This window comes from Rhodococcoides fascians A44A (assembly GCF_000760735.1).
In the GTDB taxonomy this organism is placed as follows: domain Bacteria; phylum Actinomycetota; class Actinomycetes; order Mycobacteriales; family Mycobacteriaceae; genus Rhodococcoides; species Rhodococcoides fascians_E.
The window spans coordinates 434,396-482,653 of record NZ_JMEX01000005.1 but is presented as its reverse complement, the minus strand read 5'-3'; the positions used below and the strand labels follow the sequence as shown (position 1 = coordinate 482,653).

At 65.5% G+C, this 48,258-nt stretch carries 49 protein-coding genes and 1 tRNA gene; 20 read left to right on the top strand and 30 right to left on the bottom strand.

The window, feature by feature from the left end; translation table 11 throughout:
- Positions 1–14: 14 nt before the first annotated feature.
- Together BH95_RS06055 and ppgK are read right to left on the bottom strand one after the other, a co-directional pair.
- Complete coding sequence (locus BH95_RS06055; protein ID WP_033189652.1) at positions 15–1,430, bottom strand: RNA polymerase sigma factor; 1,416 nt, start codon at positions 1,428–1,430, stop codon at positions 15–17.
- A 123-nt stretch (positions 1,431–1,553) separates the two neighbouring features.
- Positions 1,554–2,393 (bottom strand): polyphosphate--glucose phosphotransferase, encoded by an 840-nt coding sequence (gene ppgK / locus BH95_RS06050; RefSeq protein WP_033189653.1) that lies wholly within the window; start codon positions 2,391–2,393, stop codon positions 1,554–1,556.
- Positions 2,394–2,627: 234 nt separating this feature from the next.
- Between ppgK and BH95_RS06040 the strand changes: the two genes are divergently transcribed.
- A complete protein-coding gene (locus BH95_RS06040) occupies positions 2,628–3,524 on the top strand; it encodes an inositol monophosphatase family protein (protein WP_020110184.1) in 897 nt (298 codons plus the stop codon).
- A 77-nt stretch (positions 3,525–3,601) separates the two neighbouring features.
- Here BH95_RS06040 and cei read toward each other — a convergent pair whose 3' ends face one another.
- On the bottom strand, positions 3,602–4,282 hold the full coding sequence (cei, locus tag BH95_RS06035) for an envelope integrity protein Cei (RefSeq protein WP_026347598.1): 681 nt from the start codon (positions 4,280–4,282) through the stop codon (positions 3,602–3,604).
- A 540-nt stretch (positions 4,283–4,822) separates the two neighbouring features.
- Here cei and BH95_RS06030 point away from each other — a divergent pair.
- A complete protein-coding gene (locus BH95_RS06030) occupies positions 4,823–5,125 on the top strand; it encodes a DUF4193 domain-containing protein (RefSeq protein ID WP_019664051.1) in 303 nt (100 codons plus the stop codon).
- A 93-nt stretch (positions 5,126–5,218) separates the two neighbouring features.
- Here BH95_RS06030 and BH95_RS06025 read toward each other — a convergent pair whose 3' ends face one another.
- Positions 5,219–5,689: a DUF3093 domain-containing protein gene (locus BH95_RS06025; RefSeq protein ID WP_019664050.1), complete on the bottom strand. Its 471-nt coding sequence runs from the start codon at positions 5,687–5,689 to the stop codon at positions 5,219–5,221.
- Between the two features lie 226 nt (positions 5,690–5,915).
- On the opposite strand from BH95_RS06025, the gene dut reads away from it, so the two are divergent.
- On the top strand, positions 5,916–6,428 hold the full coding sequence (gene dut / locus BH95_RS06020; protein ID WP_027498542.1) for a dUTP diphosphatase: 513 nt from the start codon (positions 5,916–5,918) through the stop codon (positions 6,426–6,428).
- A gap of 2 nt (positions 6,429–6,430) precedes the next feature.
- Positions 6,431–7,270, top strand: coding sequence for a DUF3710 domain-containing protein (locus BH95_RS06015; RefSeq protein WP_037162998.1), 840 nt, complete (start codon positions 6,431–6,433; stop codon positions 7,268–7,270).
- Between the two features lie 21 nt (positions 7,271–7,291).
- Here the strand turns inward: BH95_RS06015 and BH95_RS06010 are convergent, their stop codons facing one another.
- Positions 7,292–7,993: an alpha/beta hydrolase gene (locus BH95_RS06010; protein ID WP_037163245.1), complete on the bottom strand. Its 702-nt coding sequence runs from the start codon at positions 7,991–7,993 to the stop codon at positions 7,292–7,294.
- 175 nt (positions 7,994–8,168) lie between these two features.
- Between BH95_RS06010 and BH95_RS06005 the strand changes: the two genes are divergently transcribed.
- The gene (locus BH95_RS06005) at positions 8,169–8,546 is read left to right on the top strand and encodes an OB-fold nucleic acid binding domain-containing protein (protein WP_019664046.1); all 378 of its coding nucleotides are present in this window, start codon (positions 8,169–8,171) and stop codon (positions 8,544–8,546) included.
- Between the two features lie 103 nt (positions 8,547–8,649).
- Positions 8,650–9,246 carry a DUF3159 domain-containing protein gene (locus BH95_RS06000; protein ID WP_371828078.1) on the top strand — a complete coding sequence of 199 codons (597 nt, stop codon included), beginning with the start codon at positions 8,650–8,652 and terminating at the stop codon, positions 9,244–9,246.
- 18 nt (positions 9,247–9,264) lie between these two features.
- Here the strand turns inward: BH95_RS06000 and BH95_RS05995 are convergent, their stop codons facing one another.
- Positions 9,265–9,933 carry a potassium channel family protein gene (locus tag BH95_RS05995; RefSeq protein WP_019664044.1) on the bottom strand — a complete coding sequence of 223 codons (669 nt, stop codon included), beginning with the start codon at positions 9,931–9,933 and terminating at the stop codon, positions 9,265–9,267.
- A 55-nt stretch (positions 9,934–9,988) separates the two neighbouring features.
- The gene (locus BH95_RS05990; RefSeq protein ID WP_026347596.1) at positions 9,989–10,654 is read right to left on the bottom strand and encodes a potassium channel family protein; all 666 of its coding nucleotides are present in this window, start codon (positions 10,652–10,654) and stop codon (positions 9,989–9,991) included.
- Positions 10,655–10,845: 191 nt separating this feature from the next.
- Here BH95_RS05990 and BH95_RS05985 point away from each other — a divergent pair, with 191 nt between their 5' ends.
- The 3 genes from BH95_RS05985 (at position 10,846) to BH95_RS05975 (ending at position 15,183) form a co-directional block, all read left to right on the top strand.
- On the top strand, positions 10,846–12,849 hold the full coding sequence (locus tag BH95_RS05985) for an APC family permease (protein WP_019664042.1): 2,004 nt from the start codon (positions 10,846–10,848) through the stop codon (positions 12,847–12,849).
- Positions 12,846–14,126 carry a class I SAM-dependent RNA methyltransferase gene (locus BH95_RS05980; RefSeq protein ID WP_020110176.1) on the top strand — a complete coding sequence of 427 codons (1,281 nt, stop codon included), beginning with the start codon at positions 12,846–12,848 and terminating at the stop codon, positions 14,124–14,126. Before BH95_RS05985 ends, BH95_RS05980 begins: the two co-directional genes overlap by 4 nt.
- Positions 14,127–14,193: 67 nt before the next feature.
- Positions 14,194–15,183 (top strand): iron-siderophore ABC transporter substrate-binding protein, encoded by a 990-nt coding sequence (locus tag BH95_RS05975; protein ID WP_020110175.1) that lies wholly within the window; start codon positions 14,194–14,196, stop codon positions 15,181–15,183.
- 16 nt (positions 15,184–15,199) lie between these two features.
- Here the strand turns inward: BH95_RS05975 and BH95_RS29005 are convergent, their stop codons facing one another.
- Entirely contained in the window at positions 15,200–15,352 is a 153-nt protein-coding gene (locus tag BH95_RS29005; RefSeq protein ID WP_167336895.1) for a hypothetical protein, read from the bottom strand.
- Between the two features lie 26 nt (positions 15,353–15,378).
- Between BH95_RS29005 and BH95_RS05970 the strand changes: the two genes are divergently transcribed.
- Positions 15,379–15,903, top strand: coding sequence for a CGNR zinc finger domain-containing protein (locus tag BH95_RS05970; RefSeq protein WP_033189656.1), 525 nt, complete (start codon positions 15,379–15,381; stop codon positions 15,901–15,903).
- Between the two features lie 8 nt (positions 15,904–15,911).
- Here BH95_RS05970 and BH95_RS05965 read toward each other — a convergent pair whose 3' ends face one another.
- A complete protein-coding gene (locus tag BH95_RS05965) occupies positions 15,912–16,748 on the bottom strand; it encodes an ABC transporter permease (protein WP_019664037.1) in 837 nt (278 codons plus the stop codon).
- Positions 16,745–17,737 carry an ATP-binding cassette domain-containing protein gene (locus BH95_RS05960; RefSeq protein ID WP_170945344.1) on the bottom strand — a complete coding sequence of 331 codons (993 nt, stop codon included), beginning with the start codon at positions 17,735–17,737 and terminating at the stop codon, positions 16,745–16,747. The genes BH95_RS05965 and BH95_RS05960 overlap by 4 nt, the downstream gene beginning before the upstream one ends.
- Positions 17,738–17,862: 125 nt before the next feature.
- On the opposite strand from BH95_RS05960, the gene BH95_RS05955 reads away from it, so the two are divergent.
- On the top strand, positions 17,863–18,603 hold the full coding sequence (locus BH95_RS05955; protein WP_019664035.1) for a sigma-70 family RNA polymerase sigma factor: 741 nt from the start codon (positions 17,863–17,865) through the stop codon (positions 18,601–18,603).
- The gene (locus tag BH95_RS05950; protein ID WP_033189657.1) at positions 18,600–19,391 is read left to right on the top strand and encodes an anti-sigma factor; all 792 of its coding nucleotides are present in this window, start codon (positions 18,600–18,602) and stop codon (positions 19,389–19,391) included. Before BH95_RS05955 ends, BH95_RS05950 begins: the two co-directional genes overlap by 4 nt.
- 33 nt (positions 19,392–19,424) lie before the next feature.
- On the opposite strand, the gene glsA is transcribed toward BH95_RS05950, so the two are convergent.
- Complete coding sequence (glsA, locus tag BH95_RS05945; RefSeq protein ID WP_020110173.1) at positions 19,425–21,251, bottom strand: glutaminase A; 1,827 nt, start codon at positions 21,249–21,251, stop codon at positions 19,425–19,427.
- 254 nt (positions 21,252–21,505) lie between these two features.
- Between glsA and dxs the strand changes: the two genes are divergently transcribed.
- The gene (gene dxs / locus BH95_RS05940) at positions 21,506–23,386 is read left to right on the top strand and encodes a 1-deoxy-D-xylulose-5-phosphate synthase (RefSeq protein ID WP_027498538.1); all 1,881 of its coding nucleotides are present in this window, start codon (positions 21,506–21,508) and stop codon (positions 23,384–23,386) included.
- A gap of 4 nt (positions 23,387–23,390) precedes the next feature.
- Here dxs and BH95_RS05935 read toward each other — a convergent pair whose 3' ends face one another.
- The 4 genes from BH95_RS05935 to BH95_RS05920 form a co-directional block, all read right to left on the bottom strand.
- A complete protein-coding gene (locus BH95_RS05935; RefSeq protein ID WP_019664031.1) occupies positions 23,391–23,675 on the bottom strand; it encodes a YciI family protein in 285 nt (94 codons plus the stop codon).
- 20 nt (positions 23,676–23,695) lie between these two features.
- A complete protein-coding gene (locus BH95_RS05930; protein WP_019664030.1) occupies positions 23,696–25,093 on the bottom strand; it encodes a sugar porter family MFS transporter in 1,398 nt (465 codons plus the stop codon).
- Positions 25,094–25,225: 132 nt separating this feature from the next.
- Complete coding sequence (locus tag BH95_RS05925) at positions 25,226–25,969, bottom strand: SDR family oxidoreductase (RefSeq protein WP_019664029.1); 744 nt, start codon at positions 25,967–25,969, stop codon at positions 25,226–25,228.
- A gap of 52 nt (positions 25,970–26,021) precedes the next feature.
- A complete protein-coding gene (locus BH95_RS05920) occupies positions 26,022–26,885 on the bottom strand; it encodes a helix-turn-helix transcriptional regulator (protein ID WP_027498537.1) in 864 nt (287 codons plus the stop codon).
- Positions 26,886–26,988: 103 nt separating this feature from the next.
- Here BH95_RS05920 and BH95_RS05915 point away from each other — a divergent pair, with 103 nt between their 5' ends.
- Positions 26,989–27,879 (top strand): SDR family NAD(P)-dependent oxidoreductase, encoded by an 891-nt coding sequence (locus BH95_RS05915; protein ID WP_230594241.1) that lies wholly within the window; start codon positions 26,989–26,991, stop codon positions 27,877–27,879.
- A 70-nt stretch (positions 27,880–27,949) separates the two neighbouring features.
- Here the strand turns inward: BH95_RS05915 and BH95_RS05910 are convergent, their stop codons facing one another.
- The 4 genes from BH95_RS05910 to BH95_RS05895 form a co-directional block, all read right to left on the bottom strand.
- Complete coding sequence (locus tag BH95_RS05910; RefSeq protein ID WP_037181356.1) at positions 27,950–30,055, bottom strand: 3-hydroxyacyl-CoA dehydrogenase NAD-binding domain-containing protein; 2,106 nt, start codon at positions 30,053–30,055, stop codon at positions 27,950–27,952.
- Entirely contained in the window at positions 30,052–31,311 is a 1,260-nt protein-coding gene (locus BH95_RS05905; RefSeq protein ID WP_020110166.1) for a thiolase family protein, read from the bottom strand. The genes BH95_RS05910 and BH95_RS05905 overlap by 4 nt, the downstream gene beginning before the upstream one ends.
- A 70-nt stretch (positions 31,312–31,381) precedes the next feature.
- On the bottom strand, positions 31,382–32,653 hold the full coding sequence (locus BH95_RS05900) for a ribonuclease D (protein WP_037142402.1): 1,272 nt from the start codon (positions 32,651–32,653) through the stop codon (positions 31,382–31,384).
- A 64-nt stretch (positions 32,654–32,717) separates the two neighbouring features.
- Positions 32,718–33,314 (bottom strand): DUF3000 domain-containing protein, encoded by a 597-nt coding sequence (locus BH95_RS05895; protein WP_019664022.1) that lies wholly within the window; start codon positions 33,312–33,314, stop codon positions 32,718–32,720.
- Between the two features lie 109 nt (positions 33,315–33,423).
- Between BH95_RS05895 and hemE the strand changes: the two genes are divergently transcribed.
- The 5 genes from hemE to BH95_RS05870 are packed head-to-tail and all read left to right on the top strand — an operon-like array spanning position 33,424 to position 39,557.
- Entirely contained in the window at positions 33,424–34,503 is a 1,080-nt protein-coding gene (gene hemE / locus BH95_RS05890) for a uroporphyrinogen decarboxylase (RefSeq protein ID WP_033189660.1), read from the top strand.
- Positions 34,500–35,861 (top strand): protoporphyrinogen oxidase, encoded by a 1,362-nt coding sequence (locus tag BH95_RS05885; RefSeq protein WP_020110163.1) that lies wholly within the window; start codon positions 34,500–34,502, stop codon positions 35,859–35,861. The genes hemE and BH95_RS05885 overlap by 4 nt, the downstream gene beginning before the upstream one ends.
- Before the next feature lie 5 nt (positions 35,862–35,866).
- Positions 35,867–36,562, top strand: a complete 696-nt coding sequence (gene hemQ, locus BH95_RS05880) for a hydrogen peroxide-dependent heme synthase (protein WP_019664019.1) — start codon at positions 35,867–35,869, stop codon at positions 36,560–36,562.
- Entirely contained in the window at positions 36,559–37,245 is a 687-nt protein-coding gene (locus tag BH95_RS05875; protein ID WP_020110162.1) for an HAD family hydrolase, read from the top strand. Before hemQ ends, BH95_RS05875 begins: the two co-directional genes overlap by 4 nt.
- Positions 37,246–37,256: 11 nt before the next feature.
- Positions 37,257–39,557 (top strand): molybdopterin-dependent oxidoreductase, encoded by a 2,301-nt coding sequence (locus BH95_RS05870; RefSeq protein WP_167336902.1) that lies wholly within the window; start codon positions 37,257–37,259, stop codon positions 39,555–39,557.
- Here the strand turns inward: BH95_RS05870 and BH95_RS05865 are convergent.
- The 6 genes from BH95_RS05865 to BH95_RS05840 all read right to left on the bottom strand — a co-directional run bounded on the left by BH95_RS05865 (position 39,538) and on the right by BH95_RS05840 (position 45,249).
- Entirely contained in the window at positions 39,538–39,996 is a 459-nt protein-coding gene (locus BH95_RS05865; protein WP_167336894.1) for a MaoC family dehydratase, read from the bottom strand. The genes BH95_RS05870 and BH95_RS05865 overlap by 20 nt on opposite strands.
- Positions 39,997–40,090: 94 nt before the next feature.
- Positions 40,091–40,903, bottom strand: coding sequence for a polysaccharide pyruvyl transferase family protein (locus BH95_RS05860; RefSeq protein WP_143545126.1), 813 nt, complete (start codon positions 40,901–40,903; stop codon positions 40,091–40,093).
- Positions 40,904–41,003: 100 nt separating this feature from the next.
- A complete protein-coding gene (gene msrB / locus BH95_RS05855) occupies positions 41,004–41,441 on the bottom strand; it encodes a peptide-methionine (R)-S-oxide reductase MsrB (RefSeq protein WP_020110158.1) in 438 nt (145 codons plus the stop codon).
- A 15-nt stretch (positions 41,442–41,456) separates the two neighbouring features.
- A complete protein-coding gene (locus BH95_RS05850) occupies positions 41,457–42,707 on the bottom strand; it encodes a glycosyltransferase family 87 protein (protein WP_019664014.1) in 1,251 nt (416 codons plus the stop codon).
- A gap of 102 nt (positions 42,708–42,809) precedes the next feature.
- Positions 42,810–44,375 (bottom strand): alpha/beta hydrolase, encoded by a 1,566-nt coding sequence (locus BH95_RS05845; protein WP_020110157.1) that lies wholly within the window; start codon positions 44,373–44,375, stop codon positions 42,810–42,812.
- Between the two features lie 82 nt (positions 44,376–44,457).
- Positions 44,458–45,249 carry a pyrimidine reductase family protein gene (locus BH95_RS05840; protein WP_037181352.1) on the bottom strand — a complete coding sequence of 264 codons (792 nt, stop codon included), beginning with the start codon at positions 45,247–45,249 and terminating at the stop codon, positions 44,458–44,460.
- A 34-nt stretch (positions 45,250–45,283) separates the two neighbouring features.
- Between BH95_RS05840 and zapE the strand changes: the two genes are divergently transcribed.
- Positions 45,284–46,300 carry a cell division protein ZapE gene (gene zapE / locus BH95_RS05835; RefSeq protein ID WP_019664011.1) on the top strand — a complete coding sequence of 339 codons (1,017 nt, stop codon included), beginning with the start codon at positions 45,284–45,286 and terminating at the stop codon, positions 46,298–46,300.
- A 2-nt stretch (positions 46,301–46,302) separates the two neighbouring features.
- Here zapE and BH95_RS05830 read toward each other — a convergent pair whose 3' ends face one another.
- From BH95_RS05830 to BH95_RS05810, 5 genes are all read right to left on the bottom strand, one after another.
- Positions 46,303–46,833, bottom strand: a complete 531-nt coding sequence (locus BH95_RS05830) for a GNAT family N-acetyltransferase (RefSeq protein WP_037181350.1) — start codon at positions 46,831–46,833, stop codon at positions 46,303–46,305.
- Positions 46,830–47,102: a hypothetical protein gene (locus BH95_RS05825; RefSeq protein WP_019664009.1), complete on the bottom strand. Its 273-nt coding sequence runs from the start codon at positions 47,100–47,102 to the stop codon at positions 46,830–46,832. The genes BH95_RS05830 and BH95_RS05825 overlap by 4 nt, the downstream gene beginning before the upstream one ends.
- Positions 47,103–47,157: 55 nt before the next feature.
- The gene (locus BH95_RS05820) at positions 47,158–47,817 is read right to left on the bottom strand and encodes an alpha/beta hydrolase family protein (RefSeq protein ID WP_037163027.1); all 660 of its coding nucleotides are present in this window, start codon (positions 47,815–47,817) and stop codon (positions 47,158–47,160) included.
- A complete protein-coding gene (locus BH95_RS05815) occupies positions 47,810–48,046 on the bottom strand; it encodes a hypothetical protein (RefSeq protein ID WP_019664007.1) in 237 nt (78 codons plus the stop codon). The genes BH95_RS05820 and BH95_RS05815 overlap by 8 nt, the downstream gene beginning before the upstream one ends.
- A gap of 123 nt (positions 48,047–48,169) precedes the next feature.
- A tRNA-Val gene (locus BH95_RS05810) sits at positions 48,170–48,244 on the bottom strand.
- Positions 48,245–48,258 lie beyond the last annotated feature (14 nt).

Below are 48,258 nucleotides of genomic sequence, written 5' to 3'. Positions count from 1 at the left end.
TCGAAGGCGAACTGTCAGTCGAGGTAGTCGCGGAGAACCTGCGACCGCGACGGATGACGAAGCTTCGACATCGTCTTCGACTCGATCTGCCGGATACGTTCACGAGTGACGCCGTAGACCTGACCGATTTCGTCGAGCGTGCGGGGCTGTCCGTCCGTCAGGCCGAAACGAAGCCGAACGACACCGGCCTCGCGCTCGGACAAGGTCTCGAGGACGGACTGCAGCTGGTCCTGAAGAAGGGTGAACGACACCGCGTCGACGGCCACAACGGCCTCGGAGTCCTCGATGAAATCACCGAGTTGGCTGTCACCCTCGTCGCCGATCGTCTGATCGAGCGAAATGGGTTCACGCGCGTACTGCTGGATCTCCAGCACCTTCTCCGGCGTGATGTCCATTTCCTTGGCGAGCTCCTCGGGAGTGGGCTCGCGGCCCAGGTCCTGAAGCAGCTCACGCTGGATACGGCCGAGCTTGTTGATGACTTCCACCATGTGCACCGGAATACGGATGGTGCGTGCCTGGTCGGCCATGGCGCGCGTGATGGCCTGACGGATCCACCACGTCGCGTAGGTGGAGAACTTGTAGCCCTTGGTGTAGTCGAACTTCTCGACGGCACGGATCAGGCCCAGGTTTCCCTCCTGGATCAGATCCAGGAACGCCATTCCCCGACCGGTGTAACGCTTCGCGAGCGATACCACGAGGCGAAGGTTGGCTTCGAGCAAATGGTTCTTGGCGCGGTTACCGTCCCGGCAGATCCATGTGAAATCGCGACGTGCCGCAACGGGAAGCTTCTCGCCCTTCTCGGCGAACTCGCGCATCTTCTCGGTGGCGAACAAGCCTGCCTCGATGCGTTTGGCGAGCTCGACCTCCTCCTCGGCGTTGAGGAGCGCGACCTTACCGATCTGCTTGAGGTAGGCGCGAACGGAGTCGGCCGACGCCGTGAGCTCCGCATCCTTTCGTGCCTGGCGAAGAGCCTCGGACTCTTCCTCGTCCCAGACGAAGTCGCCGGACGCCTTGTCCTCGGCGGTCGGCTCGGAGGTGGCGTCGTCGTCGGCGTCGTCTCCGGCTGCCACGACCTCGACCACATCGTTGGCGGCCGCAGCGATGTCGCCGTCGGAGATGTCGATGTCATCGATGCCGGGAGCGTCGTCGTCCCCGTCGGCGGCCGGTGCTGCGTCGCCTGCCTTCTTGGCTGCGGCCTTCTTCGCCGGAGCCTTCTTGGCGGCCGCGCGCTTCGCGGGAGCCTTCTTCGCCGCAGCTTTCTTGGCCGGAGCCTTGGTTGCCGGCGCTGCCGGTGCCGCTTCTGCAGGGGCAGCGGTCGCGGAAGCGACGGCGGCCTCTCTGACGGTGCCGTTCGGTGCCTCCGCAGCAGGTGCAGGGTTCGCAGACTCTGTTGCTGAATCTACGGTCTGACGGATATCGGTGGCTGCCACGTACGCCCTTTCGTGACGGTGTCGTGCGGCGTCACGCCAGAGTGGTTTCCGGCGGAGAGGTCTTGTCGATTGTGCCGGCGTGCAGACCGGCATCAACCATTGTAACGACCCGTCGGGAGTTTGTTACCGAGCCAGTGCCGTATCGGCCGCTGTGTCGGCGGCGAGAGCTGCACCGACGATTCCCGCGGTGTTCAACAAAGTGGCCGCCACCACGGGCGTTCTGTTGGTCAGGTGCGGAATCCACTTCTCGCTCTTGCGGCTGATTCCGCCTCCGGCGATGAACAGATCCGGCCACAGCAGCGCTTCGAACGTCGCGAGAACCTTCGAGACCTCCTTGGCCCACTCCTTGTACGACAGGTCCTTGTTCTCCTTCACGGACGATGCCGCTCGGTGCTCGGCTTCCTTGCCGTCGACCTCGAGGTGACCGAACTCGGTGTTCGGCAGAAGTACCCCGTTGTGCAGAACTGCGGAGCCGATGCCCGTGCCGAACGTCAGCAGAATCACCACGCCGTTCTTGTCCTTGCCTGCGCCGTATCGGTCCTCGGCGACACCCGCGGCATCCGCGTCGTTCAGCACGACCACATTGCTGTGCCCCAACGCCGACGCGAACAGCGACTTCGCGTCGGTATCGATCCACGACTTGTCGATGTTGGCTGCGGAACGTGCAATTCCTCCGGTCACGACGGCAGGCAGCGTGACGCCCACGGGCCCGGTCCACTCGAAGTGAGCGGCGATCCGGGCAACCACCTCGGCCACTGCCTCCGGCGTCGACGGTTGCGGCGTTTCGATCTTGTACCGATCGCCGACCAATTCACCGGTGACCAGATCGACGATTCCACCCTTGATGCCACTGCCGCCGACGTCGACGCCGAAACCCTGCCGCTGCCGCGCGTCCGTCGGCGTGGTGACGGATCCGGGTTGGATCACCGGATCGGTCTGTGTGTGCGGGCCTGACTGAGTCATGTGGAGTTCACTCCTGATCATCGGGGCATCTACTCGTGCACGTGCGGTGAAAAGCGTAGCCAAGCTGCGTACATCGACACTAGTGCCGCGACGGTGATTCGGCGGGTGTGACGCAGTCCGCACCGGCGACCGAGTGGTGCGATTCCCGCACACTGTGATCCGATGGAGAGCGTGCCGACTGCATCCGATGACGCCTTCCATCCGACCTCGACGTCCGCTGCGCCCACCCCTCGGGTGCCCGACTCTCGCGTATCGGAGGCGGATCTGACTGCACTGTCGACGGTGGCACGTGACGTGGCTCGCGCAGCGGCGGCGCATGTTCGGACTCGGCGACCGCAGGTGTTCGGGCCGGGTGCACCCGCGGAGACGTCCGATTCCGGACACTCCGTCCACACGAAGAGCACTCCCACCGACCCGGTCACCGTCGTCGACACCGAGACGGAACAGCTTCTGCGGTCTCTGCTCGCCGAGTTGCGGCCGGACGACACCATTCTCGGCGAGGAAGGCGGTGGCCAGTCCGAATCGGTCGCTGGAGTTCGATGGGTGCTCGATCCCATCGACGGCACCGTCAACTTCCTCTACGGCCTCCCCGCATACTCGGTGTCGGTCGCCGTCCAGATCGACGGTGTGAGCGTCGTGGGGGTCGTCGTGGACGTCGCCCGTGACGTTCTCTACAGCGCATCACGGGGACACGGCGCCACGGCGGAGTACTCGGACGGCTCGGTGGAACAGCTCACGTGCAACCCCACCTCGGACGTCGCACTGGCGCTCGTCGCAACAGGTTTCGGCTACGGCGCGGCCAGGCGACGGGTGCAGGGCGCGATCATTGCGGAACTACTCCCGCGTGTCCGCGACATTCGCCGCGTCGGTTCGGCTGCACTGGATCTGTGCATGGTTGCCTCCGGCGCCGTGGATGCTCATTTCGAACACGGTCTGAGCCCATGGGACTGGGCCGCAGGATCGCTCATCGCCGAAGAGGCGGGCGCGACGGTGATCGCGCCGAGTCCGACGTCGACATCACTCGACGGCGCAGTCACCGTCGCCGTCGCACCGGGAATCGCACGAGAATTCGTGGCTGCACTCGGCGACGTGGGTGCGTTGGACGCGATCTCCGGCGCCGACGACGCCTGATCTGCGACGGACCGAGCGGCGAAAGACGCTGCGGCAGTCGAGATCCGCTCGGTCGGCGGACGCCGAGCGGATCCGGCTCAGCAGCGCGCGGTGCGCGCTGCTTCGAGCAGGCTGATGTCCAGCGGTGCAGGCGTCGAGCCCGGCGTCACGCCGGCCAGCGACTGCAGGACCGACTCGGCGTCGTCGTTGGGCTGCAGATTCTTGAAGTACGTTCCGAGCGCGAGATCGACGGTGTCGTCGGCGCGTGAATCCTGAATCAGTTCCGCGCAGGGGGCTGCGAGCCACACGGCACTGGCCGCTGCTCTACCGTTCTCGCCGAACCGAATCTGGCCCTGGCACTGCATGTTCTGATCGACGTACACGGGATCGTTGCCGACCTGTACGTCCGGTGCACTCGCGAACCCGTACTCGCTCAAGTCGGCGGCGACGGTCGCGGCCTGTCCGCGCTCGCCGTTCGCGTTGAACACTCGGACCTTGGTGGCGGACAGGGCTGCGGGCTCGGTGTCCAGAAGCGTCTCGCGATCGATTCGCTCGCCCAGTGCCACCGGGACTGTTCCGTCGTCGGCAGGGGCCGTCGACGGTTCGTTGCACTCGACGGTGGTCGCGACGGTCTCACCGGAGGTGAACACGCGGATCCACGTGAACACGCCGAGTAGTGCCAGTACGGCGAGCACCGCGACGATCGGCAGTGCTCGGCGTCGCCGGAAGGGCCGCCCACGATCGTCGAACGATGAGCCCTCGGTGATCAGTGAAACCACGGTGTCGATGCGCCTTTCGTTCGCGAGGATCGAACGCGCGGGCACACGAGGGTTCGGACCCGTGCTTGCGCGCGCCAGCCCACTGTAGTGCTCACCCGAGGAAATGGTCCCTCGCAGGCATGGAATGCCCGGCGTGTCCGAGGTGTTCAAGGGGTTTGTCAGGTGATTGTGGAGGAAGACGGTGAGGCGGTTTCGTCGATGTCGTTCGCTTCGGCTATTGTCTGGCGGCCCCGGTGCTGAGAAATCCGAGCAGTCACCGTGGTGGACGGCAGCGCTGTGTCGATGTCTCGATCGTGTTTCAACCTGGGACGTTCGGGCATTACCCGGGTAGTTTCTCGGGCACCTTGCATCGAGGTCGTCCGTTGTAGAGCAGTACCAGCGGTGTTCGGCCTGCATGTCCGGGCGAGCAGCACCCACAAATGAAGAGAACAGCCGCAGAGAATCAGACACGGTGGAGGCGGCTCGGGAGCAGGCCGAAGGCAACGATCGGCACGTGTCCACCCGCACAACACGCACGAGGACGAGGGGTAACAGAAGACAATGGCAACCGACTACGACGCACCGAGAAGAACAGAATCCGACGATGTGTCGGAGGATTCGCTCGAGGAGCTGAAGGCACGCCGCAACGAGGCGCAGTCCGCGGTGGTCGACGTGGACGAGTCGGACACGGCGGAGTCGTTCGAACTCCCGGGTGCCGACCTGTCCGGCGAAGAGCTGTCGGTCCGGGTGGTTCCGAAGCAGGCCGACGAGTTCACCTGTTCGAGCTGCTTCCTGGTCCACCACCGGAGCAGGCTTGCGAGCGACGCCAACGGCGTTCTCGTCTGCCGTGACTGCGCAGCGTGATTTCGGACGACAGGAATCGAACGACCTAGCTGAACCACGCCGACCGACGAGGTCACATAAATCAGGTGGTGCAGACGATGCGGCCGAGAGCGCTCAAGCGTGATCTCCGGGGGTGGGCCGCGTCAGAGCCGATACCAGCGCGTCGGGGCGTGAGGTACTGACCAACCAATAAGGTGTGGGATCGTCCGGATCATCGAGAACGACGAGAACCATCTGTTTGACCCAAGTGCGGTGTTGAACGAAGGCGAGAGGATCCAACTGCCTTCCCAGTGCCGCACTTTTTGCTGTCGCGGGCACGACAGCCGCGCGTGCGATCACGTCCAGCGGTAGGTGTGCCTTTCCGACGCGGAGCTCGCCGTCTCCTGCTGCGTCCCTCTCGACCTCGACCCGCATGCGGCTGAGCCAGATCAGAGCCCAGATCGGAAACGGTAGGACCAGGACGTACGGGAGCCAGGCCCTGAGACCCGGGGCGCCCATGTGCACCTCGGCAGCCAGCAGGACCCCGACGGCGACGGCAACCGGCCACCACCACAGCGGCACCCACAGTTTCTCGGAGTGCACCACGCGCCGACCGTCTCCGCGGTCGGGCGAAGCGTCGGGATGCAGGTCGCGGCGTGAGTTCTGTGACACGTACTCCAGAGTAGCTGGCGCCCGTACGGCGAGCGGTCGGTGCTCCGCTCGGGAAAGTTCCGCCGGAAGACGTACGAGGCCGAGTTGGGTCCGGGGTCGGCGCGTAGTCTCAGTGCACGTGAGTGACGATTTCAGCAGTGACGGCACGTTCGGTGCCGCGATGTCGGCGGATGCGCCCCTCGGGTCGGTCCGAGTGGTCCGTCTGGACAAAGAGTTACCCCTTCCGGTTCGCGCGCACGCAGGCGATGCGGGGGTCGACCTGCACATCACCGCAGACACCTCGATCGCGCCGGGGGAGCGTGTGGTCGTCGGCACCGGTATCGCGGTCGCACTCCCGTTCGGCACAGTCGGTCTCGTTCATCCCCGTTCGGGTTTGGCTGCGCGGTCGGGGCTGTCCATCGTCAACGCGCCGGGCACCATCGATGCCGGTTATCGAGGCGAGATCAAGGTCTGCCTGGTGAACCTGGATCCGCGCGAGGCGATCGACCTGGTCCGCGGTGATCGCATCGCCCAGTTGTTGGTGCAGCGCGTCGAACTCGTCACCTTCGCCGAGGTCGAGTCTCTCGACGAGACCAGTAGAGGTGACGGAGGCTACGGGTCGAGTGGTGGTCATTCCAGTCTGACGACCTCCGCGCCGACGGCAGACACATCGAGTCGAGAGGGAGTGAGCTGATCATGTTCGGACGTCGCAAGAAGGACGCAGACGCGGCGGGTGCCCCCAACGAGAACACCCGGGCCGACGACGCAGCGATCGGCGCGGGCGGTCGAGATGCCGACGAGGCACTCGATCCACAGGATCGTGCCGCCGATCAGGGTCCGTTCGACCTCGAGGAACTCGACGAGGACCGCGAGACCCTTGCGGCGACTCGGTTGGACCTCGGTTCGGTTCTGCTGCCACTTCCGGCCGGCGGTCAACTTCAGGTGGAGATGACGCAGGCCGGTGCGCCGCAGGCCGTCCACGTGGTGACCCAGTACGGCCGCATCACCATCGCGGCGTACGCCGCCCCCAAGTCGCCGGGACAATGGCGCGAGGTCGCCGCGGACCTCGCAGGTTCGCTGCGAGGAGATCAGTCGGTGGTCTCCGTCGAGACCGGCCCCTGGGGACGGGAACTACACGGCGTCACCGCGAACGCGGACCTGCGTTTCATCGGCATCGACGGGTACCGGTGGATGGTTCGTTGCGTTCTTGCAGGCCCGTCGGGCGCTGTCGGTGCCGATTCGCCGCTCGTGGCGATCGCTCGCGACGTGCTGTCGCAGACGGTCGTCGACCGAGGCAGCGATCCCCATCCGGTTCGCACACCCCTCCCGGTAGTTCTCCCTCAGGCTCTGCTGGCGCAGTTGGCGGCCGCTCAACAGCAACAACAGGCCGCCGCACAGCAAGCAGGGGCACAGCAAGCAGGGGCACAGCAAGCAGGGGGCCAGGTGGCGCCGCAGGCCGAGCCGCCGAACCCTGTCGGACCCACGGAAGGTCCCCGGCGTGGTACCTCCGGATCGGCGATGCAGCAGTTGGGTTGACGGAACGGTCGGTGGAGCGGCTCACACGCCGAGGGCCGACAGCCCCTCCACCGCCCGTCGACCGAGAACGGACGGATCCGCACCGATCTCGGTCAGCGTGACCGTCGCCAGCGACGATCGGGCGATGGCGCCGTGCCAGGCGATCGCCACGTCGTGTGGATGAACTGGATCGTCGACGGCCGCCACGATGGACGTTCTGATCGTCGATCGGGCGAGTTCGGACAGGTCCGGCGCCGTGTAGACAGCCGCTTCGTCGAGCGCCGACGGCAGATCCGGCCACTGCGAGGTCCACGACCGGCGCAGTGTCGAAGCGAGCCACGCGGGAGACGTGGCCGCCATGGCGTCGATGACAGCGCCGAGTCCGTCGTTCCGCAGCGCTGTCGCGGTGTACACCGCGCTGAGGGCGGCGGGCGCACCCTGCGCCGAACCGAGCCACGGAGGTAGCGCCGCCAGGATTCCGAAGACGTGCTCGGGATTGCGCAGAGCCCACGACGCCGCCACCGCAGCACCGATCGACACACCGCCGACGATGATGCGGCCGTACTGCAGGGCGGCCTCGTCGAGAGCGGCTTCGTACGACTCGACGACCCGGGTCGGGTCCGGTTCGACGGCGGTGCTGCGCGTCCCGGCGAGGGCGAGCGCGTCTGCGAACGCCTCGGCAGCGAATGCTGCGTCGGAACCGGTGCCGGGCAGGACGACGGCGTGCGCGGGCCAGGTATCCATGAATCGGAATTGTCCACGTCCGTCCGACATTGTCGACTCCCGAGGGGGCCGCGCGAGTCGTGAGCCCGAACGCAGCGCCGCGCGCTTGGACTTAATCGGCGCGCCGGGGTTACAGTGGCCAGGAGCCACGCCGCATGACGTGGCACAACTTCGTAGATGCTTTCAGGAGCGCACCATGGCACCCGCTGCCGCAGGGTATTTCCGCAAACTCACCCGGAAATTGACCGAGGACGTCGACAGCCTCGACGCACAGGAGATGGCGGAGTCGTCGGAAGCGTCCGGCGCTCAGCGCGCGTGTGATTGTTCCCGCGGTGACGAAGTCACCATGCTCGGACGTCTGCGCAGTGTGGAGGCCTGCTCCAAGGCCGCGAACGCCAACATCGAGGCGGAGTTCTTCGACGGAACCGACCCGGTGACGCTCGTATGGATCGGTCGTCGGAAGATCCCGGGCATCGAGCCGGGCAAGACCGTGCTGATCCGCGGCAGGGTAGGGGTTCGCGACGGCCGAAAGATCGTCTACAACCCGTACTACGAACTGCGCGACGACTCCTGACGCCCTTGCCGCCGTGCGCAGCGGACGGTGTGGCACCCTCGACATCGTGACCGAGAGCGACAGGCCAGAAGCCGAGGAACGCAAGCAGACCATCCTGGAACAGATGGGTGGGCTCAGTGGCCTGGTGGCGTCGACGCTGCCCGTCATCGCCTTCGTCCCGGCCAACAGCTTCTTCGATCTGACGGTGGCCATCTGGACCGCGCTGGGCGTTGCGCTCGCCGTCATGGTGTGGCGACTGGCCACCAAGGCGCCGGTTCAACCCGCGATCTCCGGATTCTTCGGGGTCGGTATCTGCGCGTTCATCGCGTACCGAACCGGAGATGCCAAGGGCTACTTCCTGTTCGGCATCTACACTTCACTTGCCTACGCCGGTGCATTCGTGCTGTCGATGATCATCCGGTGGCCGCTCGTCGGCGTCGTCTGGGGGTATTTGAACGGCAAGGGCACCGCGTGGCGTCGCAGCAGTCGCGCCGTGGTCTCCTACGACATCGCGACGTTCGCCTGGGCGGTGGTGTTCGGCGCGCGGTACCTCGTGCAGTCGCAGCTCTACGACGCCGACCAGACGGGGTGGCTCGCAGCCGCCCGTATCGGCATGGGCTGGCCGCTGACAGGCGTCGCGCTGTTGGTGACGTTCTGGGCCGTGCGCCGGGCCGACAGGGCGCTCGACGACGAGTCCGCCGAGCACCGAGAGATCAAGTAGCTCAGCGGTAGTGGCGCGTCACCCCAACTTGGACAGGCCCACGGCGACACGCAACTCGTCCTCGACTTCCTTGGACGCGACGAACAACAATTCGTCGCCTCCCTCCAGCGGGTCGTCCTGCTGCGGAACGATGACTCGACCACCGCGCAGAATAGTCACCAGTGCGGCGTCGCGGGGCAGCGAGAGCTTGCGCACCGGCTTACCGGCGAGCGCCGTGTTCTCCGGAAGCGTGACCTCCACCAGGTTCGCCTGACCTTTTCGGAACGTCATCAGGTGAACAAGATCGCCCACCGACACCGCTTCCTCGACCAGCGACGCCAGCATTCGCGGGGTGGACACCGCGACGTCCACGCCCCACGATGCGTCGAACAGCCACTCGTTACGAGGATCGTTGACCCGCGCGACAACACGGTTGACGCCGAACTCCGTCTTCGCCAGCAGGCTCAGGACGAGGTTTGCCTTGTCGTCGCCCGTGGCCGCGATGACGACGTCGTACTGCTCGAGACGTGAGGCCTCGAGCAGTGCCAGTTCGCAGGCGTCGGCGAGAACCCATTCCGCCTCGGGAATCGCGTCGCGGTCGAGGTGATCGAGTTTGCGTTCGAGGAGCATGACGCTGTGCTCACCGCGAATGAGTTCGCGAGCAATGGATCTGCCGACAGCTCCGGCGCCGGCGATGGCAACTCTCATGGTGTCCTCAGTCTCAGTCTCAGTGTCGTGTCGAGGGCGAACGTGGGGTGAGGCGTCAGTCGTCGGACGGTGGGGGATTGGACGCGAGCGCAATGGCTTCGGCGACCGTTCCGGACACCGCGGCCACGTAGATCTCGTCGTCGGACTGGATGACGGTCTTCTTGTCCGGTAGCAGTCCGGTGCCGAACCGAATGATGAACGCAGCCCGCGACCTCGTCGACTCCTCGAGGACGGATACTTTTCTCCCGATCCACCCCTCGTGGAAATCGAGCAGCACGACGGCGACGTTGCCCGACGGGTCACGCCATTTCGTCGTCGGATCGTCCCGCAGGAGGTTGTGCAGGAAACGGTCGGTCGCCCACGGCACGGTGGCCACCGTCGGAATTCCGAGCCGCTCGTACACCGCGGCGCGTTTGGCGTCGTAGATCCGTGCGACGACCCGCTCGACACCGAATGTCTCACGGGCCACGCGTGCGGAGATGATGTTCGAGTTGTCGCCGGACGACACTGCGGCGAACGCCTCGGCCTTCTCGATGCCTGCCTTCGTCAGAACGTCGCGGTCGAAGCCCATTCCGATGACTCGATGGCCGTCGAACGCGGGATCGAGTCTGAGAAACGCCGTCTCGTCACGGTCGATGACGGCCACCTCGTGGCCGATTCTCTGCAGAGCACCGGCCAGCGACGCGCCCACCCGCCCGCATCCCATCACCACTACGTACACAGATCCAACTCCATTCGGATTCTTTTCTCGGCGCTCGCTCTGCACCAACGTAACGGTCGGGGACGCACGGATCGAGCGTCGGGATGCATCGGCCGTCGCCGAGTTGGACAAATCGGGTTGCGTGTCGAGCAATTCGGCGAGTTCGGGTGCACCGATGTCGTGATTCGATTCGGACGGCTTACGCTTTCACGGTGTCCAAGCTCTCGACCGCCGCGAAGCGGCTCGTGCTCGGTAGACCGTTCCGAAGCGACAAGCTCGGTCACACCTTGCTCCCCAAGAGGATCGCGCTGCCGGTGTTCGCCTCCGACGCCATGTCGTCGGTGGCGTACGCACCGGAGGAGATCTTCCTCGTGCTGTCGGTCGCCGGCATCTCCGCGTACGCCTTCACTCCGTGGATCGGGCTCGCGGTGTGCGTCGTCATGGCCGTCGTCGTCGCAAGCTATCGACAGAACGTGCATGCTTATCCGTCGGGCGGTGGTGACTACGAGGTCGCGACGGTCAATCTCGGGCCGACCGCCGGACTCACGGTGGGAAGCGCGCTGCTCGTCGACTACGTGCTGACCGTCGCGGTATCGGTGTCGGCGGCAGCGTCGAACATCGGCTCGGCCATCCCGTTCGTGGCCCAGCACAAAGTACTGTTCGCGGTTCTGGCGATCGTGCTGATCACGTCGATCAATCTGCGCGGCATCCGCGAGTCCGGAGCCGCGTTCGCTGTGCCGGTCTACGCGTTCATGATCGGAATGTTCGTGATGCTCGGATGGGGCCTGTTCCGCGTCTACGTGCTCGGGGACGAACTGCACGCCGAATCCTCGGGCTTCGAGCTGAAAGCCGAGGATTCCCACCTCTACGGCATCGCGTTCGCGTTTCTGATCGCCCGAGCCTTCTCGTCGGGTTGCGCGGCGCTCACCGGAGTCGAAGCGATCAGCAACGGTGTGCCTGCCTTCCGCAAGCCGAAGTCACGCAATGCGGCGACGACGTTGCTCATGCTCGGCGGGATCGGCATAGCGCTGTTGATGGGAATCATCCTTCTGGCCGAGAAGATCGGCATCAAGTACGCGCTCGAGCCGAGCGAACAGCTCGTCGGAGCGCCGGACGGCTACCAGCAGAAGACCCTGATCGCACAGCTCGCCGAAGCGGTCTTCCACGGGTTCCCGATCGGGTTCTTCTTCATCACGGTCGTGACCGCACTCATTCTCGTTCTGGCCGCCAACACCGCGTTCAACGGATTTCCGGTGCTCGGTTCGGTTCTCGCCCAGGATCGGTATCTTCCGCGCCAGTTCCACACCCGGGGTGACCGGCTGGCGTTCAGCAACGGAATTCTCTTCCTGTCCGCTGCCGCGATCGCGTTCGTCGTCGTGTTCGACGCCGAAGTGACCAAGCTCATCCAGCTCTACATCGTGGGTGTCTTCGTGTCCTTCACCCTGAGCCAGACCGGCATGATCCGGCACTGGACGCGGTTGCTGCGTGTGGAACAGGATCCCGAACAGCGTCGCCGGATGTTCCGTTCGCGCATCGTCAACAGTGTCGGCCTCGGGCTCACCGCCACGGTCCTCGTCATCGTGCTCATCACCAAGTTCGCGGCCGGAGCGTGGATCGCCATCGTCGCCATGTTCGCGGCGTTCGGACTGATGAGCCTGATCCGCAAGCACTACGACACGGTCGCCCGTGAACTCGAGGACGAGGAATGGGACGGTGTGCTGCCCAGCCGCACGCATTCGATCGTGCTGGTGTCCAAGCTGCACATGCCGACCCTTCGCGCGTTGGCGTACGCCCGCGCGACCCGCCCGGACACCCTGGAAGCGATCACCGTCAACGTCGACGAGCCGGACACCCGTCAACTGGTCAAGGAGTGGGAGGCCAGCGATGTCACCGTGCCACTCAAGGTGGTCGAATCCCCGTACCGGGAAATCACCAAGCCGGTCCTCGACTACGTCAAACGCGTACGACGCGACTCGCCGCGCGACGTGGTGACGGTGTTCATACCCGAATACGTCGTCGGTCACTGGTGGGAGCAAATTCTGCACAACCAGAGTGCACTGCGCCTCAAGAGCCGGCTGCTGTTCCAACCGGGAGTGATGGTGACGAGCGTGCCCTGGCAGCTGCAGTCGTCGGCGAAAGCGAAGCGCGAGAGCATCGAGAACGCGCCCGGCGCGTCGCGCCGCGGATACGAACCCCCGAGCGGACACGGCCGATGACCGACAGCTGGTTCGGCTCGACTGTCGAGGTCACTCTCGGTGCACCCGGGCACGGAGGATTCTGTGTGGCCAGGCACGACGGACGCGTGATGTTCGTCCGACACGGCCTGCCCGGGGAGATCGTGCGGGCGAAGGTCACCGAGGATCGGGGTGGGTCCTACTGCCGCGCCGACGCCGTCGAGATACTTGCCCCGTCGGCCGATCGCATCACTCCGCTGTGTCCCATCTCCGGTCCCGGCGGCTCGGGATGCTGCGACTGCTCCCACATCGACCAGTCCGCGTCGCGGGCCATGAAATCGGCCGTGGTGGAGGAACAACTGCGTCGGATCGGCGGTATCGACCGTGCAGTGACCGTCGAGGAACTGCCGTACACCGGCGACGGCACCGGCTGGCGGAGTCGTGTCCGACTGGCCGTCGACGCGGGCGGCCGCCCCGGCTTCCATCGATACCGCAGCGCCACCGTCGTCCCTGCCCTGAGCTGTCCGCAGGTCGTCGCAGGCGCATTCGACGGTCTCACCGACTCGACATGGCGTCCGGGCTCGGAGCTCGTGGTTGCCGTCGGCAGCTCGGGAGAGCGGCACGTCGTCGAGATATCACCTGCATCCGTGTCGCGCACGGGTCGACGATCCCCCGGCCGACGTGGCGCATCTGCCCGGCGGGCTGCATCGTCGGCCCCACGTCCGGAGCGGGCGGTGGTCGGTAGCGGACGAGTACACGAATCTGTGTCCGGTCGTGACTGGGAACTGGACGCAACCGGATTCTGGCAGGCGCACCGAGGCGCCGCGCAGGTCTACTCCGACGTGGTGACCGAGTGGGCCGACGCCAGGCCCGGTGAGGTCGCGTGGGATCTGTACGGGGGAGTCGGAGTCTTCGCGTCGAGCCTGGCGACAGGAGTCGGCGCCACCGGCCAGGTCGTCAGTGTCGAGTTCTCGCGTAAGGCCTCGGCGGACGGAGCCCGTGCGCTCGCCGATCTCGAGCAGGTGCGATTCGTGCCCGGACGAGTCGAACGCACCGTCCGTGCGCTTCCCGCGCCGAACGTCGTCGTGCTCGACCCACCTCGATCGGGAGCGGGCAAAGAGGTCGTGGCAGCAGTCGCGGCATCGGCACCCGGCCGCGTGGTGCACATCGGCTGCGACCCTGCATCCTTCGCCCGCGATGCCCGGCTGTTCGTCGACGCCGGATATCGACTCGAACAGGTGCGTGCGTTCGACGCATTTCCTCTCAGCCATCACGTGGAGTGCATCGGCTTGCTCGTGCGAGAAGGTGGCACACCGTAGAGGTCGTGGGCTCGGTAGATTGAGCCGCGTGAAAAAGCGCCTCTCTCGTTTCCGTTGTGCCCGTACCGTGTCGATCATCGCCGCCGCGGCCGTTGTGGGTCTTGCCGTGTCCTGCTCGTCGACAGCAGACGACGCGGCGACCACCCCTGCGGCAGCGGGCGCTGACGAGGCGTTTCCGGTGTCGATCGACACCAAGTTCGGTGACGTCACCGTGCCCGAGCGTCCGCAGCGTGTCGTTGCCTTGGGATGGGCCGACGCGGAAACCGCGCTTGCACTCGGCGTGCAGCCGGTGGGCGCGAGCGATTGGCTGGCGTTCGGAGGCGACGGTGTGGGCCCGTGGGCCGACGGGCTGTACGACAGTTCCCCCGAGATCATCGGCACCCAGGAGCCGTCCTACGAGGCGGTCGCGGCTCTCGAACCGGACCTGATCCTGGACACCAAGAGCTCCGGCGATCAGGATCGGTACGACAAGTTGACCCGGATCGCGCCGACGGTGGCTCTTCCCGACGGCGCGGACAACTACCTGACCACCGTCGAGCAGCAGGTGACCATGGTGTCGGCGGCGCTGGGTGAATCGGAGAAGGGCGCCCAGCTGTTGGCCGACCTGGACGGTCGGTTCCAGACCGCAGCGGCGGAGCATCCGGAATTCCAGGGCAAGACCATCACGGTCGGAGCCTTCAGCGGAACCGGATACGGGGCGTACATCTCCGACAGCACGAGAGTCGTGTTCATGAAGAAGCTCGGTTTCGTGTCGAACCCCACGGTCGACGCGTTGACGGCGACGAGGACCGGCTCGACCGGATTCTCGGTGCCCGTATCGGACGAGGAACTGAACACGCTCGACGCCGACGTCGTGGTGATCTTCCCGGTACAGCGATCGGCCGACGACGTGACGAGTAATCCTCTCTTCCAGCAGATCCCTGCCGTTCGGGACGGACGCTCGCTGGTGTTCGACGATCCCGACGTGGCCAAGTCCTACTCGACCAATTCGATTCTGTCGGCGACGTACGCCCTCGACACTGTTGTTCCGCTGATCGCGGAGCGGGCCGAACGCTGACCGGACGGAGCTCCGGTCACCGAGCTTCGACGACGGCGACGGACGTGGCTGCGGCGGGTTTCGGGGCGCGGATGCGCTGGGAGCCGCAGGTGCACCGCTGGTAGGTGACGGTGCCTTCGCTGGTGTTGTGGCTGCTCTCGGTGGTCCAGGTGTGGGTGTGTGCGGTCATACCGACAACTGTGCTGTAATGGTCTTGTGCATATCAACCCTTACGGAACGTATGCGGTGCAACTAGGAGTCGACCTGCTCAATTCGCCGCCGACGTCGGCGGACGAGCTCGGGCATCGGTGCATCGAGGGTGGACTCGTCCTCGACGCACCGGCAACCGATGCGGACGTCACCGCCACCGTTGCGTTTCTCCGCGAGTGGGAGGCGGTGATCGACGCCGATACCGAACAAGCACGGGCGGACATCCTCAACGGACTGCTCGCGCAGGCGTCGGCGTACCCGCGCTTGACCAACCATGCGGGCGACGGATGGCACATGCACTACCGCGACCCGGACATCGATCTCGGATCGGTGGTGCGGGCGTTGGTCAGCGTCGGGACGGCACTGCATCTGACCGGTCGCGGAATGAACAGGCTGGGCAGGTGCGCGGCGGAGGACTGCGTACGAGTGTTCGCCGACGTGTCGCGGACCGGCAGGCAACGGTACTGCGGCACTGTGTGTTCCAACCGAGACGCCGTACGGCGACACCGAGCCAAGGCCGCCCCCGCATGACGAGAAGATCAGGTCTTGCGGTTGTACAGACGCATCGTGATCGGCCCGAACACGAGTAGGAAGCCGCCACACATCGCGGCAGTGACCGCGAGCTTGGTGGCGTCCGGTTCCCCCGACATCAACGACCGGATGGACGTGACGAGGAAGCTCACCGGATTGACCTCGACGAACGCGCGGAGCCACCCCGGCATGGTCTGGGGGTCGACGAAGATGTTGCTGGCGAACGTCAACGGAAACAGGATGAACATCGACACGCCCATGACCGCGGCCTCGGTGCGCACGATCATCGCGATCATCGTCCACACCCAGGAGAGACAGAACGAGAAGATCAACAGCAGTGCGATCGAGGCGACGACGCCGAGGAGACCGCCGTCGGGCCGAAACCCGATCACGAGACCGAGGATCAGCACGATGACCGACGCCAGTGAGTAGCGGACGACGTCACCGAGGAGCGCGCCCACCAACGGTGACGGGCGCCAGATGGGTAGCGATCGGAACCGATCGAACACGCCCTTCTCGATGTCCTTGTTCAACGTCACGCCCGTGTACATCGTGATCATCACGACGGTCTGCACCAGAATTCCCGGCAACAGGAACTGGATGTAGGCGGTGGTGGATCCGGCGAGAGCGCCTCCGAACAGATACGTGAACAGCAACGTGAACATGATCGGGAACATCGTCACGTCGAACAGTTGCTCGGGGACGTGCTTGATCTTGAGGAGCGCTCGCCACCCGAAGGACAGTGAGCTGGCGACGGCGTTCGGCCGCGGGGGTCGTGTAGCGCCGCTTCGTAGTACGTCCGCGACCGCGGCCTGCTCGGACGCGTCCTTCGACAGCGTTGTCATGATGATGTCTCTGTTCTCTCGGTGGCGTTCGTGCGGGCGGACTCGTCGTCCGCGGGGTGGCCGGTCAGCGCGAGAAACACTTCGTCGAGGCTGGGTTGGCCGATGGCGAACGAGGCCACCGCGATTCCCGCGTCCTCGAACGCGGGCAGAGCGGCAGCCACCGACGACGTCCGGTCCAGCCGAGCCGACAGCGCGACCGGATCTGCTTCCTCGGTCACCGACTCGGACAGAATCGTGCGAAGAATCGCTGCGGCCTCGGATCGTCGAGCGGGATCCAGCACTCGCACGTGCAGCGAGCCCGCGCCGACCGACGCCTTCAGTTCGCCGGTGGTGCCTTCCGCGATGACCTTGCCGCGGTCGATGACCGCGATCCGTCCGGCCAGTTGATCGGCTTCGTCGAGGTACTGAGTGGTGAGCAGAACCGTCGTGCCGCCACCGACGAGAGCGCGGACGATGTCCCACACCTGATTGCGGCTGCGAGGGTCCAGGCCGGTCGTCGGCTCGTCGAGGAAGATCAGCTCGGGAGTGACGATGATGCTCGCAGCGATGTCGATCCGACGCCGCATACCGCCCGAGTACGTCTTCACCTGGCGAGACCCGGCGTCGGCGATCCCGAACGCGGTGAGCAGCTCGTCCGCTCGCGACCGCGCCGCCGGACGCGAGTATCCGTAGAGCCGGGCCAGCAGGATCAAATTCTCGGTACCGGTCAGATCCTCGTCCAGCGAGGCGAACTGGCCGGTCAGCGAGACTTTGCCGCGAATGGCGTCCGCCTCGGAGGCGACGTCGTGGCCGAGGACGCGCGCCGACCCGCCGTCGATCGGAAGGAGGGTCGCGAGCATTCGGATCGTGGTCGTCTTGCCTGCTCCGTTGGGGCCGAGGACACCGTATACACCTCCACTCGGAACCGACAGGTCTATTCCGTCCACCGCAGTGTTGTCGCCGAAGCGTTTGATCAGGCCCGATGTCTCGATCGCAGGCATGTGTCCCATTCCTCCAAGATTGTCCGAATCGACCTCGAAGTGCAATCGATTATCCCGCGCAGCCATCCGCGGCGCAGGGTGTACCGAATATGTTGTGCGGCGGGAAAACGCGGAGGTTTCGGTGTGAGAGCAACATGAGCACTACTCTCTTGATCAATGAACGCGATCAGAGTCGAATTCGTTGGGACATCGTCACGGTGAGCACGGACCCCACGCCGGGCTCGCAGTACCAGGGGCCACCGGATTCAGAAGACGACCCGTCGGCAGAACAAGGTGCGGCCTGTGCTGTGCCCAGTGCGCAGTTGCGCAACCTGCGAGCAGACGAGATGGAGCGGCTCCGCCGGCTGATGGCCGCGGTCGCCGGTGGTGACCAACGCGCCTTCGGCGAGTTGTACGACGCCACCAGCGCACGTGTCTACGGCATGGTGCTGCGTGTCCTTCGCGACCCGGGGTACAGCGAGGAGACGACGCAGGAGGTGTTCCTCCAGATCTGGAAGTCGGCACCCAACTACGACCCCAACCAGGGAAGCCCCCTGGCGTGGATCATGACGTTGGCGCACCGGCGCGCGGTGGACCGCGTGCGGTCCGAGCAGTCCGGGACCGACCGTGAAGCTGCGTACGGGGCGATCAGCCACACCCCGGAACACGACGAGGTGCTCGAGGCCGTCACCCAGCGACTGGAATCCGACGCCGTGGTTGCGTGCCTCGACACACTGACCGATACGCAACGCGAGTCGGTACGAATGGCTTATTACAGCGGTTGGACATACCGCGAAGTGGCGGAGCGGCTCGGGGTCGCGGTTCCGACGATCAAATCGCGAATACGGGACGGACTGATCAAGTTGAAGACATGTCTGGGGGTGACACCCTCATGAGCGAAGCAACGCGACAGCGGCTGCTCGACGCCGCCGAGGTGTACGCCCTCCATGCGGTGAGCGCCGCCGAGGAAGCCGACATCGAACGTGACCGTGCGGCGGTGGACGACACCGCCCGTGTGCAGTTCAACATCCTTGTCGGCGAGATACAGGAAACTCTTGCGCTGGTGTCCGTCCTGGATGCCGCGGAACCCCCGGCTCAGCTGAGAGATCGCGTGCTGCAAGAAATTCCGCGCATCACGCAGGACGTCGCCGAACCCGCACCCGCGACGGTGACCACTCTGCGCGGACACCGAGATCGCCGCGCCAAGCAGGAGCGGAGGGGGCGGAACGGCCCAGGGGCAAGTCGGTGGCGTACCACGATGCTCGCCGCAGCGGCAGCAGTCGTCGTGGCCGTCGGCGGCGGAGTGGTCGCCACCCAGGTACTGGGCAACGACCCGGCACCGACCCAGGCGGAACAGATCGTGGCAGCGCCGGACGCACGTGAGACCACCGCCGAGTTCCCCGGTGGCGGCACGGCGAACATCTCCTACTCCCGTGAGTCGGGTTCGCTCGTCGTCACGCTCGACGGCGTTTCCGCACCCGCGGCAGGCCAGGACTACCAGATGTGGTTCGTCGACGGCACGCCTCGGTCGGTCGGTCTGGTGACGGCCGAACAGTTGGCCGACGGCGACGGCACTGTAATCGACGGCATGGGCGCGGCAACGAACTTCGCGTTCTCGCTCGAGCCCGCAGGCGGATCTCCGCAGCCGACAGAGGTTCTGACGATGGTGACACTCGACGCGTGACGCGTCGACGCCGGTCGAGTTCGATGTGGGGCCTCAGCGCCCCACATCGAACTGCCCGAGAGATTTGATCGCGGTGTTCATCTGCATGTACGCACCGGTCGCGAGGGTGGTGAGAAGCTCCAGCTTCACCGACGGTGCCGACTCGGACAACGCTTCGAAATCTCGAACCGACATTACGGCGACCGACAACGGGGTGTCCGCCCGGAAATCGAGCAGGAACTCCGTTCGGGCCAGAAGGGGCATCTCGCCGAAACTCATCCCAGGAGACAGCGTCGAGATGCGGTGATGTCGGCCTCCCGGTGAGGTGAACGACGACGACACCTGCCCGGCCAGTACGAGAAACAACCCGGCGGCCGGTTGTCCGCTGGTCACGACGGTGTCGCCCCTTGCGTAGGTGTGCACGGTGAAGGCGGGTTCGACAGCGGCGTATTCGGCCGGGGTCAAGCCGTCGAGCACCGGGTGGTCCCGCAAGGCGATACGGTCGGGTTGGCGAGGTCCGACGCAGTACTTGTCGAGCAGAATCTCCTCGGCCCATTGAATGGCGGAACCCAGGTCGGCGAAGACGCGGCCGGATGCGCCGCCCGGATCGATGCTCGAACTGGTGCGACCCAGAACACCCGCAGGGTCGACGAGCGAGGCCCTGCAACCATGCTCGGACAGGTGACCGAGCACGCTGTCGAACATTCCGCGCGCCACGTCACTGACCTCGTCGACGCCGCGGACGTCGATGACCAACGCATCGAGCTGTTCGTCGAGGTTTCCGATCTCGCGAACCGCGGTCTCCGCCCCGGAGAACAACAGATCGCCGTGCAGCTCGTACACCCGAGCGCGGCTGCCGAACCGAGCGAGAGCGGCCTGCTCGACGTCGCTTCGTCGGCGACGCGACGGGGCCTCACCGACGGTGTACTTGCCGCGGATCGCGGACCGGGCCGCGCGCGTGACGTGCAGGAAGTGAAGTTCGAGCTTGCGTGACAGTTCTCGGCACGCCGCGACGCCGCGCACGCTGTTTCCGTGCGGGTCGAGCCGGGGGGAGTAGACCGCGATTCCCATCTGACCGGGCAGGACGGCCAGAATGCCGCCGCCCACCCCGCTCTTCGCCGGCATCCCCACTCGCGCGACCCAGTCGCCCGCACCGTCGTACATCCCGCACGTCGTCATCACACTGAGGACGCGCTCCACCAACGCCGGTGCGAGTGCACGTTCCTTCGTGCGCGGGTTTGAGCCGTTGTTCGCCATGGTGGCAGCCATCATGGCGAGGTCGACCGCGGTGACGTCGATGGAGCACTGGCGGAAGTACAGATCCACTGCGGCGTCGGGATCGTCGGTGATGATGTCGAACGAGCGCAGCATGTATCCGATCGCACGGTTCCGGTTGCCGGTGCGGGCCTCGGAGCGGTACACCGATTCGTTGAACGTCAGCGAGCGACCCGCGTACCGGGAGTAGGCCTGACGGATTCGTTCGAACCGATCCGCGGCCGACTTCCCGGCGATCAGCGACGCCGAGGTGATGGCTCCCGCATTGATCATCGGATTGCGTGGGCGTTCGGTGATCGGATCGAGACTGATCTCGTTGAACGGTTCACCCGACGGCTCGATGTCGATCTTCTGCGCGACGGCGTCCTCACCCCGGTCGGCGAGGGCCAGTCCGTAGGTGAAGGGCTTCGAGATCGACTGGATCGTGAACAGCGTCGACGTGTCGCCCACCTCGTACACGTACCCGTCGCTCGTCGCCAGGGCGATCCCGAAACCGTCGGGCGCGACCGCGGCGAGTTCGGGGATGTAATCGGCGACGCTGCCCGAGGTGTCGTCTCGGCACGCGTCGAAGACGTGTTGGAGTATTCGATCCACGACGCTCGACATGAGGCAACCCTATGCTCCGACCTCGGGGTTCGGTGTGATCATCGACGCGTGGGCGTGATGGTCGTGTTGCCCGGAGGTCACAGTATTGTCGGAGTCGGTACATGATTCTGCGGTGGTCGCGGTACGGCATCGGCAGTGTCGGTACGGCGTCTACGTTTCGCTACGTAGACTGTTCTGATCGAAGAAGTGTCGAGCCATCGACATCGAAGTACCGCACGTGTTGCCGAAGTTTCCGGCCGGAGGGAGCGATCTCGTTGGGTGTTCTAGCGCGCGTTCAGTCGCCTGAGGACCTGCGCCGTCTTTCGCCGGCGGAGGTGGTGGATCTGGCCGAGGAGATCCGTGAATTCCTCGTCGAGACGGTGTCGGCCACCGGAGGTCATCTGGGTCCCAACCTGGGTGTCGTCGAGCTGACGTTGGCCGTCCACCGCACGTTCGATTCTCCGCGTGACCCGATCATCTGGGACACCGGCCATCAGGCGTACGTGCACAAGATGGTCACCGGCCGCACCGCCGAGTTCGCGTCGCTCCGCAAGCAGGGCGGACTGTCCGGCTACCCCTCGCGCGCCGAGAGCGAACACGACTGGGTCGAGTCCTCGCATGCGTCGGCGTCCTTGTCCTACGCGGACGGGCTGGCCAAGGCTTTTCAGCTGACCGGGCAGAGCGACCGCCACGTCGTCGCCGTCGTCGGTGACGGAGCGCTGACGGGCGGGATGTGTTGGGAAGCACTCAACAACATCGCGGCGGGCAAGGATCGTTCCCTCGTGATCGTCGTCAACGACAACGGTCGCTCCTACGCTCCCACCATCGGCGGATTGGCCGAACATCTGGCCGCCCTACGCCTGCAGCCGGGCTACGAGCGCATTCTCGACAACGGACGCCGCATCGTCCGCAAGATTCCGTTGTTCGGCAAGACGGCGTACGCGATGCTGCACGGCATGAAAGCGGGCGTCAAGGACGCCATCAGCCCTCAGGTCCTGTTCACCGACCTCGGCATCAAATACCTGGGACCGGTCGACGGTCACGACGAGCAGGCCATGGAGTCCGCCTTGCGCCGAGCCAAGGCATACGGCGGCCCGGTGATCGTGCACGCAGTCACTCGCAAGGGTATGGGGTACGCCCACGCCGAGAACAACGTCGCCGACCAGATGCACGCCACCGGCGTCATCGATCCCCTGACCGGGCTCGCCCGCAAGCAATCGGCTCCCGATTGGACGTCCGTGTTCTCGGCCGAATTGATCGACCGTGCGGCCGAGCGTGAGGACATCGTCGCGATCACCGCGGCCATGGCGGGTCCCACCGGCCTCGCGGCGTTCGGGGAGAAGTACCCCACCCGTATGTTCGACGTCGGGATCGCCGAACAGCATGCAATGACGTCGGCGGCAGGCCTTGCGCTCGGTGGCCTGCACCCCGTCGTCGCCGTGTACTCGACGTTCCTCAATCGCGCCTTCGACCAACTACTGATGGACGTTGCGCTGCTGAATCTGCCGGTCACTCTCGTTCTGGACCGCGCCGGTGTCACCGGTGCCGACGGTGCCAGCCACAACGGCATGTGGGACATGTCGTTGCTCGGGATCGTTCCCGGCATGCGGGTTGCCGCACCACGCGACTGCGCCTCTCTCCGTGAGGAACTCGGCGAGGCACTCGCGGTGAGTGACGGGCCCACTGCCCTCAGGTTCCCGAAGGGCGCTGTCACGGAGGACATCCCGGCGCTCCGACGTCTCGACGGTGTCATCGACGTGTTGGCCGAGCCTGATTCCGCGGGCCGAGACGTGCTCATCGTGGCCGTCGGCGCCTTCGCAGGACTGGCGCTCGAGACGGCTGCCGCTCTGGCCGAGCACGGTGTGTCGGTGACCGTAGTCGATCCACGATGGGTGCTTCCGGTCCCGGAGGCCCTGCTGAAATTGGCCGAGGAGTACAAACTCGTCGTGACCCTCGAGGATTCGGGGGTGCACGGAGGCGTCGGATCGACGGTGTCCGCGGCGGTCCGGGCAGTCGGTGTGGACACCGCGTGCCGCGACATCGGAGTTCCGCAGCGATTCCTGGATCACGCGTCACGCGAGCAGATCCACCGTGAACTGGGGCTCACGCCGGAAGACCTGACGCGCCGCATCGCCGGGTGGCTCGGGTCGAACTGAGGCGTCAGTCGGCGTGTTCACCGATGGTGGGCGCCCACTGACTGATCCGCACGTCGGCCACCAAGCCGGCACGGTTGAACGGATCGTGTGCGAACAACCGGGCGACGGCGTCGCGGTCGGGGCATTCGACGATGAACATTGCGCCACTGTGGTCGGCCAGCGGCCCGGACGACCTGATGGTTTTTCGGCGAACCATCTCGTGGATCCACGCTCGGTGGTCGGTTCGGTGGTCGTCTCGGCCGCCCGACGTTTCCGGCGTGTACGTGTATTCGACGACGAACATCGGCATGACGCGCCTCCTGACCGGAGTTACAGAACCATGTCCTCGAGCTCCATGCCCTTCGTTTCGCGGATCTTGAACTTTACGAAGAAGAAGGACACCAGCGCGAAGAACGCGAAGAACGAGTAGATGAAACCGAGGCCGATCGACTGAGTGAGCGGCGGGAACGCCAACGTGATCGCGAAGTTCGCTACCCAGTTGGCTGCAGTGCTGATACCGAGAGCAACCGCACGCATGTTGTTGGGGAACATCTCTCCCAACATCACCCACATGATCGGACCCCAGGTGGCGGCGAAGAAGATGACGAACAGGTTGGCTCCGATCAGCGCGATCGTTCCCCACGGCGTCGGAAGTGTCAGGTCGTCTCCGGTGCCCACGGCCTGAGTGAACGACACCGCAGCGAGCACCAGTCCCACGAACATTCCGACGGAACCGATCTGAAGCAAGTTCTTACGGCCGAATCGGTCGACGAACAGGATCGCCACGAACGTCATGGTGACGTTGATGACGGATGTGATCACCGAGGTGACGAACGACTGATTCTCGCTGAAGCCCACGGACTTCCACAGTGTCGTCGAGTAGTAGAAGATCGCGTTGATGCCGACGAACTGTTGCAGGACCGCCATCGTGATGCCGACCCAGACGATCGGCTGCAGACCGAACTTCGGTCCGCGAATGTCGCCAAACGACGACTTCGCTTCGCGCCGCAGCGTCAGCCGGATTTCCTTCACGCGCTCGTTCGGGTTCACCTCGCCGGAGATCTCCCCGAGAATTCGGGCTGCTTCCTCGTCGAGGTGCTTGCCGACCAGATAACGAGGGGACTCGGGGATGAGCGTGGCCAAAAAACCGTAGACGAGTGCGGGTACGACGCCGACGAGGAACATCCATCGCCACGCCTCCATACCGAACCACAGATCGTTCGACGGCCCACCCGCCGCGTTCTGCAGCACCGCGTCGGACAGCAACGCGGCGAAGATACCGACGGTGATGGCCAACTGCTGCAGCGACGCGAGACCACCGCGATAGCGTGCGGGCGCGATCTCGGAGATATAGGCAGGCGCGATGACCGATGCGATTCCGATTCCGAGTCCGCCGAGCACTCGCCACAACATCAGATCGGGGATGGAGAATGCGAAACCGGAACCCACCGACGAGATGGTGAACAACGCCGAGCCCAACAGCATGACGCGTTTGCGTCCCCAACTGTCGGCGAGCCGCCCGGCGAACCACGCACCGACTGCGCATCCGAGCAGCGCGATCGCGACGGCGAATCCGGTGACGAACGAACTGAGGCCGAAGTTCTCCTGGATCGAGTCGACCGCGCCGTTGACGACCGACGAATCGAAACCGAAGAGGAAGCCACCGACCGCTGCCGCGACGGTGACTCCGATGACTTTCGCGGTATGGCGTTCTGCAGGTTGCGTCATGACGAACCCAGCTTTCTGACGAGCCAGCGTCGGTGGTGGTCATCGACATCATGGACCTGCTCCAGCCGGTCGGTGGCTGAAATCAGCGGATTTCATCCGAAGGGTTACCCCAGCGCGGAGGGTCGGGTTCCTTCAGCCGAGTCGATCCGCGAAGGTGGTCGACGCGTGGTCGGCATCGGCTCCCGGCACGAGGGTGCCGTCGCGCATGGCTCTCCCGTAGGCGCCTGGCACGGGGACCTCGACAACCCAGTGTCTGCCGTGGAGTGTGGCCACGTGGGTGCGGACCATGTCCACCATGCGTTCCTCTCGTGGTCCGCCGAGGTCCGGGACTTTGCCTGCGGGTGTGCCTTCGGCCAGTTCGACGAGTGTCCGCGCAACGTCTCGTGCCGCGACGGGCATGCACCGCATACGTGGTACGACGACGAGCGGACCGAGCGTGGTTCGCTCGACGAGTTGCTCGGCGAATTCGTGAAACTGCGTTGCGCGCAGGATGGTCCAGGGAATGTCGCCGTCTCGAATCGCTTGTTCCTGCGCGACTTTTCCCGCGTAGTACGAGTACGGCGCCTCGTCGACGCCGACGATGGAGAGCGCCACGTGATGCCGCACGCCCGCATTGTGCTCCGCCCGAAGGAGATGTGCGGTAACGCTCGTGAAGAACCGGACGGATTCCTTGGCAGACATTGTTTGCGTCGAGGCAACGTCTACGACGACGTCGACCCCGGCGAGAGCGTCGTCGAGGCCGGTTCCGTCGACGAGGTCCACGCCGTTGGAGCGGGTGAGCACGAGAACGTCGTGACCGCGTCCTCGTGCGAGGTCGACCACGTGCTTGCCGACGACGCCGGTTCCACCTGCAACTGCGATCTTCAGTGTGTTCATGTCCCTCTCGACGGCACAGCCCGCCGAAATGTATCGCGACGTGACGGCAATCTCAGTGCTCGGCTACGGCGACGCCTGCCGCGACCCGAAGAAAGTCGAGCTTGTCTGCATCTGCCGTGCCCGTCGCAGCGGTGTAGACGACAAGCCGGAGGTCGGTGCCGGGTGCGGTGAGAACGTCGCAGTCGAGGGTGATGTCCCCGACGGTTGCATGGTGGATCGTCTTGCGATCGGTGGCATGCTCGGCGGCGGTCCCCGAGCGCCACAGTGCATCGAAATACGAGTTCTGCGTACGTAATTCGGTGATCAACGCAAGCAGCGGTGCGTCGCGTGGGAACCGGACGGCTGCGATTCTGAGGTCGGCGACGAGTGCCGTCGCGAGATGCTCCAGGTCTGCCGTCGACGACGCGGGTGGATAGGCGGCTCGGCCGCGATCGTCGCTCCCGAACATCACCCGAACCAGGTTTCGGTGCGTCACGTCGATCGCCGTCGGATTGCCTTGCAGTGCGCTCCACATCGGGTTCCACGTCAGAAGGTCCCAATCCGCCGCGAACACGGCCACAGGCGTGTCCGCCAGGCGGCCGACGAGGCGCGCAATGCCGGGACCGACGTGTCGATCGATGCTTCCCGGGCCCGGTGGCAACAGGCCAGCGCAGCGGTACAGGTGATCTCGCTCGGCGCCGTTCAACTGCAAGGCTCGTGCCAAAGACGCGGTGACCTGCGCGGACGGCGTCGTGGCGCGGCCTTGTTCGAGTCGGACGAGGTAGTCGACGGACACTCCGGCCAGCTGTGCCAACTCTTCACGGCGTAGACCCTCGGTCCGCCGCCTCGGGCCCGTCGGCAGGCCTGCATCGACAGGTGAGAGTCTGTCCCTCCATCCGCGCAGGACTTCACCGAGGTCGGATGCCGTGTCGCTCATCGGTCCATCATCTCCCGCTTCGGCGGATGCATCCTGGTACTGCTGATCCCACCGTCTCACCGGGTGCTGGTTGTACTCCTGTGCCGGTGACAGCGTGGGTGCCATGACCCACAGTTCCGCACACACCATTGTCATGACCGGAGTCAGCCAGGGGATCGGCGCCGTAGCAGCCTCGAGGTTGCTTGCCGACGACCCTCATGCACACCTCGTCGTGGTCGGGCGAAGACCTGGCCCGACCTCTCCTCGGGTCACGTTCGTGGACGCCGACCTCGCTGACGTCGAGGCGACGAGAGCGGCGGGCCGTCACATCGGCGCGCTGGTGCAGAACGGTTCGATCCCGAAACTCGACAGGTTCGTCGGAAACGCGGGCATCCAGTACACCGATGCCGTCACGACGACGGTCGACGGTCTCGAAGCGACCTTCGCGGTCAACGTAGTTGCCAACCACGTACTTCTGACCCAGCTCCGGTCCCACCTGACGGATTCCTCGCGCATCGTGATCACCGTCAGCGACACGCACTTCGGGGATCTCCGGCACAATCTCGCGCTGGTTCCGGCGCCCGTGTGGTCGGCTCCGGACGTCCTCGCGCGTCCCGGTGCCTTCGCCGAACCGGAGTCGGCCGCAGCCGGGAGAACCGCGTACTCGACCAGCAAACTTGCGGCGGTCCACCTCGTTCATGCATGGGCTGACGCCCTCGAACCGGGCGTCGACATCATCTCGTTCAACCCCGGTCTGGTCCCGGGGACCGGCCTGGCCAGACATGCAGGCAGGGGAGCGCAGCTGATGATGCGAGCGCTGGGTCCAGTGCTTACTCTGACGCCACTGGCCACCACGTCCACGCAGGCAGGTGCGGCACTCGCTGACCTGGTGTCCGGCCGAACGCTCGCTCGCAGCGGCGACTACGTCGACCGCAACCGCGTTGTGTCGTCTTCCGCGGAGTCCTACGACCCCGCACGCGAATCTGAGCTCATGGCTTTTCTGGGCACGCTGTAACGCCGGCGAGATCGAAGTTGTGTACATGGTTCACGGTGACGACGTACACAACTTCGATCTCGGACTTCCGTCAGACGTTCGCGACGCCGTCGGCGAGGAATCGCCTGCCGGTCACCGCTTCCGAGGTGCCGGTTCGGTCGAGGTACGGCGTGATTCCGCCGTTCCAGAATCCGAAGCCGCCACCGAGGAGCAGGCAGAGGTCGATGTCCTCCGCCGCGGCTACGACGCCTTCCTCCAACATGATGTTGATCTCGTCGGCGAACGCTCGGCGGGTTCGATCCAGAACCTGCTCTGCCGTCGACGGTGAATCACCCTGCGGCCACAGCGCTGCCACCTCGGGGTCGACGATCTGGCCTTCGGGTCCGTAGGTCCAGACGCCGGGCTTCTTGGCGTCGACGAGTGCGCGGAATCCGGCGGAGTCCTTGAACCGCTCGGGGTACGCCTCGGCGAGGGTCTCCGCGGTGTGCAGGGCGACGGCCGGTCCGACCAATGCCAGCAGGGTGAGCGGGCTCATCGGCATGCCGAGCTCGGCGACCGCCCCGTCGGCGACGTCGAAGGGCGTGCCCTCGTCGATCGCGGCGATGATCTCGCCGGATGCGCGGGTGACGAGCCGGTTGAAGACGAATCCGGGCAGGTCGGCAGAGAGCACGGCCGACTTCTTGAGCGTCTTGGCCGTGGCGAATGCCGTTGCCAGCGTGGCATCGTCGGTCTTCTCGCCCTTGACGACCTCCAGTAGCGGGAGGACGGCGACGGGGTTGAAGAAGTGGAAGCCCACCACGCGCTCGGGGTGCTTCAGATCGGCTGCCATTTTCGTGATCGACAGCGACGAGGTGTTGGTGGCGAGAATCGTGTCGGGAGAGACGAATTCCTCGACCTCGGCGAACACCTTCTTCTTCACGTCGAGATTCTCGAACACGGCCTCGATGACGAAGTCTGCCTGTGCGAACGCCGCCTTGTCGATGGAGCCGGAGACCAGTGCTTTCAATCGGTTGGCGGCATCCGGGGACAGACGCTTCTTGCCGAGCAGCTTGTCGATCTCACCGTGAACGTAGCCGACGCCCTTGTCGATGCGCTCCTGGTCGATGTCGGTGAGGATCACCGGAACCTTCAGCTGCCGGACGAAGAGCAGAGCGAGCTGGCTGGCCATCAGACCTGCCCCGACGATGCCGACGCCGGAAATCTTGCGCGCCAACGACTTGTCCGGTGCGCCTGCGGGTCGCTTGGCCCGCTTCTGTACGAGATCGAATGCGTAGAGGCCTGCACGCAGTTCGTCTTTCACGAGCAGAGTGGACAGTGCCTCGTCCTCGGCAGCGAATGCGGCGTCCAGCGAAGCCGAGTCGTTGATGTCGGTGTTCTTGGCGAGCTCGATCAGCTCGACAGCAGCGACCGGACCGGGAGCGAAGTTACCGGTCTTGCCCGCGACGATGCCCTTGGCGCGGGCAACGGCGTCATCCCAGGCCTGGCCACGGTCGATCTCGGGACGGGCGGGAGTGATGTCGCCCTTGATGACCTGGGCTGCCCATGCCAGCGACTGCTCGATGAAGTCGGCGCCGCCGAACACGGCGTCGGCGATACCGAGATCGAGCGCCTGCTGCGGCTTGAGGGTTCGGTTCTGGTTGAGCGAATTCTCGATGATCACCGTCACGGCGTTCGATGCGCCGATGATGTTGGGCAGCAACTGAGTTCCGCCCCATCCCGGAACGAGTCCGAGGAACGCCTCGGGCAATCCCAGTGCTGCCGCGTTGTCGGCGACGGTGCGGTAGTGCGAGTGCAGGCCGACTTCGAGGCCGCCGCCGAGAGCCGCACCGTTGATGAATGCGAACGTCGGGATCTCGGATCCACGCAGGCGCCGGAACACCTTGTGGCCGAGCTGACCGATCTGGAGCGCCTCGTCCTTGGTCTTGATGTTCGGTACACCATTGAGGTCGGCACCGACCGCGAAGATGAACGGCTTGCCGGTCACTGCGATCGCGACCGGGTTCGCGGCGAATGCCTCGTCCAGTGCGGCGTCGAACTGCGTGAGGCCGCCGGGGCCGAACGTCGACGGCTTGGTGTGGTCGTAGCCGTTGTCCAGCGTCACGAGGGCGATCGAGCCTTCGAGGCCGGGGACGGAGATGATCTTGGTGAATGCGTTCGTGACTACCTCGTCGGTGAACGCAGTGGTGATGTCGCTCATTTGGCTGCTCCTGCCGTCTGGGTCGTTCCTGCAGGCTTCACTCCCGCGTAGTCGGAGTGGTTCGGGTTCTCCCAGATGACGGTGCCGCCCATACCGAGGCCGATGCACATGGTCGTCAAGCCGTAGCGGACGTCGGGACGCTGCGCGAACTGACGCGACAGCTGTGTCATGAGGCGCACGCCGGAGGATGCGAGCGGGTGGCCACACGCGATGGCGCCGCCCCACTGGTTGACGCGGGGGTCGTCATCGGCGATGCCGTAGTGCTCGAGGAACGCGAGGACCTGGATGGCGAAGGCTTCGTTGATCTCGAACAAGCCGATGTCGGAGATGCTCAATCCGGTTCGGCCGAGCAGCTTTTCGGTCGCCGGGACCGGTCCGATGCCCATCACGGCGGGGTCGACGCCTGCGAACGAGAAGCCGACCATCCGCATGCCGATGTTCAGTCCGAGCTCGTGCGCAGTGTCTTCACCTGCGAGAATCGCGGCGGTGGCACCGTCGTTGAGACCTGCTGCGTTTCCGGCGGTCACGCGGCCGGCCGGACGGAACGGAGTCTTGAGCTTCGCCAGGTCTTCGACGGTGGTGCCCGGACGAGGTGGTTCGTCCTCGGTGGCCAGACCCCATCCGGCGGCAGATTTGGTGGCGACAGGGACGAGGGTGTCGGCGATGTAGCCGGCCTTCTTGGCGGCGTCGTACTTCTCCTGGCTCGCCACGGCGTAGGCGTCGGTGCGGTCCTTGGTGATCGACGGGAAGCGGTCGTGGAGGTTCTCGGCGGTGTTGCCCATGACGAGAGCACTCGGGTCGACGAGCTTGTCCGCGAGGAACCGCGGGTTCGGATCGACGCCCTCGCCCATCGGGTGACGACCCATGTGCTCGACGCCGCCTGCGATCACGACGTCGTACTGGCCGAAGCCGATGCCTGATCCGGTGGTGGTCACCGACGTCATGGCGCCCGCACACATGCGATCGATGGCGAAGCCGGGCACGCTGCGGGGAAGACCTGCCAGCAGAGCGGACGTGCGGCCGATCGTCAGGCCCTGATCGCCGGTCTGCGTGGTCGCGGCGATGGCGACCTCGTCGATCCGCTCGGGAGGAAGGTTGGGGTTCTTGCGGAGCAGTTCGCGGATGGCTTTGACGACGAGGTCGTCGGCGCGAGTGTCGGCGTAGATGCCCTTGGGGCCTGCCTTGCCGAACGGTGTGCGGATGCCGTCGACGAACACGACATTCCGCTGTGAGCTGGTGGACGCGGGTACAGACACGCTTCGATCCTCCCGACAGATGCGGACATGGACCCGACCGACGCCGGGTTGACGCCCACTGTAGCGGGTATTACCCGTCGGTAACTTGAGGAGGGGTCAATGCGGCCGTGAGCACTGGGACGACGAGCTCACGCTGCCAGGGACGGGCCCCGCCGTCGGCCAGCTCGTGCTCGATCGCACCCGCGGCGTCGGTCGACGTCAGCGGCTTCCAGTCCCACACGAGCCGGCGCAACAGATCGGGAAGCAGCAGATTCTCGACGGGAACCGACACGCGCTCGCTGAGTTCCGTCATTGCCGCTCGCGTCGCGGCGAGCCGATCGGCGGCATCCTGGTCGCGGCGAGCCCACCGATTCACCGGGGGAGGACCGTCGAACGGTGCTGCCTTGGGCGGCAGGTCGGAGGCGGGCAGTGCGCGTGCCCGGCCGAGCGCGCCCAGCCATACTTTCGCGGACCGGCGCTGGCGGGGGCCGCCGAAGACAGGTAACGCCTTCAACTCGTTCTCGTTCTTCGGATCCGAGGTGGCGGCGGCGACGATGGCCGAGTCCGGCAGAACCCGTCCCGCGGCGATGTCGCGGCGGCGAGCGATCTCGTCGCGCGCCTGCCACAGTTCACGCACCGCCGCGAGGACACGCTGAGATTTCACCGCATGGATACCCGATGTCCGGCGCCAACGGTCGGTCTTCGGCTTCGGGGGACCGAGGGTCAGAATGTGTGCGAACTCCTGCGCCGCCCACTCCGTCTTGCCTTGGCTCTCGAGTTCGGCGGCCATCGCGTCGCGCAGTTCCAGCAGTACTTCCACATCCAGTGCGGCGTAGTTCAACCACGTGTCCGGGAGTGGCCGCGTCGACCAATCGGCGGCGCCGTGCCCTTTCTGCAACGAGAGGCCGAGCGTTCTCTCGACGATCGCGCCGAGTCCGACGCGCTCGAAGCCTGCCAGACGGCCGGCAAGTTCGGTGTCGTACAGCGTCGTCGGGACGAGGCCCAGTTCTTCGAGGCCGGGAAGATCCTGGTCGGCCGAGTGCAACACCCACTCCAACGGGTTGATCACCTCGGCCAAGGCGGTGAGCTGCCCGGTGACCGGTATCGGATCCAGCAGGACCGTTCCCGCACCGCGGCGGCGAAATTGCAGCAGGTACGCACGCTGGGAGTAGCGAAAACCCGACGCACGTTCGGCGTCCACTGCGAGCGGACCGTGACCGCCCGCCAGTGCAGCCGCGGCCTCGGCGACGCCGGCGACGGTGTCGACGACCGGGGGGACACCGTCGGCGGGCGCGAGCAGAGGAACGGCAGGCGGAGGACCGTCCGTTACATCCGACGGTTCACTGGAACTTGTCGCTGACATGAGAGGTGACTCTAAGCCCAAACGAGCGGACCGCGTGCGAACTCACGATCCAGTTCGGGTCGCGTCACCGTTTCTCGGCTGTGCTCCGTAACTCGGTGATCCCGGCCGGAGGCAATCCGGCGGCGTAGGCCAGGACCTCGCAGAACGCCTCCACGTGTGACGCGAGCTCCACCGATCCCGCCGTCCACGACGCGCGGAGCTCGAGTTGATGCGCCTTCGGGGGCCCGGCGATGTCCCCGTACCGGACGGAACTGGTCGATGTGACAGTCCCACCCAGCGCGGTCACCGGCTCGGCACGACTACCGAGAGCATCGACCAGCCAGCTCCACCCGACCTCGGGAAGCAGTGGGTCCGACGCGAGGGTCTCGTCGACGTCGGCCTGGATGTAGGCGACGAGGCGCATGGTGCCGTTCCATGCCTCGTCACCGTCCGGGTCGTACAACAAGATCAGTCGGCCGAATGCGTCACCGTCGGACTGCTCGCCGACGTCCTCACCGACAGGGTGCTTGACCTCGGCGCCCACCGCATAGCTGTACGGCGCGAGACGCTGCGGCGGTCTGATCGGGCCGACTTCGATCGAGGGGTGCACGACTGCCCGGTGCATCGCCTCGACAGCCGATCGAAACGGCGCAGGCTCGGCAGCGGATCCGGGTGTGGTCACGTCACCGGACGTTAGACTTCTCACGTTCCCGTTCGTCGGAGGCGCGCCGAAGTACCAGCACGGACCTGCGTAGAGGCGTCGATCGTGAGGCGTGGCAGCATGGACTGCAATGAACACCGTCACGCCCAGCACCGACACGCCGTCCTCGCGTCGCCACCTTCCCGACGCGCCCCTGTTGGCCGCCGCCGCGGGCCGCGTCCCGACGCGCCGACCCGTGTGGTTCATGCGTCAGGCCGGGCGTTCTCTACCCGAGTACCGCACGATCCGGGCCGGGATCGGAATGCTGGAATCCTGCTTCGATGCAGAGCTGGTCACCGAGATCACGATGCAACCGGTCAGGCGGCACGGCGTCGACGCCGCAATTCTCTTCTCGGACATCGTCGTGCCGCTCAAGGCCGCAGGCATCGACCTCGACATCGTCGCCGGTACGGGCCCGGTGGTGGCGAATCCGGTGCGATCGCGTGCCGATGTCGATGCACTACCGCAGCTGAGTGCCGACCAGGTACAGCCGGTAGCGGACGCCGTTGCTCTGCTGACGAAGGAGCTGGGCGAGACAGCGCTGATCGGCTTCGCCGGCGCCCCGTTCACGCTCGCCTCGTATCTGGTCGAGGGCGGGCCCAGCCGAAACCACGAGAAGACGAAGGCGTTGATGCGGTCCGACCCGCAGACCTGGCACACGTTGTTGGACACACTTGCGGACACCACCATCACGTTCCTGACGGCACAACTCGCGGCCGGAATCGATGCACTCCAGCTGTTCGACTCCTGGGCGGGGGCACTCTCACTCGCCGATTACCGTGAATTCGTCCTTCCGCACTCGACCAAGGTGTTCGACGCGGTGAGCTCGGCCGGTGTCCCGAAGATTCACTTCGGAGTCGGTACGGGGGAACTGCTCGGCGCAATGGGCGACGCGGGTGCCGACGTGGTCGGCGTCGACTGGCGGATCCCACTCGACGACGCGATCACCCGCGTCGGGGCAGGAAAAGCTCTGCAGGGCAACCTCGACCCGGCGGTGCTGTTCGCGGGTTGGGACGCCGTCGAGACCGAGGTGAGGCGAATCGTTGCGGAGGCGGATCGTGCGCTCGCGGCGGGGGCCACCGGGCACGTGTTCAACCTCGGCCACGGAGTCCTGCCGGACACCGACCCCACGATCCTCACCCGTGTCGTGGAGCTGGTGCATTCGCTGTGACGGTGTCGGCGCCTCGCGCCGCGGTGGTCGGCGGCGGAATCACCGGACTGGTCGCTGCTTACCGACTGCGCTGCAGCCTGGGCCCGGACGCGGAGATCACCGTCGTCGAGGCATCCGAGCGGCTCGGCGGAACGTTGCGGACGGCACGCATCGCCGGTGGTTCACTCGACGTGGGTGCGGAGGCCTTCATCGGGCGACGGCCCGAGGTTCCCGCTCTGCTGGACGAGCTCGGCCTGTCCGAGCAGTTGGTGCATCCGGCGGGTAGGCGACCACTGTTCTACGCGGGCGGTGCGTTGCATCCGATGCCACCGGACACCTTGATGGGAATCCCGTCCGACGCTGTCGCGCTACGCGGAATGGTCGACGACGAGACCGTGCGGAGGATCTCCGCCGAATCCGACTCGCCGATGACCTGGAACGTGGGCGAAGACGTCAGCGTCGCCGAGTTGGTGGGTGGTCGGTTCGGCGATCAGGTGCTTCGTCGATCCGTCGATCCCTTGCTCGGCGGGGTGTACTCCGGACTGTCGGACTCGATCGGCGTACGGGCCGCGCTGCCGACGTTGGCCGCAGCACTCGACGCAGGAGCGAGCAGCTTGACGGCTGCCGTGAAGCGGGCACTGCCCCCGCCCAGCTCCGGACCGGTGTTCGGTGCACTCCGCGACGGGTACGGAGTACTGGTCGACGCGCTGGTATCGGCGACGAACGCTCGAACTGTCATGGGTACCGAAGTCGTGTCGATCCGGGGAGAGCGGCGTGGCTGGCGCGTCGACCCCATCGGTCACGTGGACGTCGTGGTTCTCGCCGTACCTGCCCCGGCTCTCGCACGCATCCTCGCGGACACAGTTCCTGACGCCGCGGACGCCGCCGCGGACATCGAACTCGCGTCGTCCGTCGTGGTGGCCATGTCTCTACCACCGGGGACCGCACTGCCGGACAACTCGGGTGTCCTCGTCGCCACCGACGCAGGACTCTCGGTGAAAGCGTTCACTCTCTCGAGCCGGAAATGGACGCACCTGGGGGAGCGGGAAACACCGCTGCTGCGTGCGTCTCTCGGCCGTTTCGGCGACACTGCAGCGCTGGAGATGACCGACAGGGAACTCGTCGACATCGCCACGCAGGATCTGCGTACGGTCACCGGCCTGGACGTCGCACCGGTCGAGACCGTGGTGCAGCGCTGGCGAGGCGGGCTACCGCAGTACGCGCCGGGGCACGTCGAGCGAGTCGCCGAGATCGACGCCGCCGTCCGTGACGTCCCCGGGCTCGCCGTCGCCGGTGCCTGGAGCCACGGCGTCGGAGTCCCCGCTTGTGTCGCATCCGCCACCAGAGCGGCCGCCGCCGTATCCGAGGTGGCACGATAGGGCGCATGGCACGCCTCGACTACTCAGCGCTCAACTCCACACTTCGCTACCTGATGTTCTCGGTGTACAAGGTCACCCCAGGAGTCCTGGGCGACGACCGCGCCGCCGCATCGAAGGAAGCCCGGGTGTTCTTCGAGAGCCAGGAAGAGAAAGGCGTCGCAGTACGCGGCGTCTACGACATCGCCGGGATGCGCGCCGATGCCGACTTCATGGTCTGGACGCACGCCGAGCGCATCGAGGACCTGCAGGCCACGTACTCCGACTTCCGTCGGACCACCGCGCTGGGGAAGGCAAGCACCCCGGTGTGGAGCAACTCCGCACTGCATCGCCCGGCCGAGTTCAACAAGAGTCACGTACCGGCGTTCATCGCCGGTGAGGACCCGGGCGCCTACATCTGCGTCTATCCGTTCGTCCGCTCCATCGACTGGTACCTGCTGCCCGACGAGGAGCGTCGTACGATGCTCGCCGATCACGGCATGGCCGCCCGCGGCTACAAGGACGTCCGCGCCAACACCGTGCCGTCGTTCGCCCTCGGGGACTACGAATGGATTCTCGCCTTCGAGGCACCGGAACTCGACCGCATCGTCGACCTCATGCGCGACCTGCGTGCCACCGAAGCACGGCGCCACGTACGCGAGGAGACACCGTTCTTCACCGGACCACGCGTCGACGTCGAGGCACTCGTGGCATCCCTGCCATGATCGAGGCGGTCATCTTCGACTTCTCCGGCACCCTCTTTCGGCTGGACGAGGACGACTCGTGGTTCGACGGTGTCACCCACTCGGACGGCGCTCCGGTGGACGGGCATCACGCGGCGGAGTTGATGCGCCGTATGACCGCACCGGTCGGGGAGGTCGTGCAGTTCGACGACATCACCCGCCACGCGTGGCGGAACCGCGACCTGGACCCGGCACTGCACCGGCAGGCATATCTTCACGTTCTGAAGGAATCCGGAATAGACCGACCGGAGCAGGCGGAATCCGTGTACGGCCGCGTCGTCGACGCAGCCAGCTGGACGCCGTATCCCGACACGGCCGAGGTGGTGAAAGCCCTTGCCGCGAGGTCTATCTCGGTCGGTGTCCTGAGCAACATCCCCTTCGACATCAGGCCGGCGTTCGCGCAGCTCGGCATCGAAAAGTACGTCGACAGGTTCACGCTGTCCTTCGAGGTCGGAGTCGTCAAACCGCAACCGGAGATCTTCCGCATCGCCGTCGACGGTCTCGGGGTCGACCCGACACGAACCCTGATGGTCGGGGACAGTGAAGAAGCCGACGGCGCTGCACGCGCCATCGGATGTTCGTTCGCGCTCGTCGACCCCGTTCCGACGACCGAGCGACCCACTGCATTGCTGGATGCTGTGAGAAGCCGCGGCATCGACCTGTGAGTGCACAGCACATGGCCCACTGGGGCATGTTCCGGGCCGACGCGGCGCACGGTGAGATAACCGGGATCACGCCCGACGCAGGCGATTCGAGCCCGTCACCCGTTCTGGGGAATCTTCCCGGATCGGTACGTCACCGCTCGCGCGTCACCGGACCGGCCGTGCGACGAGGGTGGCTCGAAGACGGGCCGGGTCCGAGCGAGCATCGCGGAAGCGATCAGTTCGTCTCCGTCACCTGGGACGAGCTCATCGACCTCCTCGCCGACGAACTCCGGCGGGTCATCGACCGGTACGGAAACACTGCGATCTACGGTGGGTCCTACGGGTGGGCCAGTGCCGGGCGCTTCCATCACGCCCAGTCCCAGGTTCATCGCTTCCTGAACTGCCTCGGTGGTTACACCCGGTCCGTGAACAGTTACTCCACCGGCGCCACGTCCGTGGTCATGCCGCACGTCGTCGGAGCGCACTGGAAGTTGTTCTCACGGTCGACATCCTGGAATGTCATCGCGCGCGAGACCGACCTCCTGGTCGCGTTCGGCGGAGTGCCGGTGAAGAACACGTCCGTCAATCACGGCGGCACATCGAATCACCCCACCGAATCCGCACTCGCGGAACTCCGGGCTCGCGGCGGAAAAATCGTCACCGTCAGTCCGCTACGAGACGACATGTCGGGCGCTGCAACGTGGCTCGCGCCGCGTCCAGGCTCGGATGTTGCAGTGATGCTCGGGCTGGCTCACGTACTGGCGACCGAGAACCTGCTCGACCGAGAATTCCTGGACGAGTACACCACGGGATACGACGCGTTCGAGCACTACCTCCTCGGTGACACCGACGGCACACCGAAGTCCCCCGCATGGGCGTCCGAGAAATCCGGGCTGGCCCCCGAGGTGATCACCGAACTCGCCAGGTCGATGGCGTCGCAACGCACCTTGCTGACGGTCACCTGGTCCCTGCAGCGAGTGCGAAGCGGTGAGCAAGCCCCGTGGATGGGATTGACGCTGGCATCGATGCTCGGCCAGATCGGCATCCCGGGTGGGGGATTCGGCCACGGCTACGGCTCGATGAACGAGCCTGGTCTCGCACCGGTGCCGTATCCGTTGCCGACCCTTCCGCAGGGGCTGAATCCGGTCACGTCCTTCATTCCGGTGGCCGCGGTCTCGGACATGCTGCTCCGGCCCGGTGCCGAGTTCGACTACGACGGCAGGCGACTGACGTACCCCGACATCAAGCTCGTGCACTGGGCGGGGGGCAACCCGTTCCATCACCACCAGGACCTGGGACGACTGCGGCGCGCACTGGCGCGTCCGGACACCATCGTCGTGCATGATCCTTACTGGACGCCGATGGCCAAACACGCGGACATCGTCGTTCCGTCGACCACGTCGCTCGAACGTGAGGATCTGAGTTGCACCCGCAACGATCCGCTGCTCGTGGCCATGCACCGCGCCGTACCTCGATACGCCGATTCGCGTGACGACTACGACACCTTCGTGGCGTTGTCCGAGAAGCTGGGCGTGGCAGAGACATTCACCGAAGGTCGGTCGTCCCGGCAGTGGGTCGAGCATCTCTACGACCAGTGGCGCGGTTACCTACGCGCAGCCGGCGTCGACACCCCGGAGTTCGACGACTTCTGGCACACCGGTTCGTTCCGGATGACCACCGAGGACGACCTCACCCTGCTCGCCGACTATCGGGCGGACCCTCGACGGAACGCCCTGCGTACACCGAGCGGGAAGATCGAGATCTTCTCCGAGACGATCGCGGGCTTCGATTACGCCGACTGCATCGGACACCCGGCCTGGTTCGAACCGGACGAATGGTTGGGCGGCGCACGAGCTGCGACGTATCCTCTGCATTTGATCGCCAATCAGCCCCGCACTCGATTGCACAGCCAACTGGATCACGGTGCTACCAGCCAGGCGTCGAAAATCGGAGGGCGAGAGCCGATTCGGATCCATCCCGCCGCGGCTGCCGCGCGAGGGATCGCCGCGGGCGACGTGGTGAAGGTGTTCAACGACCGCGGAGCCTGCCTGGCCGGTGTGATCATCGACGACGCCATGATGGACAGCGTCGTACAACTGTCCACCGGTGCGTGGTACGACCCGCTCGACCCTGCCGATCCCGTCACGCTGTGCAAACACGGCAACCCGAACGTGCTGACGCCCGACGTCGGCACATCCTCGCTCGCACGAGGATCGACGGGTCAGCACGTTCTGGTGCAGATCGAACTCTACGACGGTGACCTGCCGCCGATCACCGCGTTCGATCCTCCCGAACTACTCGACAGAGCAGCAGTCAGAACACGATCCGACTGATCGTCTCCGCCACGAGCGCAGGCTTCGCCTCACCCTCGATCTCCAGCGTGCTGGTGGCGACGACCTGCAGAGCCCCACCGGACACTTCGTCCACCGATGTCAGCGTCGTCTGCAAGCGGACGTGCGAACCCACCTTCACCGGATTGACGAACCGAACCTTGTTGGAGCCGTAGTTGATTCCGAGTTTCGTGTTCTCGATGGTGTAGATCTGCCAGTTGAGCAGCGGAACGAGAGACAAACTCAAGTAACCGTGGGCGACCGGCGCACCGAACGGGCTTTCCTTCTTCGCGCGTTCGACATCGACATGGATCCACTGATGATCACCCGTGGCATCGGCGAACGTGTTCACCCGTTCCTGCGTGATCTGCAGCCAGTCACTGCTACCGAGGTCCTCGCCGATCGCTGCCTTCAATTGCTCAGGTGAAGTAAAAGTGCGCATGGTCACAGTATGCACGCGAGGGGACGTACTCCGCGTGTCACCTCGGTACGTAGCTGTCCGAAGCCGATCGCCGCCGCACTTCGTTTGTGTCAGGTCATCGTACGTCGACTGCGGCGTATGGAAATGCAGCGACGAGATTGTCCTGAATCTCTGCGAGATTGGGAATCGGACGATACTCGGTGCGAAGGGCCTCGATGTGCTCCGCATCCCATGCGAGGTCGGACGAATGCTGAACCGCTTTTCCATCGAATGCGGAGTAGTAGTCCTCGAACTTGTAGCCCTTGCCGCCTATCTCCTGCGTCAGCTCGATCCACGCATTCGGGATACCGTACGAGTCCGCGACGATGAGTCCGTGCAGGCTCGTGGACATCACGAACTCACAGGACGTGATGTCCGCGACGACCTTGGACGGCTTCCTCGACGGATCGATCAGCATGATGTTTCCCTCACGTGCGAGGGTCTGGACGACTGTGTCGCTCTTGTGCATCCAGTGATAGACGAGGCCGACTCGACCGGGCACCTGTTGCGAGGGCGGGTAGACCCTGCTTGCCAGAAGGCCCGGATCTCCGACTGCGATATCGCGGTCCTGGTCGACACGCCCCAGGGTGAGTTGCCCTCGTACGGCGTAGATGTCGTACCCAGGATTGCTGAAGTTTCTCTCGGTGGTTCCCTCGCGCACTCCGAAACCGGAACCCCATATCTTCAACGTCTTCGGCGCGTTCATGAGCTGGACCATCTCCAGCGTCGAACCGGCGCCGGTGAACTCGCTGCCCTTCGGCCGTCTCCACGCACATTTCCGACCGAACAGAGACTTCACCAGCCCCGGGGTCAACTCGTCCCCGAAGTTCGGTCGAAGGCCGGTGAGTTTGAGCTGACGCCACCAGAATGTCTTGATCGCCGCAGTCATAGCGGAAAGATACCGCAGAGTTTTCAAGGCCGTGCGGTACTCGATCCGGCTGTAGTCGGCTTCGCGGCGTGAGCCGAACCCGGGCACGAATCCCGCGCGCCTACCGTGCGTCGGCTGCTGGGCTGAAGGTAAGCGAGATGGAATTGATGCAGTAACGCTGATCGGTGGGTGTCGGGTAACCCTCGCCCTCGAAGACGTGTCCGAGGTGACTGTGGCAGTTCTTGCAGATCACCTCGATGCGACGCATTCCGAGCGAGTTGTCCTCGTTCAGAATCACGGCGTCGCTGTCGGCCGGGTCGAAGAAGGACGGCCAGCCGCAGTGGGACTCGAACTTCTCGGTACTGCGGAACAGTTCCGCGCCGCATGCGCGGCATTCGTAGATACCTTCGGTGGTCGTGTCGGTGTATTCGCCGACGAAGGGGCGCTCGGTCCCGGCTTGCCGCAGAACCGCGTACTCCTCGGGGGAGAGTTTCTCTCGCCACTGCGCGTCGGTGAGCTGTACTGCTGGGGCAGGATTCTTGTCCGTCGCTGAACTCATGCCTTCACGCTAATACTATCCGCCGGACTTCGTCGTCTCCGCAGGTCGCGGGTCGTCCAGTGGATACTCTGGTTCGATTCCCCGGTCGAGTCGGCCGTCCTGCCTTGCGGCGTAGTAGCGCCCGACGAGCACGCCGAAGATGACGATGATCAGGAGGCTCCATCCGAAGGTGGTGCGCATGTAGTCGAATGCTCGTCCCGTGGTGTAGAACCGGCCGGACAGCCAGCGGTCGTAGCAGGTGAAGCCGTAGATCGCGAGCCAGGCAGGCCAGTTCCGGAGCACCGAGTTCTTCAGGACGACCGTCATCAGAAGCGGGAACAGCATCATCGAGTAGTACATCTGGCCCAGCGAACCCAGAAGCCAGTGTGCGGTGAGGACAAGGCCGGACGTGGTGGCGACGAAGAACAACCGGTCCTCGCGGCAGTACTTGTAGAGAATCCACAACGAGGCCAGAACCATCAGTCCGAGAACGCCGCGGATTCCGAAGATCAGTACCTCGGGCAGACCGTAGTAGCGACCGTTTCCGACGACGGCGCTGTTGAAGTAGTCCCTGGACTCGAGCAGGTACGGGACGGTGCGGTTCACGAAGTCCATGGGGTCGACGGACAGCGGCCACGCGATCGCGGTGAAGACGAGAGGGATGGCGATTGCGGTGACGAACACCTTCCACTGTCTGGTCATCAGCGGAATGATCAGCAGGGGAACGAGAATGGGCTTGACCACGATCGTGAGACCGATCGCGACGCCTGCCCACAGGTCTTTCCGCTTCAACAGGAAACCGATGAACGCGACTTCACCGAGCAAGACGAAACCGTTGAAGTTGGTGAACACCAGAGTGTTCGTCACGGTTTCGCTGGCGAATGCGGCGAAGAGCAGGACCGGCGCGACGACGGAGTTCAGGCCGTAGCCGAAGATGCGCAGCAGAATGTACAGAGCAATCAGTATTGCGATGGTGCTGGCGAAGATGAACAGCCACCGCGAGCGTTCCGGGTCGATCACAGCGACGGGGGAGAGCAGCATCGTGGCCCCGGGCGGGTACAGGTAGTGCGGATCCACCGAATCGAAGTTCGCCGTGTAGACCGGCTGCCGGTTGAGAAACGCCAGTGCCGCGCGATACACCGGGGTGAAGTCGTCTGTGATGTCGCCGTTGATCGCTCGAACCAGGACCCGGTTGAGCACCGTCATGACGGCCAACGGCCACAACGCAAACTTGACTACTTCTGCGGTGGACCGGCCGGTTCGTGGCTCGAGGAAGCTAAGTGACACCTACGGAACGGTACATTGACCGCCCTGTCGGACCGACGTCAGACACCCCGGCCGTGACAACCCCCTCGGGCCTTGTTCCCGCCCTCGACCGCCCACGGCGTCTCATGCAGGGCACACGCTGCCGTCCGGCGGCAGGGCCGCGTCGGCGACGTAACCGGCGACCGCGGACTGAGCGCACGCCGAACCACCTACCGTGGGGTGACCCGCGCCCTGCCATGTCATCGACGCCGCCTGCGTACCCGTCGTCGCGATCATTCCGGAGACTGCAGCGAAACCTCCGTTGCCGACGACGGGATCCGCCGCGCCGCTGAGCAACAGCACCGGAATCGGTAGTTCCGAGGGCAGCGGCGCTGCGGGAGCCGTCGGCCAGGACGCACAGGCGAGTGCGGCCAGAGCCGCGTCGGTGCCGAAGACGGGATACAACTCCGACCATGATCCGGTGGCGTCGCGCACCGCCTGGGGCGACGGCCACTGCTGTCCGTCGGTGCAGCGGGCGACGAACTGCCCGTCCGTGCCGTAGGCGTCGGCAGCTCGGTCGGCCAACTGGGTCAGGGCTGCGGTGTCACCGGAACGTGCAGAGGAGAGTGTGGTGGACAGTGCGAGTGCGCGCTGCGTCGGATCGCCCGCCGACGATGCGAGGGCATAGGCGATTCCGTCGAGCAGCGCGTGGGTGGACAGCGGCCTCAGGGCCCCCGATCGTGCGCGCTGCACCAGCTCGGCAACGGCCGCACGGGGATCCGGGCCGAGCGAACAGTCGAGCGCGACGCATCGCCCGGCGAAGGCGGTGAAGGCAGCTTCGCGTCCCTGGGTCTTCTGTTCGGCAACGGTCATCTGATCCGCGCCGAGTCCGGTGGGCGAGTCGAGTACGAGTCGGGAGAGGCGGTCCGGGTACTGCGCGGCGAATGCCAATGCGGTGGACGCACCGTTTCCGGTGCCGATGAGTCCGATGCTGTCCACGCCCCACGTGAGTCGCAGTCGTTCCAGGTCGTCCGCTGCATACGACGTCGCGAAGGCCAGTTCCTGTGGTTGCAGAAGGTCGGTGCATTCGATGGTCGCGTCCCGGCCTGCGGTGACGGCTCGATCGACGGTGTCACCGCCTGCTCCGGCGAACTGTCCCAGATCCGCCAGGGCTGCGCGGGCGTCGAACTTGGTGCAGTCCACCGCAGTGGATCGGCCGATGCCGCGTCGGTCCACCGCGACCACAGGATTGGTTGCCAGAAGGGTCGCGCCCTGCCCTGCTGCCATGTCGGCAAGCGTCTCGATCGACGCGCGGTCCGCCCCTGACGTCAGCACCATCGGGGGAGCGTCGGCAGGCGTCCGATCCAGGCGCGCACGCAGCGCACCGACGGAGAAGGACCCGAACATCTCACCGGACGCGTCGACGGGCGCCTCGAAATCCGCGCATTCGAGGATCAGGCCGGGGGTACGAGGTGCGTAGCCGTATCGACCGAGGGTGTCCGACGTGCAGTCCTGCCAGGACAGATCCGTCACCGGAACCTGCAGTGCAGGAGGCTCCGGCGCGGGGTCCTCCGATTCGGTGTCGGCGGGCTGGCCCGGTGAGTTCTGCTCGACCGCCACGTCGGGTCGACCGGACGGCCCGGCCCCGCACCCGGCCGCGAACAAAGACAGACACACGACGAACACCAGCAACGATCGATTCTGCGTCACGCTGCGAGGCTATCTAGTTCCCGCACCGCGCGGTCGGCGACCCATCCGACCAGGCGGTCGGCGACACATCCGACCAGGCCGGTCAGTGTTCGGTTCGGTGCTTGACCCACCTGGTCAGCAGTGTGCCGTCGTCGTCGGCGACGACGTGCGCCCTCGTCATGCGCCGGACCGCGCCGGATGCGGAGTGCGAGATCCTGCCGGCAGACCCCGCCACGAGGAGAGGCGACACCGTGAGGCAGACGTCGTCCACGGCGTCGTCGGCGATCAGCTGGCCGAACAGTCCCGGGCCACCCTCGCACAGGACGCGGTGAAGACCGAGACCGTCCAGCGCGCCGAGTAGGTCGCCGGTCGTCACGGTCGTCTCACCTGCCTCGACGATCCGGGCTCCGGCGTCGGACAGTGCCTTCTTCTTGTCGGCGGACGCGGCTGCAGTGGTCACGACGATCGGAGTGACGGTGGTGTCGGTGAACACTCGCGCGTCGGGGTCGAGTTCGGCGGAGGCCGTCACGACCACGACTGGGGGGAGTTCGTCCAACCCGCGGTCGACGCGGGCCCGGCGGGTGTCGTCGGGCAGGGAGACGCCTCCGTAATTTTCGGCGCGCACGGTTCCGGCGCCGACGAGGACCGCGTCGGTCAAGGACCGTAGGACCCTGAAGACTGCCTGGTCGGCGGGCGTCCCGAGGCCGGCGGACACGCCGTCGGCCGTCACTGCTCCGTCGATGCTGGCCACGAAGTTCGCCCGAATCCACGGGCGCCGGGGTCGAGGGGGATAGGCGTACAGGCGCGACAGGTCGGCCTCGTCCAGCCGGCCCTTCGCGACGCGTGACACATCGCTCTCGGATGTGAAGTAGGTCGCAATATCCAGTAGCTGCATAAGGTAGATAACACCACGTCGCTACGCTCGTTCAATGCCTGCACGTCTTGTCGATCGAAACCCCGTCGTTCCATCCGATCAGTTGATCGCTCAAATGGTTCCGCCGGCCATGTTCGACGACGTCAGCTTCTCGTCGTACATTCCCGATCCGAACGAGCCGAGCCAGGCCGAGGCGGTCGCGAAGGCTGAGGCGTTCGCGCAGAAGGTCACCAAGATTCGCGGGAAGGGTGGCAAGCGCGGCCTCTTCGGCAAGAAGACCCCGGCAACCGGCGCGGGCCTGTACCTCGACGGCGGGTTCGGCGTCGGCAAGACCCACCTGTTGGCGTCGATCTTCCACAGCGTGCCCGAGCCCAAGGCATTCGGAACGTTCGTGGAGCTGACACATGTGGTCGGGGCGCTCGGCTTCAACCAGGCACTCGATCAGCTGTCGAACCACAGTGTCCTGTGCATCGACGAGTTCGAACTCGACGACCCGGGTGACACCATGCTGGTGTCCCGTCTGCTGTCCGAGCTCTCCGCACGTGGAGTGTCCATCGTCGCGACGTCGAACACTCTCCCCGGACAGCTGGGCGAGGGCAGGTTCGCTGCCGAGGACTTCATGCGTGAGATCAAGAAGCTCGGGTCGATCTTCGAGTCGATTCGTGTCGACGGCCCCGACTACCGACACCGTGACCTTCCGCCTGCTCCCGATCCCACCTCCGAGTCCGAACTGGTCGAGCGCGCGAACCACGTCGAGGGCGCAACTCTCGACGATTTCGACGAGTTGCTCGCACATCTGAGTACGTTGCACCCGTCGCGGTACGGCAAGCTGCTCGACGGCGTCGAGGCGGTCTTCTGGAAGAACGTGCACCCCGCTGCCGACCAGGCGGTCGCACTCCGACTTGTCGTGTTGGCCGACCGCCTGTACGACGCGAGCATCCCGGTGACGGCGTCCGGCGGCAAGCTCGACGAAATCTTCACCGAGGAGATGTTGGCAGGCGGGTATCGCAAGAAGTACCTGCGTGCCACCTCGCGCCTGCTCGCACTGTCTCGTTTCGCAGCCGTCGGCTGACGTCAGAGGACTCGTTCGAACACGAAATCGTCGTGTACCTCGGCACCGACGGTGAACGTCTTGGTGCCCACACGGTGGAACCCGTGCTTGGCGTAGTAGCGCTGAGCTCGCGCGTTCTGCTGGTTGACGCCCAACCAGATTCCAGCGCAGCCGAAGTCGAACGCCAACGCCACGGTCGCCGCCATCAGTGCCGCCGACACTTCGCTGCCGTGATGACCCGGTAGGACGTACATCTTGGACAGTTCCATCGTCGGCGATGTCGACAGGACGGCGCTGATCGAGGGGTCGGCCGGCTCGCCGCGAATCAGCATGGCGTACCCGACGATCGAGTCGTCTTCACGCGCGGCGAGAATCGTCCGATCCGGATCGTCCAGGTAGTCGGCGAACCGTTCGTGGGAGAGCACCTCGCCGATGAAGGCTTCGATCGACTCCTTGGTCGACCCGGGTGGACAGGCCAGCGGAAACGTCACGGCGGCGACGTCGGCGAGTTGTTCGGCTTCCCAGATGCCGGCTCGGCCCACGATCACGGTCACAGTCGGTCCACCGCCTCTTTGGCTTCGCGCAGCGGCAACCCGGTGCGGGACCGCAGGAGTTTGATCGCTGCGAGCGAGTTTCCCTCGTGTTTGAGCGTGCGAAGCGTCGGTTCGATGTCGGCCCACAGGACCCCTGTCGATGCGAGCGGCGCCGGGGGTTTCGTCGAGTCCGTGCGCTTGCCCGGACGTTTACGAGCCAGCAGCCACGCAGCGAGAACCGCTGCGTCGATCAGAACGAGTGCAACGACGAACCATCCCCAGGTGGGCATGAGACAAGTAGAACATTCGAGCAGTTTCCTACCGCACGGGGACTCGCCGACGCGATTACCGGGCTGTGCCGAACAAGGGTGACGCGTGCTCGAACGATCGCTCGGCGACGCGGTGCTTGGCTGCGGACAGGTCGTGGCCTGCACCGTCGATCTCGAGCAACTCCGTCGGGCCGGGGATCGATGCGATTGCCAGCCTCAGCTCGTCGGGTGTGCCGAATGGATCCTTCGTGCCCGAGACGAACAGGGTGGGGATATCTATTCCGGGTAGGTGCGCGGTACGTGCCTTGTCGGGTTTGCCCGGCGGATGCAACGGATAGGACAACAGCAGCGCACCGACGGCGGAGAGCCCCTCCGACACCGTCATCGATGCCTGGCGGCCTCCATAGGAGTGTCCTCCCACCACGAGAGGCGCTGCGGTGAGGCTGCCGAGATATTCGACCGCGAGCACCACACTGTTTCGATCGGCCGCGGACTTCGACGGATGCGGTGGGCCGGACGGCTTCGCCTGCCGGAACGCCAGATCGAACCGCAGAACCGTCACCCCGTGCGCGGACCATGTGGTGGCGACGTCGACGAGGAACTTGGCCGAGCAGTCACCGCCGGCCCCGTGCGTCAGTGCGAGTGCGGCCACCTCCGGCCCGTCGGGCCGATGAAGATACCCACGAACTCCGTCGACACCGTGCACTTCGTGGGTGTCGGTGGGCGCCTCAGGCATCCGGCGTCGAGTCCTCCTTCAGGCCGCCGTTGTCGTCGACCATGTCTGCGAATGCCGTCCCGGACACCATGCCGTCCGTTCCGGGCAGCGTGACTGTCGGCCGTGCGCCGGGTTCGTATTGGGCATCGATCTCCGCCGCGTCGGACTTCGCCTTCTCCTCGGTGCTGGGATCCGTGGTCGGTGCGACACCTTCGGCGCCACTGTCTGCCTCGTTCGTGCGGTCGGCCATCGGTGGGGTTCCTTCCGGTCGGGGATATCCCTCCAGAGTGCACGTGTATGACCTGAATCACCACCCCTGCACGGGTCCAGACCACAAATGCCCTCCAGCACGGGGCTGAAGGGCATTCTCGGATGGTGCGCGATACTGGGATTGAACCAGTGACCTCTTCCGTGTCAGGGAAGCGCTCTCCCGCTGAGCTAATCGCGCAGGCGAACATCGAA

Bases quoted from the DNA above. Each gene is read 5' to 3' on its own strand.
- BH95_RS05925 (WP_019664029.1), bottom strand. From the start codon at position 25,969: ATGAACACACTGAAGATCGCAGTTGCAGGTGGAACCGGCGTCGTCGGC.
- BH95_RS05820 (WP_037163027.1), bottom strand. From the start codon at position 47,817: ATGCCTGAGGCGCCCACCGACACCCACGAAGTGCACGGTGTCGACGGA.
- BH95_RS06000 (WP_371828078.1), top strand. From the start codon at position 8,650: ATGGGTGGGCTCAGTGGCCTGGTGGCGTCGACGCTGCCCGTCATCGCC.
- BH95_RS05980 (WP_020110176.1), top strand. From the start codon at position 12,846: ATGACCGACAGCTGGTTCGGCTCGACTGTCGAGGTCACTCTCGGTGCA.
- BH95_RS06030 (WP_019664051.1), top strand. From the start codon at position 4,823: ATGGCAACCGACTACGACGCACCGAGAAGAACAGAATCCGACGATGTG.
- BH95_RS05870 (WP_167336902.1), top strand. From the start codon at position 37,257: ATGGCCCACTGGGGCATGTTCCGGGCCGACGCGGCGCACGGTGAGATA.
- glsA (WP_020110173.1), bottom strand. From the start codon at position 21,251: ATGTCGAGCGTCGTGGATCGAATACTCCAACACGTCTTCGACGCGTGC.
- BH95_RS05875 (WP_020110162.1), top strand. From the start codon at position 36,559: ATGATCGAGGCGGTCATCTTCGACTTCTCCGGCACCCTCTTTCGGCTG.
- BH95_RS05995 (WP_019664044.1), bottom strand. From the start codon at position 9,933: ATGAGAGTTGCCATCGCCGGCGCCGGAGCTGTCGGCAGATCCATTGCT.
- BH95_RS06005 (WP_019664046.1), top strand. From the start codon at position 8,169: ATGGCACCCGCTGCCGCAGGGTATTTCCGCAAACTCACCCGGAAATTG.
- BH95_RS05935 (WP_019664031.1), bottom strand. From the start codon at position 23,675: ATGCCGATGTTCGTCGTCGAATACACGTACACGCCGGAAACGTCGGGC.
- BH95_RS05960 (WP_170945344.1), bottom strand. From the start codon at position 17,737: ATGGGACACATGCCTGCGATCGAGACATCGGGCCTGATCAAACGCTTC.
- msrB (WP_020110158.1), bottom strand. From the start codon at position 41,441: ATGAGTTCAGCGACGGACAAGAATCCTGCCCCAGCAGTACAGCTCACC.
- BH95_RS05910 (WP_037181356.1), bottom strand. From the start codon at position 30,055: ATGAGCGACATCACCACTGCGTTCACCGACGAGGTAGTCACGAACGCA.
- BH95_RS05915 (WP_230594241.1), top strand. From the start codon at position 26,989: ATGACCCACAGTTCCGCACACACCATTGTCATGACCGGAGTCAGCCAG.
- BH95_RS29005 (WP_167336895.1), bottom strand. From the start codon at position 15,352: ATGACCGCACACACCCACACCTGGACCACCGAGAGCAGCCACAACACC.
- BH95_RS05955 (WP_019664035.1), top strand. From the start codon at position 17,863: ATGAGCACTACTCTCTTGATCAATGAACGCGATCAGAGTCGAATTCGT.
- BH95_RS05860 (WP_143545126.1), bottom strand. From the start codon at position 40,903: ATGACTGCGGCGATCAAGACATTCTGGTGGCGTCAGCTCAAACTCACC.
- hemE (WP_033189660.1), top strand. From the start codon at position 33,424: ATGAACACCGTCACGCCCAGCACCGACACGCCGTCCTCGCGTCGCCAC.
- BH95_RS05900 (WP_037142402.1), bottom strand. From the start codon at position 32,653: ATGTCAGCGACAAGTTCCAGTGAACCGTCGGATGTAACGGACGGTCCT.
- BH95_RS05840 (WP_037181352.1), bottom strand. From the start codon at position 45,249: ATGCAGCTACTGGATATTGCGACCTACTTCACATCCGAGAGCGATGTG.
- BH95_RS05965 (WP_019664037.1), bottom strand. From the start codon at position 16,748: ATGACAACGCTGTCGAAGGACGCGTCCGAGCAGGCCGCGGTCGCGGAC.
- BH95_RS05930 (WP_019664030.1), bottom strand. From the start codon at position 25,093: ATGACGCAACCTGCAGAACGCCATACCGCGAAAGTCATCGGAGTCACC.
- BH95_RS05920 (WP_027498537.1), bottom strand. From the start codon at position 26,885: ATGAGCGACACGGCATCCGACCTCGGTGAAGTCCTGCGCGGATGGAGG.
- ppgK (WP_033189653.1), bottom strand. From the start codon at position 2,393: ATGACTCAGTCAGGCCCGCACACACAGACCGATCCGGTGATCCAACCC.
- BH95_RS05950 (WP_033189657.1), top strand. From the start codon at position 18,600: ATGAGCGAAGCAACGCGACAGCGGCTGCTCGACGCCGCCGAGGTGTAC.
- dut (WP_027498542.1), top strand. From the start codon at position 5,916: ATGTCGGCGGATGCGCCCCTCGGGTCGGTCCGAGTGGTCCGTCTGGAC.
- zapE (WP_019664011.1), top strand. From the start codon at position 45,284: ATGCCTGCACGTCTTGTCGATCGAAACCCCGTCGTTCCATCCGATCAG.
- BH95_RS06015 (WP_037162998.1), top strand. From the start codon at position 6,431: ATGTTCGGACGTCGCAAGAAGGACGCAGACGCGGCGGGTGCCCCCAAC.
- BH95_RS05815 (WP_019664007.1), bottom strand. From the start codon at position 48,046: ATGGCCGACCGCACGAACGAGGCAGACAGTGGCGCCGAAGGTGTCGCA.
- BH95_RS05825 (WP_019664009.1), bottom strand. From the start codon at position 47,102: ATGCCCACCTGGGGATGGTTCGTCGTTGCACTCGTTCTGATCGACGCA.
- hemQ (WP_019664019.1), top strand. From the start codon at position 35,867: ATGGCACGCCTCGACTACTCAGCGCTCAACTCCACACTTCGCTACCTG.
- BH95_RS06010 (WP_037163245.1), bottom strand. From the start codon at position 7,993: ATGGATACCTGGCCCGCGCACGCCGTCGTCCTGCCCGGCACCGGTTCC.
- BH95_RS05865 (WP_167336894.1), bottom strand. From the start codon at position 39,996: ATGCGCACTTTTACTTCACCTGAGCAATTGAAGGCAGCGATCGGCGAG.